60 protein-coding genes (2 of these 60 cut by a window edge) are annotated in these 57,671 nt (G+C 38.8%); 55 read left to right on the top strand and 5 right to left on the bottom strand.

The features are described from left to right. From aroC to ACFX40_RS09130, 22 genes are all read left to right on the top strand, one after another. Positions 1 to 841, top strand: partial view of a chorismate synthase gene (gene aroC, locus ACFX40_RS09235; protein ID WP_377254818.1) — the 3' portion only. The gene continues 332 nt to the left of window position 1, outside the view; the window shows 841 of its 1,173 coding nt (coding positions 333-1,173); its start codon lies beyond the left edge, outside the window; it ends in the stop codon at positions 839 to 841. Continuing rightward, positions 841 to 1,923 (top strand): 3-dehydroquinate synthase, encoded by a 1,083-nt coding sequence (aroB, locus tag ACFX40_RS09230; RefSeq protein WP_098249257.1) that lies wholly within the window; start codon positions 841 to 843, stop codon positions 1,921 to 1,923. The genes aroC and aroB overlap by 1 nt, the downstream gene beginning before the upstream one ends. Before the next feature lie 283 nt (positions 1,924 to 2,206). Next, positions 2,207 to 3,721, top strand: a complete 1,515-nt coding sequence (trpE, locus tag ACFX40_RS09225; protein ID WP_098249256.1) for an anthranilate synthase component I — start codon at positions 2,207 to 2,209, stop codon at positions 3,719 to 3,721. Beyond that, positions 3,714 to 4,739, top strand: coding sequence for an anthranilate phosphoribosyltransferase (gene trpD / locus ACFX40_RS09220; RefSeq protein WP_013059005.1), 1,026 nt, complete (start codon positions 3,714 to 3,716; stop codon positions 4,737 to 4,739). Before trpE ends, trpD begins: the two co-directional genes overlap by 8 nt. Then, positions 4,729 to 5,496: an indole-3-glycerol phosphate synthase TrpC gene (gene trpC, locus ACFX40_RS09215; RefSeq protein WP_377254815.1), complete on the top strand. Its 768-nt coding sequence runs from the start codon at positions 4,729 to 4,731 to the stop codon at positions 5,494 to 5,496. Before trpD ends, trpC begins: the two co-directional genes overlap by 11 nt. Beyond that, positions 5,486 to 6,112, top strand: coding sequence for a phosphoribosylanthranilate isomerase (locus tag ACFX40_RS09210; RefSeq protein WP_028410745.1), 627 nt, complete (start codon positions 5,486 to 5,488; stop codon positions 6,110 to 6,112). Before trpC ends, ACFX40_RS09210 begins: the two co-directional genes overlap by 11 nt. Continuing rightward, the gene (gene trpB / locus ACFX40_RS09205; protein ID WP_013059002.1) at positions 6,109 to 7,323 is read left to right on the top strand and encodes a tryptophan synthase subunit beta; all 1,215 of its coding nucleotides are present in this window, start codon (positions 6,109 to 6,111) and stop codon (positions 7,321 to 7,323) included. Before ACFX40_RS09210 ends, trpB begins: the two co-directional genes overlap by 4 nt. Continuing rightward, a complete protein-coding gene (gene trpA / locus ACFX40_RS09200; RefSeq protein WP_098249254.1) occupies positions 7,310 to 8,125 on the top strand; it encodes a tryptophan synthase subunit alpha in 816 nt (271 codons plus the stop codon). Before trpB ends, trpA begins: the two co-directional genes overlap by 14 nt. A gap of 4 nt (positions 8,126 to 8,129) precedes the next feature. Beyond that, positions 8,130 to 9,233: a histidinol-phosphate transaminase gene (hisC, locus tag ACFX40_RS09195; RefSeq protein WP_025750397.1), complete on the top strand. Its 1,104-nt coding sequence runs from the start codon at positions 8,130 to 8,132 to the stop codon at positions 9,231 to 9,233. A 72-nt stretch (positions 9,234 to 9,305) separates the two neighbouring features. Beyond that, positions 9,306 to 10,406: a prephenate dehydrogenase gene (locus tag ACFX40_RS09190; RefSeq protein WP_028410746.1), complete on the top strand. Its 1,101-nt coding sequence runs from the start codon at positions 9,306 to 9,308 to the stop codon at positions 10,404 to 10,406. A gap of 21 nt (positions 10,407 to 10,427) precedes the next feature. Continuing rightward, on the top strand, positions 10,428 to 11,717 hold the full coding sequence (gene aroA, locus ACFX40_RS09185) for a 3-phosphoshikimate 1-carboxyvinyltransferase (protein ID WP_377254811.1): 1,290 nt from the start codon (positions 10,428 to 10,430) through the stop codon (positions 11,715 to 11,717). A gap of 332 nt (positions 11,718 to 12,049) precedes the next feature. Continuing rightward, positions 12,050 to 13,312: a tetratricopeptide repeat protein gene (locus ACFX40_RS09180; RefSeq protein WP_285850282.1), complete on the top strand. Its 1,263-nt coding sequence runs from the start codon at positions 12,050 to 12,052 to the stop codon at positions 13,310 to 13,312. A 97-nt stretch (positions 13,313 to 13,409) separates the two neighbouring features. Beyond that, entirely contained in the window at positions 13,410 to 13,955 is a 546-nt protein-coding gene (locus ACFX40_RS09175; RefSeq protein WP_013058996.1) for a ReoY family proteolytic degradation factor, read from the top strand. 117 nt (positions 13,956 to 14,072) lie between these two features. Further along, positions 14,073 to 14,531 (top strand): YpiF family protein, encoded by a 459-nt coding sequence (locus tag ACFX40_RS09170; protein ID WP_225049502.1) that lies wholly within the window; start codon positions 14,073 to 14,075, stop codon positions 14,529 to 14,531. A gap of 204 nt (positions 14,532 to 14,735) precedes the next feature. Next, positions 14,736 to 15,236 carry a QcrA and Rieske domain-containing protein gene (locus ACFX40_RS09165; RefSeq protein ID WP_013058993.1) on the top strand — a complete coding sequence of 167 codons (501 nt, stop codon included), beginning with the start codon at positions 14,736 to 14,738 and terminating at the stop codon, positions 15,234 to 15,236. A 3-nt stretch (positions 15,237 to 15,239) separates the two neighbouring features. Continuing rightward, positions 15,240 to 15,914 (top strand): menaquinol-cytochrome c reductase cytochrome b subunit, encoded by a 675-nt coding sequence (gene qcrB, locus ACFX40_RS09160; protein ID WP_013058992.1) that lies wholly within the window; start codon positions 15,240 to 15,242, stop codon positions 15,912 to 15,914. A 110-nt stretch (positions 15,915 to 16,024) separates the two neighbouring features. Beyond that, positions 16,025 to 16,792 carry a menaquinol-cytochrome c reductase cytochrome b/c subunit gene (locus ACFX40_RS09155; RefSeq protein ID WP_013058991.1) on the top strand — a complete coding sequence of 256 codons (768 nt, stop codon included), beginning with the start codon at positions 16,025 to 16,027 and terminating at the stop codon, positions 16,790 to 16,792. Positions 16,793 to 16,927: 135 nt separating this feature from the next. Continuing rightward, a complete protein-coding gene (gene lhaT / locus ACFX40_RS09150) occupies positions 16,928 to 17,515 on the top strand; it encodes a lipoprotein heptaprenylglyceryl N-acetyltransferase LhaT (RefSeq protein WP_050689693.1) in 588 nt (195 codons plus the stop codon). 82 nt (positions 17,516 to 17,597) lie between these two features. Then, positions 17,598 to 18,008 (top strand): YlbD family protein, encoded by a 411-nt coding sequence (ylbD, locus tag ACFX40_RS09145; protein ID WP_098249251.1) that lies wholly within the window; start codon positions 17,598 to 17,600, stop codon positions 18,006 to 18,008. 5 nt (positions 18,009 to 18,013) lie between these two features. Beyond that, on the top strand, positions 18,014 to 18,250 hold the full coding sequence (locus ACFX40_RS09140) for a YlbE-like family protein (RefSeq protein WP_013058988.1): 237 nt from the start codon (positions 18,014 to 18,016) through the stop codon (positions 18,248 to 18,250). 99 nt (positions 18,251 to 18,349) lie between these two features. Beyond that, positions 18,350 to 18,736, top strand: coding sequence for a carbohydrate-binding protein (locus tag ACFX40_RS09135; protein ID WP_028410751.1), 387 nt, complete (start codon positions 18,350 to 18,352; stop codon positions 18,734 to 18,736). A gap of 100 nt (positions 18,737 to 18,836) precedes the next feature. Further along, positions 18,837 to 19,283, top strand: a complete 447-nt coding sequence (locus ACFX40_RS09130; protein ID WP_028410752.1) for a YlbF/YmcA family competence regulator — start codon at positions 18,837 to 18,839, stop codon at positions 19,281 to 19,283. 5 nt (positions 19,284 to 19,288) lie between these two features. Here the strand turns inward: ACFX40_RS09130 and ACFX40_RS09125 are convergent, their stop codons facing one another. After that, on the bottom strand, positions 19,289 to 19,603 hold the full coding sequence (locus ACFX40_RS09125) for a hypothetical protein (protein ID WP_377254808.1): 315 nt from the start codon (positions 19,601 to 19,603) through the stop codon (positions 19,289 to 19,291). Positions 19,604 to 19,680: 77 nt separating this feature from the next. Between ACFX40_RS09125 and ACFX40_RS09120 the strand changes: the two genes are divergently transcribed. Then, complete coding sequence (locus ACFX40_RS09120; RefSeq protein WP_013058985.1) at positions 19,681 to 19,956, top strand: YlbG family protein; 276 nt, start codon at positions 19,681 to 19,683, stop codon at positions 19,954 to 19,956. A 74-nt stretch (positions 19,957 to 20,030) separates the two neighbouring features. On the opposite strand, the gene ACFX40_RS09115 is transcribed toward ACFX40_RS09120, so the two are convergent. Next, positions 20,031 to 20,417 (bottom strand): DUF7147 family protein, encoded by a 387-nt coding sequence (locus tag ACFX40_RS09115; RefSeq protein ID WP_014458362.1) that lies wholly within the window; start codon positions 20,415 to 20,417, stop codon positions 20,031 to 20,033. 612 nt (positions 20,418 to 21,029) lie between these two features. Between ACFX40_RS09115 and rsmD the strand changes: the two genes are divergently transcribed. Together rsmD and coaD are read left to right on the top strand one after the other, a co-directional pair. Continuing rightward, complete coding sequence (gene rsmD / locus ACFX40_RS09110; RefSeq protein WP_013084870.1) at positions 21,030 to 21,599, top strand: 16S rRNA (guanine(966)-N(2))-methyltransferase RsmD; 570 nt, start codon at positions 21,030 to 21,032, stop codon at positions 21,597 to 21,599. 35 nt (positions 21,600 to 21,634) lie between these two features. Then, entirely contained in the window at positions 21,635 to 22,129 is a 495-nt protein-coding gene (coaD, locus tag ACFX40_RS09105) for a pantetheine-phosphate adenylyltransferase (protein WP_013058982.1), read from the top strand. Positions 22,130 to 22,187: 58 nt separating this feature from the next. On the opposite strand, the gene ylbJ is transcribed toward coaD, so the two are convergent. Next, entirely contained in the window at positions 22,188 to 23,396 is a 1,209-nt protein-coding gene (gene ylbJ, locus ACFX40_RS09100) for a sporulation integral membrane protein YlbJ (protein WP_028410755.1), read from the bottom strand. Positions 23,397 to 23,862: 466 nt separating this feature from the next. Here ylbJ and ACFX40_RS09095 point away from each other — a divergent pair, with 466 nt between their 5' ends. Both ACFX40_RS09095 and ACFX40_RS09090 read left to right on the top strand, forming a co-directional pair. Then, positions 23,863 to 24,660: a patatin-like phospholipase family protein gene (locus ACFX40_RS09095; RefSeq protein WP_013058980.1), complete on the top strand. Its 798-nt coding sequence runs from the start codon at positions 23,863 to 23,865 to the stop codon at positions 24,658 to 24,660. Then, positions 24,650 to 25,666: a SepM family pheromone-processing serine protease gene (locus tag ACFX40_RS09090; protein WP_377254805.1), complete on the top strand. Its 1,017-nt coding sequence runs from the start codon at positions 24,650 to 24,652 to the stop codon at positions 25,664 to 25,666. Before ACFX40_RS09095 ends, ACFX40_RS09090 begins: the two co-directional genes overlap by 11 nt. A gap of 27 nt (positions 25,667 to 25,693) precedes the next feature. Here the strand turns inward: ACFX40_RS09090 and ACFX40_RS09085 are convergent, their stop codons facing one another. Beyond that, complete coding sequence (locus ACFX40_RS09085; protein ID WP_377237901.1) at positions 25,694 to 26,893, bottom strand: nucleotidyltransferase; 1,200 nt, start codon at positions 26,891 to 26,893, stop codon at positions 25,694 to 25,696. A gap of 179 nt (positions 26,894 to 27,072) precedes the next feature. Here ACFX40_RS09085 and ACFX40_RS09080 point away from each other — a divergent pair, with 179 nt between their 5' ends. The 4 genes from ACFX40_RS09080 to ACFX40_RS09065 all read left to right on the top strand — a co-directional run bounded on the left by ACFX40_RS09080 (position 27,073) and on the right by ACFX40_RS09065 (position 29,548). Continuing rightward, on the top strand, positions 27,073 to 27,591 hold the full coding sequence (locus ACFX40_RS09080) for a YceD family protein (RefSeq protein WP_014458367.1): 519 nt from the start codon (positions 27,073 to 27,075) through the stop codon (positions 27,589 to 27,591). 65 nt (positions 27,592 to 27,656) lie between these two features. Continuing rightward, positions 27,657 to 27,830 carry a 50S ribosomal protein L32 gene (rpmF, locus tag ACFX40_RS09075; protein WP_013058976.1) on the top strand — a complete coding sequence of 58 codons (174 nt, stop codon included), beginning with the start codon at positions 27,657 to 27,659 and terminating at the stop codon, positions 27,828 to 27,830. A 169-nt stretch (positions 27,831 to 27,999) separates the two neighbouring features. Beyond that, complete coding sequence (locus ACFX40_RS09070) at positions 28,000 to 28,767, top strand: enoyl-CoA hydratase/isomerase family protein (RefSeq protein WP_028410758.1); 768 nt, start codon at positions 28,000 to 28,002, stop codon at positions 28,765 to 28,767. 178 nt (positions 28,768 to 28,945) lie between these two features. Further along, a complete protein-coding gene (locus tag ACFX40_RS09065) occupies positions 28,946 to 29,548 on the top strand; it encodes an RsfA family transcriptional regulator (protein WP_013058974.1) in 603 nt (200 codons plus the stop codon). Between the two features lie 81 nt (positions 29,549 to 29,629). On the opposite strand, the gene ACFX40_RS09060 is transcribed toward ACFX40_RS09065, so the two are convergent. After that, positions 29,630 to 30,100 carry an N-acetyltransferase gene (locus tag ACFX40_RS09060; RefSeq protein ID WP_013058973.1) on the bottom strand — a complete coding sequence of 157 codons (471 nt, stop codon included), beginning with the start codon at positions 30,098 to 30,100 and terminating at the stop codon, positions 29,630 to 29,632. 313 nt (positions 30,101 to 30,413) lie between these two features. Here ACFX40_RS09060 and ACFX40_RS09055 point away from each other — a divergent pair, with 313 nt between their 5' ends. The 24 genes from ACFX40_RS09055 to ACFX40_RS08940 all read left to right on the top strand — a co-directional run. Next, complete coding sequence (locus ACFX40_RS09055) at positions 30,414 to 31,766, top strand: acetyl-CoA carboxylase biotin carboxylase subunit (RefSeq protein WP_098658764.1); 1,353 nt, start codon at positions 30,414 to 30,416, stop codon at positions 31,764 to 31,766. Continuing rightward, on the top strand, positions 31,763 to 31,975 hold the full coding sequence (locus tag ACFX40_RS09050; RefSeq protein ID WP_013058971.1) for a biotin/lipoyl-containing protein: 213 nt from the start codon (positions 31,763 to 31,765) through the stop codon (positions 31,973 to 31,975). Before ACFX40_RS09055 ends, ACFX40_RS09050 begins: the two co-directional genes overlap by 4 nt. A 19-nt stretch (positions 31,976 to 31,994) precedes the next feature. Then, positions 31,995 to 33,536, top strand: a complete 1,542-nt coding sequence (locus ACFX40_RS09045) for an acyl-CoA carboxylase subunit beta (protein WP_263033762.1) — start codon at positions 31,995 to 31,997, stop codon at positions 33,534 to 33,536. A gap of 158 nt (positions 33,537 to 33,694) precedes the next feature. Then, positions 33,695 to 34,576 (top strand): 2-dehydropantoate 2-reductase, encoded by an 882-nt coding sequence (locus ACFX40_RS09040; RefSeq protein ID WP_263033763.1) that lies wholly within the window; start codon positions 33,695 to 33,697, stop codon positions 34,574 to 34,576. Position 34,577: 1 nt separating this feature from the next. Beyond that, complete coding sequence (locus ACFX40_RS09035; RefSeq protein WP_028410761.1) at positions 34,578 to 34,961, top strand: DUF3397 domain-containing protein; 384 nt, start codon at positions 34,578 to 34,580, stop codon at positions 34,959 to 34,961. Positions 34,962 to 35,051: 90 nt separating this feature from the next. Then, complete coding sequence (gene bshC, locus ACFX40_RS09030) at positions 35,052 to 36,677, top strand: bacillithiol biosynthesis cysteine-adding enzyme BshC (protein WP_377254802.1); 1,626 nt, start codon at positions 35,052 to 35,054, stop codon at positions 36,675 to 36,677. Positions 36,678 to 37,011: 334 nt separating this feature from the next. After that, positions 37,012 to 37,947, top strand: a complete 936-nt coding sequence (gene rsmH / locus ACFX40_RS09025; protein ID WP_028411477.1) for a 16S rRNA (cytosine(1402)-N(4))-methyltransferase RsmH — start codon at positions 37,012 to 37,014, stop codon at positions 37,945 to 37,947. A 33-nt stretch (positions 37,948 to 37,980) separates the two neighbouring features. Then, positions 37,981 to 38,340, top strand: coding sequence for a cell division protein FtsL (gene ftsL / locus ACFX40_RS09020; protein ID WP_028410764.1), 360 nt, complete (start codon positions 37,981 to 37,983; stop codon positions 38,338 to 38,340). Positions 38,341 to 38,345: 5 nt separating this feature from the next. After that, positions 38,346 to 40,604 (top strand): penicillin-binding protein, encoded by a 2,259-nt coding sequence (locus ACFX40_RS09015; protein ID WP_098333981.1) that lies wholly within the window; start codon positions 38,346 to 38,348, stop codon positions 40,602 to 40,604. Between the two features lie 69 nt (positions 40,605 to 40,673). Next, positions 40,674 to 42,590: a stage V sporulation protein D gene (locus tag ACFX40_RS09010; RefSeq protein WP_013084856.1), complete on the top strand. Its 1,917-nt coding sequence runs from the start codon at positions 40,674 to 40,676 to the stop codon at positions 42,588 to 42,590. Positions 42,591 to 42,801: 211 nt separating this feature from the next. Then, entirely contained in the window at positions 42,802 to 44,265 is a 1,464-nt protein-coding gene (locus tag ACFX40_RS09005) for a UDP-N-acetylmuramoyl-L-alanyl-D-glutamate--2,6-diaminopimelate ligase (protein WP_028410766.1), read from the top strand. A gap of 61 nt (positions 44,266 to 44,326) precedes the next feature. Next, positions 44,327 to 45,301 (top strand): phospho-N-acetylmuramoyl-pentapeptide-transferase, encoded by a 975-nt coding sequence (mraY, locus tag ACFX40_RS09000; protein ID WP_013058961.1) that lies wholly within the window; start codon positions 44,327 to 44,329, stop codon positions 45,299 to 45,301. Next, the gene (murD, locus tag ACFX40_RS08995) at positions 45,302 to 46,651 is read left to right on the top strand and encodes a UDP-N-acetylmuramoyl-L-alanine--D-glutamate ligase (RefSeq protein ID WP_028410767.1); all 1,350 of its coding nucleotides are present in this window, start codon (positions 45,302 to 45,304) and stop codon (positions 46,649 to 46,651) included. Between the two features lie 61 nt (positions 46,652 to 46,712). After that, positions 46,713 to 47,813: a stage V sporulation protein E gene (spoVE, locus tag ACFX40_RS08990; RefSeq protein WP_098249243.1), complete on the top strand. Its 1,101-nt coding sequence runs from the start codon at positions 46,713 to 46,715 to the stop codon at positions 47,811 to 47,813. 540 nt (positions 47,814 to 48,353) lie between these two features. Further along, positions 48,354 to 49,259 (top strand): UDP-N-acetylmuramate dehydrogenase, encoded by a 906-nt coding sequence (gene murB / locus ACFX40_RS08985; protein ID WP_098249242.1) that lies wholly within the window; start codon positions 48,354 to 48,356, stop codon positions 49,257 to 49,259. A 153-nt stretch (positions 49,260 to 49,412) separates the two neighbouring features. Next, positions 49,413 to 50,171 (top strand): cell division protein FtsQ/DivIB, encoded by a 759-nt coding sequence (locus ACFX40_RS08980; protein WP_016765445.1) that lies wholly within the window; start codon positions 49,413 to 49,415, stop codon positions 50,169 to 50,171. 425 nt (positions 50,172 to 50,596) lie between these two features. Then, positions 50,597 to 51,892 carry a cell division protein FtsA gene (gene ftsA / locus ACFX40_RS08975; RefSeq protein WP_013058956.1) on the top strand — a complete coding sequence of 432 codons (1,296 nt, stop codon included), beginning with the start codon at positions 50,597 to 50,599 and terminating at the stop codon, positions 51,890 to 51,892. A 41-nt stretch (positions 51,893 to 51,933) separates the two neighbouring features. Beyond that, positions 51,934 to 53,091 carry a cell division protein FtsZ gene (gene ftsZ, locus ACFX40_RS08970; protein WP_013058955.1) on the top strand — a complete coding sequence of 386 codons (1,158 nt, stop codon included), beginning with the start codon at positions 51,934 to 51,936 and terminating at the stop codon, positions 53,089 to 53,091. A gap of 275 nt (positions 53,092 to 53,366) precedes the next feature. Beyond that, positions 53,367 to 54,290, top strand: coding sequence for a sigma-E processing peptidase SpoIIGA (gene spoIIGA, locus ACFX40_RS08965; RefSeq protein WP_013084851.1), 924 nt, complete (start codon positions 53,367 to 53,369; stop codon positions 54,288 to 54,290). 30 nt (positions 54,291 to 54,320) lie between these two features. Next, positions 54,321 to 55,040 (top strand): RNA polymerase sporulation sigma factor SigE, encoded by a 720-nt coding sequence (sigE, locus tag ACFX40_RS08960; RefSeq protein WP_013058953.1) that lies wholly within the window; start codon positions 54,321 to 54,323, stop codon positions 55,038 to 55,040. 148 nt (positions 55,041 to 55,188) lie between these two features. Beyond that, complete coding sequence (gene sigG / locus ACFX40_RS08955; protein WP_013058952.1) at positions 55,189 to 55,968, top strand: RNA polymerase sporulation sigma factor SigG; 780 nt, start codon at positions 55,189 to 55,191, stop codon at positions 55,966 to 55,968. 347 nt (positions 55,969 to 56,315) lie between these two features. After that, a complete protein-coding gene (locus ACFX40_RS08950; RefSeq protein WP_013058951.1) occupies positions 56,316 to 56,570 on the top strand; it encodes a YlmC/YmxH family sporulation protein in 255 nt (84 codons plus the stop codon). Positions 56,571 to 56,644: 74 nt separating this feature from the next. After that, positions 56,645 to 57,466 (top strand): peptidoglycan editing factor PgeF, encoded by an 822-nt coding sequence (pgeF, locus tag ACFX40_RS08945; protein WP_028410768.1) that lies wholly within the window; start codon positions 56,645 to 56,647, stop codon positions 57,464 to 57,466. A 7-nt stretch (positions 57,467 to 57,473) separates the two neighbouring features. Continuing rightward, positions 57,474 to 57,671, top strand: the start of a protein-coding gene (locus ACFX40_RS08940) for a YggS family pyridoxal phosphate-dependent enzyme (RefSeq protein WP_377254797.1). Its footprint extends 486 nt past the window's final position; 198 of the gene's 684 nt are visible here — the first part of the coding sequence; its start codon is at positions 57,474 to 57,476; the stop codon falls past the right edge of the window.

Raw genomic sequence — 57,671 nt, 5'->3', positions numbered from 1 at the left:
GCATGCCGATTTAAACGGCGCTATTAAATATGGTCATCGCGATATGAGAAATGTATTAGAACGTTCTTCAGCTCGCGAAACAACTGTAAGGGTAGCAGCAGGTGCTGTGGCTCGTCAAATTCTTGCTCAGTTCGGGATTTCTGTAGCTGGACATGTATTAGAAATTGGCGGCGTACAGGCAAATCCGCCTCAATACAAAAGCTTAGAGGAACTTCAAGAAGTCACTGAAGCTTCTCCAGTAAGATGTTTTGACTCAGCTGTTGAGAAAGACATGATGCAAGCAATCGATGGTGCTAAGAAAAATGGCGATTCTATCGGAGGCGTAGTAGAAGTTATTATTGAAGGCGTGCCAGCAGGAGTAGGCAGCTATGTTCATTACGATCGTAAATTAGATGCGAAGATTGCTGCAGCTGTTATGAGCATAAATGCATTTAAAGGCGTTGAGTTTGGGATTGGCTTTGAAGCGGCTCGCAGACCAGGAAGCGAAGTTCATGACGAAATTCTATGGGATGAAAAGAACGGGTATACCCGTAAAACAAACAACTTAGGCGGCTTTGAAGGCGGCATGACAACAGGTATGCCAATTGTAGTACGCGGTGTAATGAAACCTATTCCAACGCTTTACAAGCCGTTAAAAAGTGTTGATATTGAAACAAAAGAAGCCTTCGAGGCAAGCATCGAACGTTCAGACAGCTGCGCTGTGCCGGCTGCAAGCGTTGTAGCAGAAGCTGTTGTAGCTTGGGAATTGGCTGATGCGCTAATCGAACAGTTTGGACAAGACCGAATTGATTTAATTGCTGAAAATATTGAGAAAATGCGTGCACATGCGAGGGAGTTTTAATGTTGCAAATTGATATTCAAACTTTATCCAAAACATATCCTCTTTATTTAGGCAATGGATTAATTGAAAAGCTGCCTTCTATTATCGAGAGTGTAAAACCTAATCTGTCGTCCGTGTTAATCATCACCGATTCAGCCGTAGATTCATATTATGGAGAAGCGGTTGTAAAAGCGATTAATACAAAGTTTAAAGTGGCTAAATACGTAGTGCCAAGCGGTGAACATGCAAAGTCATTTCAACATTACTACGATTGTCAGACATTTGCGCTCGAGCAGCAGCTTGATCGAAATGCGCTCGTTATTGCTTTTGGCGGAGGGGTAGTAGGCGATTTAGCTGGATTTGTAGCCGCTACTTATATGAGAGGAATTTCTTTTATTCAAGTGCCAACGACGCTTCTTGCTCACGATAGTGCTGTAGGCGGTAAAGTAGCCATTAATCATGAGCTTGGGAAAAATATGATTGGTGCTTTTTATCAGCCAGAAGCGGTTGTTTATGATATTGATCTTCTTAAAACGCTTCCCGAAAGAGAATGGCGTTCCGGTTTTGCAGAAGTGATTAAACACGCTTTTATTCACGATGAAGCATTTTATAAATGGCTTCAGCAAAATATACAATCGCTGACTGATTTACAAGATGAAAAATTAATTTATGCTATTCAAAGCGGTATTTTAGTCAAAGCATCTGTTGTAAAAGAAGATGAGACAGAAGCTGGCGTTCGCGCCCATCTGAACTTTGGACATACGCTAGGTCATGCGATCGAAGCAGAGTGCGGCTATGGACAAATCAGCCACGGAGAAGGCGTAGCGATTGGTATGCTGTTTGCTATGAAAGTCAGCAATGTTCTTGGAAAAAGTCAGTTCCCTGTGGACGACATTGCGAAATGGTTTGAAAAATTTGGCTACAAGACGTCTGTCCCAAACCATCTTTCAGCTGAAAAACTGCTCGTAAGAATGAAAGCGGACAAGAAGTCTAAATCAAGCAATGTTCACATGGTACTGCTTGAAGGCATAGGCAAGCCTTTTGTTCAGCAAGTAGAAGATGAAGTGATTCTTAAACTGCTGAATGAAGAGCTTAAAGCTTAGTTTCGTCTAAAGCCAAGTAGATAGTAGTTGACAAATGAATTTGAAACGTACTACAATTGGTAACAAGTTAGTTTAGAGATTTTAGTTATGAGAAAACAATAGACAGTTTAGTTGAGATTAGGGTAGACGAGAATGAGACAGTTGAGCAGAGTTTAGTTGAGTGAATTTTACCATTCGTATACCCAAAGGCCCATTTTTGATGTGTCTTTGGGTTTATTTATTATATCCTCTTTTATATAACCTCATCTATTCTCATTCTCCATGAAATGGAGGATTGAAAGATATGACGAACACGTATACTTCTTTTTTAGAAGACTCTACAGAGTATTTAACCATTCCAATTATAAAAAAAATATTTATCGATAGCATGACACCTGTTGATCTTTTTCAACAAGTAAAAGATGAAGCCGTATATTTGCTTGAAAGTAATGATGAATCATCACCATGGTCCAATTATTCTTTTATTGGCTTAAATCCATTTTTGTATGTCGAGGAAGAAAACGGAACCTATCTAGCAAAAAACAAGCAGCTTCAGCCTGTGCTGCAAGGAGACAGCTTTAAAGAGGTATTTTGTAAAATTCAGCAAGAGCTGAAAGTGAAAGTACCAGACCTTGCACTTCCTTTTAAAGGAGGAGCAGTAGGGTTTATCAGCTACGACGCAGTATCGCAAATTGAAAAAGTAAACGTACATGCCCAAAATGATTTGAACATGCCTACTTTTCACTTTATCTATTGTCAAACGATGCTTGCGTACAATCATCAAACAAAAGAGCTTATGGTGATTCACTACATTAAGCTTAATGAGCAAGACAAAGAGCAGCAGAAAAAAGAAAAATACGGTGAAGCTTTAGCAGAGATCAATCGATATGTTGAAAGAATAGCGCAGACGGTGAAAGAAAAGCCAATGATGTTTGAAAGCGAGCAGCGCGAAGTTAGCTTTGAAGGCGTGACATCGTCATACCAAAAAGATAAATTTGTGCAAGATGTGGAAAAAATTAAGGAATACATTAAAAGCGGAGATGTTTTTCAAGCCGTATTGTCACAGAGATTTCAAATTGATACGACCGTAGCTGGATTTGATATTTACAGAGTATTGCGATTAGTTAATCCGTCTCCTTATTTATTTTACGTGAAAGTAAAAGGCGTGGAGCTAATTGGAAGTTCTCCTGAGCGGTTGATTCAAATTGAAAACGGCCATTTAGAAATTCATCCGATTGCAGGAACGAGAAGACGTGGCAGGGATGCAGAAGAAGATGCGCGCTTATACGAAGACTTAATTAACGATGAAAAAGAGCGGGCAGAACACTATATGCTCGTGGACTTAGCAAGAAATGACATCGGCCGAGTTGCACAGTATGGAAGTGTCCAAACACCAGTATTAATGCAGCAGGTTAACTTTTCGCACGTCATGCACTTGATTTCTAAAGTGACAGGGCGCCTTGACGAAAAAGTACATCCCATTGATGCGCTGCTTTCTGCATTTCCAGCGGGTACCGTATCTGGCGCTCCAAAAGTGCGAGCGATGCAAATCTTAAATGAAATTGAACCAGTTGCGCGAAATGTATATGCAGGAACCGTAGCATATCTCGGATTTGATGGAAACATTGATTCGTGCATTGCGATTCGGACCATTCTTTTGAAAGACCAGACCGCTTATATCCAGGCTGGAGCAGGAGTGGTTGCTGACTCAAAACCGGAGCTTGAGTGGAAAGAAACCCGCAATAAAGCCAGCGCTTTAATCAAAACAATTCAATTGGCCCAAGACATCTACGATAAAAAGGAGGATGTATATGTTTAAAGAATTGTTAAAAAAGTGTTTGCGCGGTGAGTCACTTTCAGCGGAAGAAGCAGAAAAAATTATGAATGATATTATGAACGGTAAAGTCCCGGCAGCTCAAATCGCTAGCGTGCTAACCATCTTAACGTACCGAGGAGAAACCGTCGATGAAATTGTCGGTTTTGTCCGAGGTATGAAAAATAATATGAATGCTATTTCTCTAGAAGAATTAAACGTAGTAGATACATGCGGTACCGGAGGAGATGGGGCCTCTACGTTTAATATCTCGACGGCTAGTGCGATTGTGGCATCTGCTGCCGGAGTAAAGGTTGCGAAACACGGGAACCGCGCCGTATCTTCTAAAAGCGGAAGTGCCGACGTGTTAGAACATCTGGATATATGGATTCAAGGAAATGAAAAAGAAGTGAAAAATGCGGTGGCTGACCTCAACATGTCCTTTTTGTTTGCGCCGCTTTATCATCCAGCTATGAAGCACGTTGCTGCTACTCGAAAGGAATTAGGATTTAGAACGGTTTTTAATGCATTAGGTCCATTAGCAAACCCTACTAACTGCACAAAGCAAGTAATTGGCGTTTATTCCATTGAGCTTGCACGAAAATTAGCAGAAGCGCTTGTTGTACTTGGAGCTAACCACGTCCTTCTGGTTGCAGGCAGAGACGGTTTGGATGAAATCAGTGCCACTGATGTAACGGACGTTGTAGAAGTACAGGGCAATGTCATTACAGAATATACGCTTGCACCAGAGGATGTACACTTACAGAGAGGGAAGCTTGAAGACTTAGTGGTAGAAGATGCAAAATCGAGTGCCGAGCTTATTGAATCGCTATTTTTAAATAAAAGCAATGTAACTGCTAAAAACGCAGTCGTGTTGAACTCTGCTGCAGCTATTTACGTTAGCGGAAACGTTTCTACTTTTGAAGAAGGAGTAGCTGTAGCTTTGGAAACAATTGAATCAGGTGCTGCATACACACAATTACAACGATTGAAATCGAAAAAGGTGGTTGAACATGCTCAATAAAATTATTGAAACAAAAAAAGAAGAAATTCAAAACTTACAGTTACCCGAACAGCAAAATGTTGCAAAACGATCATTTTTAGACGCTTTATCAAATCCGAATCGAGAGCTGGCTCTTATTGCAGAAGTGAAAAAAGCTTCTCCTTCCAAAGGATTAATAAAAGAGAATTTTCAGCCTGTGGAAATTGCTAAAGCCTACGAGAAAGGGAAAGCAGATGCTTTGTCTGTGTTAACAGATCAGCACTATTTTCAAGGAAATCGAACGTTTTTAAGTGACATTAAACAGCATGTCTCTATCCCTGTGCTTCGCAAGGATTTCATCATTGATTCCATTCAAGTGGAAGAAAGTGCAAGAATCGGTGCTGATGCTATTTTACTCATTGGAGAAGCACTTGAACCGTTAAAATTGCAAGAGCTTTATCTTCAAGCTGCTGAAAAAGAGTTAGATTGTTTAGTAGAAGTGCATTCTCTAGAAACGCTTGAAAAGCTGCTAGCTGTATTTACCCCGAAGATTATCGGCATTAATAATCGAAATCTTCACACGTTTGAAACCAGCGTGCAGCAGACCAAAGAAATCGCCAAGCACGTTCCGAAAAATCAGCTGTTAGTGAGTGAAAGCGGAATTTACTTATACGATGATGTTTCCTACGTAAAAGAAGCGGGAGCAAAAGCTATTTTAGTAGGGGAATCGCTTATGAGGGAGGATAATCAAACCAAAGCGATTGAAAAGCTGTTTGGGGAAAGTGAATATGCTCATTAAGTACTGTGGTATTCGATCAAAACAAGATATAGCTTTAATCGAAAGTTCGGCTGCTACTCACATTGGCTTTATTTTCTATCCAAGAAGTAAACGATATGTAAAGCCTGAACAAGTAAATGAGTTTGTAACGGATGAAATAAAAAAACAAGTCTCGCTAGTAGGGGTATTTGTTAATACACCGGTTGATCAAATACTTGAAATTGCCTCCCTAACAAATTTAGATGTAATTCAGTGCCACGGGCAAGAAACAGCTGCGGACGTACGTCAGTTAAAGCAGCGTGGATATGAAGTGTGGAAAGCACTCCCTCACAATAAAGAAACGCTGCAGCAAATGCATGTATATGAAGAAGCTGACGGGTATGTAATTGATAGCAAGGTTAAAGAACAATTTGGAGGAACGGGCGTTGCTTTTGATTGGAGCTTCGTTCCTCAGTATGAATCAGCTGCCCAAAGGTTAGGTAAAAAATGTTTTATTGCTGGAGGAATCAATGCTTGTAACATTGAGAACTTGTTACCCTACAAGCCTGGGGCGATTGATATTTCTGGCGGTATTGAAACAAATGGAACGAAGGACTATACAAAAATTATAGAAATTGAAAGGAAGATCATACTATGACATACAATCATCCTGATGAATTTGGCCGCTTTGGTGAATTTGGCGGAAAATACGTACCTGAAACATTAATGAAACCACTTGAAGAAGTAGAAGCAGCTTTGAATCAAGCAATGAAAGATCCGGCATTTAAAGATGAGTATCTGTCTTTACTCGTCAACTACTCTGGGCGACCAACGGCTTTAACATACGCTGATAATATTACCGAAACGCTCGGCGGAGCAAAAATTTATTTAAAACGTGAAGACTTAAATCATACGGGTGCTCACAAAATCAATAATGCCATTGGACAGATTTTACTTGCTAAACGGATGGGGAAAACAAAAATTATTGCTGAAACAGGAGCGGGTCAGCACGGGGTAGCTACAGCTACAGTAGCTGCAAAGTTCGGAATGGAATGTAAAGTATTCATGGGAGAAGAAGATATTGAACGTCAGGCGTTGAACGTCTTTCGCATGAAGCTTCTAGGAGCGGAAGTCATTCCTGCAACTTCTGGAACAAAAACGCTAAAAGATGCAACAAATGAAGCAATTCGCTACTGGGTTCAACATTGTGAAGATCATTTTTACTTAATTGGTTCGGCCATTGGACCGCATCCTTATCCTAAAATGGTTCGAGATTTCCAAAAAATTATTGGAGAAGAAGCAAAAGAACAGTTTACAGCGGTAGAAGGCAAACTTCCAAATGCTGTCGTGGCATGCGTTGGAGGCGGCAGTAATGCAATCGGAATGTTTTATGATTTTATTAAAGAAGAAAATGTACGCTTGATCGGCGTAGAAGCAGGAGGGAAAGGACTAAATACAGCCCTCCATGCTGCTAAAATGGCTAAAGGCACAAAAGGTGTTATTCACGGAACGCTCACGTATTTACTTCAAGATGAAAATGGTCAAATTACAGAGCCTTATTCTATTTCAGCAGGTTTGGATTATCCAGGTATCGGTCCAGAGCATTCTCACCTTTCATCTATTGGACGAGTAGAATATGAAAGTGTAACGGATGATGAGTCAATCGAAGCTCTTCAGCTGCTGGCGAAAACAGAGGGAATCATCCCGGCTATTGAGTCCGCCCATGCGCTGGCAAAAGCATTTGAACTGGCTAAAAGCATGACGAAAGAAGAAACCATTTTAATTTGCTTGTCAGGTCGAGGAGATAAGGACGTTCATACATTAGTAAACTTGCTAGAAGGGAAGGAAGAAGAACATGAATACGTTTGAAGCGAGACTACCTAAACATGAAACATTGTTTATTCCATTTATTACAGCAGGAGATCCTCATGAAGATGCAACGGTGGAAATTGCTTTGTCTTTGCAAAAGCAAGGTGCCTCTATTTTAGAGCTAGGCGTACCATATTCTGACCCTTTAGCAGATGGTCCAATTATTCAAGAGGCGTCTAAAAGAGCTTTATCCGGCGGTATGTCTATTTCAAAAGCCATTAAGCTTGTATCGGTGATGAGAAAAAAAGGTGTGAAAATCCCGGTAATTCTCTTTACCTATTTTAATCCTGTGTTACAATTAGGTTTAGAATCCTTTTTCGCGTTAATGCGAGAAAATGAAATAGATGGAGTGCTAATTCCGGATTTACCGTACGAAGAGAGTGGCCGTATCCGGGAGCTTGCCGCTGAAAATGAAGTTGTGTACATTTCAATGGTTGCTCCTACATCTAAAGAGCGTATTCAAAAAATCGCTGCAGATGCAACGGGCTTCTTATACTGCGTGTCGTCTTTAGGCGTTACTGGGGTTCGCTCTACGTTGCCAGCTGATATTGGCACCTTTTTAGAAGATGTGAAAGCAGCAGCTTCTATACCGGTGGCCGTCGGTTTTGGGATTTCAACAAGTGAACAAGTAGAGGTGTTAAAAGAACATAGCGACGGCATTGTAATTGGAAGTGCAATTGTTAATAAAATTGGCCAGCTTGAACAAGTTCTTTTAAATAAGGATACACGCCGAGACGGATTAAATCAAATTGAGGAGTATGTTGCATCCATCGTTTCGCCTATACAAAAATGCGAGGTGTAACACGTTGAAGGTAAAAGAACAATTACTAACTTTATCTCCATATAAACCAGGTAAGCCAATTGAAGAAGTAAAGCGTGAATTTAATTTAGATCGCGTTGTAAAATTAGCTTCTAATGAAAATCCTTACGGCAGTTCTGCTTTAGTAAAAGAAGCGATTGCTGCAGAAATCGAAAATATGGCGCTTTATCCAGACGGCTATGCAGCTGAACTGCGTGCAGCAGTAGCAAAGCACGTAGGCGTAGAGCAAGATCAGCTGATTTTTGGAAATGGGTCTGATGAAGTCATTCAAATTATTTGCCGAGCTTTGCTATCGGCTGATACAAATACTGTCATGCCGACGCCGTCATTTCCTCAATATAAGCACAATGCCGTAATTGAAGGTGCAGAAATTCGTGAAGTACCGCTGCGCGGCGGAGATCATGATTTAGATGCTATGCTTCGTGCAATTGATGAAAATACGACAATTGTGTGGGTATGCAGTCCTAATAACCCAACGGGAACGTATGTGAAGGGCGATGAGTTAATTTCTTTTATGAAACAAGTTCCTAAGCATACCTTAATCGTTATGGATGAAGCCTATTTTGAGTATGCAGCAGATCAAGCCGACTATCCGGATACGGTAGAGTTTTTGAATGAATACGAAAACTTAATTGTACTTCGCACATTTTCAAAAGCATACGGCTTAGCTTCTTTGCGCATTGGTTACGGTATTGCAAACGAATCATTACTACAAAAAATTGAGCCGGCTCGTGAACCTTTTAATACAAGCCGCATGGCTCAAAAAGCAGCAATCGTTGCTCTTGAAGACCAAGCGTTCATTGAAGAGTGTAAAAAGAAAAATGAAGAAGGCTTGCAGCAATATTATGCTTTCTGTGATAAGAACGGTTTAAACTATTATCCTTCTTTCACTAACTTTGTTCTAATTGATTTTGGCCGTCAAGGCGATGAAGTGTTTCAATTTTTATTGCAGCGCGGATTTATCGTTCGTTCAGGGAATGCATTAGGCTTCCCAACTTCCGTTCGTATTACGGTGGGAACGAAAGAACAAAATGAACAAATTATTGAATTGCTTCAGCAGTTTGTTAATCAAGCAGCAGCGAAAGCTTAATACCTAATATAGTAAAAGATGAGAGTGTGATTTCACACTCTCATCTTCATATGCACAATGAGGTGAAGGAAAGTGACAGAAAATGTTTTTGTTATAGGTTTGGGGTTAATTGGAGGATCGCTGGCGCTTAATATAAAAAAGACGCATCATCATCTTGATGTAATAGGTTTTGACATTAATCAAGAGCAGCTGGAGCTTGCCAAAACCCTAGGTGTAATTGACCAAGCGGCTTCTTCTTTGCAACAAGGCGCGGAGCAAGCGGATTATATTGTTATTGCCATTCCGGTTACTCAAGCAGCGGAAGTGCTAAAACAGTTAGAACATTTTACGCTCAAACAGTCTGTTATCGTCACAGACGTAGGAAGTACAAAAGAAGAGGTAGTGAAGACAGCGGAGGCTCTTATTGCTAAAGGCATTGAGTTTATCGGCGGCCACCCAATGGCTGGGTCTCATAAAAGCGGAGTAGCTGCTTCTAAAGCTCATTTGTTTGAAAATGCCATGTATGTATTAACACCTTCATCTTCTACTTCTTCGGAGGCTTTGGACAGTTTAAAGGAATTGCTAAGTGGTACAAAAGCTAAAATTATTGTGATGTCACCAAAAGAACATGATAAATTAGCGGGTGTCATCAGCCATTTTCCTCATATTATTGCTGCAAGCCTTGTTCATCAAGCAGAATATTACCAACAAGACAACCAGCTAGTTTCGCAGCTTGCAGCTGGAGGGTTTCGTGATATTACACGTATTGCTTCAAGCAGTCCAGCGATGTGGAGAGATATTTTGCTTCATAACCAGGATGCGCTTCTTTCAATGTTTGACCACTGGCTTGAAGAAATGAACGACGTGCGAAATATGATCGAACGAAAAGACGCGAACGATATCTATACATATTTTTCACAAGCAAAACAATTTAGAGATCAGCTTCCTGTACGAACAAAAGGAGCGATTCCATCCTTTTATGATCTCTATGTGGATGTTCCTGACTATCCGGGGATTATTTCAGAAGTAACGGGTTATTTAGCAGAAGATGAAATCAGTATTACAAACATTCGAATTTTAGAAACACGAGAAGACATATACGGAGTATTACGTTTGAGCTTTCAAACAGAGGAAGATAGAAAGCGGGCAAGAGCGTGTCTCCATCAGCATCAATATCAGACGTTTATTTCTTAATGTATGAAAGGCGTGAATGAAATGAGTGGAAAACAATTAAAAACGAATCTTTCATCCCTCCAAGGAGAAATTTCTATTCCTGGAGATAAATCGATTTCTCACAGAGCTGTGATGTTCGGAGCGATGGCAGAAGGGAAAACAACGATTAATCATTTTTTAGCAGGGGAAGATTGCTTAAGTACGATTTCGTGTTTTGAAAAGATGGGCGTATCGATTAAAAGAGAAGGCGAGTATGTCGAAGTCGAAGGTAAAGGTATCGAAGGGTTAAGTGAACCTGCTTCCATCCTAGATGTAGGAAATTCAGGAACGACTACTCGTTTAATGCTTGGGATTCTCGCAGGTGTGCCATTTCATACGTCTCTAATTGGAGATGAGTCGATTGCCAAGCGTCCTATGAGTCGCGTTACGGTGCCCCTGCGCTCTATGGGTGCAAAGATTGATGGGCGTGAGCACGGCCAATATACGCCTTTATCGACTCGAGGAGGAGCTTTAAAAGCAATTCATTACCATTCTCCTGTAGCAAGTGCACAAGTAAAATCAGCGATTTTACTAGCGGGACTTCATGCAGAAGGCACAACAAAAGTAACCGAGCCTTTTACATCACGTGACCATACAGAGCGTATGCTTCGCGCCTTTGGAGTAGACGTAGAGGTAGATGGAACGACTGTAAGCATTGAAGGAGGACAATCTCTGCGCGGAACGGATGTATACGTACCTGGTGACATTTCTTCAGCGGCGTTCTTTCTTGTTGCAGGAGCCATTGTTCCAAACAGCCGAATCGTTTTGAAAAACGTCGGACTCAATCCTACAAGAACAGGTATTATTGATGTGCTTCAGCAAATGGGTGCACGTCTTACAATTTCTAATGAACGTATTCAAAATGGAGAGCCTATTGGCGATTTGACGATTGAAACGTCTCAGTTGAAAGGGATTGAAATTGGGGGGGATTTAATTCCTCGTTTAATTGATGAAATTCCAGTGATTGCTCTTTTGGCGACTCAGGCGAATGGGAAAACAGTTATTAAAGATGCCGAAGAATTAAAAGTAAAAGAAACGAACCGTATCGATACGGTTGCAACGGAGTTAAGCAAGCTCGGTGCCTCTGTTACTCCAACAGCTGATGGCCTCATCATTGAAGGCAAGACTGCTCTAAAAAGCGGTGAAGTAGACAGCTATGGAGATCATCGAATTGGAATGATGCTTGCGGTCGCAGCAGCCATTGCAATGGGAGAGGTAACACTAATGAGAAGTGAAGCTATTCACGTCTCCTATCCTACTTTCTTTGAAGATCTTGATAAACTAAGCGAATAAGAAAAAGACCGGGACAAACGTATTTTGGTTGAAGGGAAATCCGAACGATGAACTGATATTCTTGATAGAGAATCAAACTCGTTCGGATTTTTATTAGGGTGAACGTAGGTCTCATGTATGTAGGTGCTTCTAGCTGTTGATTGATGTAGTCATGTCTCAATCTCGTTTTTATCTTAAAAAATGTAAGCGTATTCAAATTGATTTGTTGAACAAACGCTCAAACTATTTTATCATGGTGTATAGAAGCATGTGTCCTTGCTTCGGTTTGGAAAAAATAGAAAATTAATTCGTTTTATTTGTATATAAAAAGTGAATGTAATAATAAAGGAGAATTGTGTGTGAAAGAACTAGACCGCGCGATAGGTTACGTAGAATCCAATGAAATTGAAAAAGGTCTTGCCCTTATTCATGAATTGAAAGATAAAGCTACAGACGAAGAAAAATTTTTAATGGCTGAACAGCTTCAAGAGTGGGGACTAGTAAATGATGCGCTGCCTTTAATAGACGAGCTCATCGCTAAATACCCAGAAGAAGGCGAGCTGTATTTATTAAAAGCTGAAATGCTTATTGATTTAGAAGAAGAAGAAGAAGCAATTCATATTTTAAATCAAATTAGCAGCGAAGATGATAACTACGTGCCAGCTCTGCTTCTTGTAGCTGATTTATATCAAATGCAAGGCCTTAGTGAAGTAAGTGAGCAAAAGTTAATGGAAGCGAAAAAAATGCTTCCAAATGAGCCGGTTATAGATTTTGGGCTCGGTGAATTTTACAGCAGTCAAGGAATTTATCAAAAGGCGATTCCTTTTTATCAAACGCTGCTAAAAACAGAAAAAGAATTTAACGGCACGGATCTTCGTCAGCGATTAGCTGAAAGTTTAGCAGGTATCGGCCAGTTCGAAGAAGCTCTTCCTTACTTTGATCAAGCGCTAAAAGATAAGCTTGAGATTAACACATTATTTGAATATGCGATTTCAGCGTATCAAGCAGGTCATTATCAGACTGCTATTGAAAAGTTCACAGAACTAAAAGAGCTAGACCGTGAGTACCATTCTCTTTATTTATATTTAGCAAAATCATATGAACATGAAGAGATGCTAGAAGAGGCTGCGGTGGCTGTCAACGAAGGTATTGCGCAGGATGAATTTCAAAAAGAACTTTACTTTTTTAAAGGGAAGATAGCATTAAAGCGCGGTCTAGAAGAAGAGGCTGAATCGGCATTTCAACAAGCGATTGCACTAGATCCAGGGTATATTGAAGCCATTTTAACTCTCTCTAAACTTTATATGAGTCAAGAGAGATATGAAGATGTAGTAGAGAATATCGAGCACGCCAAAGAATATAATGAGCATGACCCTCATTTTGAATGGGATTTAGCAAAAGCTCACCAGGAATTAGAAAATTATGAAGAAGCGCTAAAATACTACGAATCTGCATACACTGTTTTTAAAGAAGAGTATGCGTTTTTAGAAGAGTATGGCTACTTCTTATTAGAAGAAGGACAGCGCTCGAAAGCGAAGGAGATTTTCCAAGCCTTATTAGCAATGGATCCAACAGTAGATGAAATTCAAGACATATTATTTCAATTAGAAGAATAAATAATAGTTCAGAGGATTTTATTGCTGCCGTGTGGAATAAATAACTGTAAAAGGTGTTTTAACTGAGAGTTTAAACACAGAGGAGGGAAGTGAGAATATGACGACCCCTGTTACTGTCAACGAGAAAAAAGAATTTGTTCGCTGGTTTTTAACGAATTATCAGCTGAAGCGAAGAGAATGTGTATGGATTTTAAATTATTTGATGAGCCATGATCAATTGATGAAACGAGTTCACTTCGTTGAGCAAGCACAGTTTTGTCCTCGCGGGATGGTGATGTCTACGCACTGTGTGGAAGACCCTCCATTTCGTTTTTATAAAGAAAATATCATGACAACCGATGCAGAAAAATCATTTCATGATATTCGTTTGAATCGAGAAGAAGACATTTATATTCAATTAAACTTCCGATCGTTGTATTCATCGCCTCAATATGTGGCTGTACTGGAAGACAATCCGTATATGCCAAAAGCTAATCAAACAAATGAAAAAGACAGAGTATTAGCTGAGCAAATATTGGAAGAATCTATTCAGAAGTTTCAGCGATCAAAAATCATGGAACTAATTGATAAAGCATTAGATGAAAACGATAAAGAAGAATTTCAGCGCTTAAGCGAATATTTAAATAACCATTATGTACAGTAGATAAACGAGGGATTGGCTAGCTTCTTAGAAAAAGGTCAATCTCTTTTTTTATCTCCTTATTCATTTTGGAAAATAAATAAGACAAGCTTTAGCGGGCTTGCTGAGAGGAGAAGGAAGTTGAAGCTTCAGGCCAAGGAAATGGATGTGTACCTACAATCCAAAAGTTATGTTGATACCGTATTGGTTCCACTTATTCCGATTGATTTCGGAGAAGATTTAAAGCTTACTGCATCTATGAGTGAATATACGACTGCTCTTACTGAAGAGTTAGAAAGGCAATTTAAAGGAAGAGTGATTTTAACACCTAGTTTTACATACTTAAAAAAAGATGGAGTAGCTGCTGTTTATGAAACATTACTTCGTTGGAATGAGCATATAAATGACAATGAAGTCAAACATCTTTTTGTGCTTACTAGCGACCGAGACTGGCTGCAGTTTGAAAAAGAAATAGGGGCGCACTGCATTTGGATACCTGCTTTACCTCTTGAGCATATAGATGAGTCGCATAAGTATACGCTCATCCATGAACAAGTTCAACAGCTCTTACCGATTTTTGTAGAGAAATGGAGTGTTTAAAAAGACTGTAGAATAAGTAATGGAAGCGCACACAAAATAATAACAAAAAATTTAGAAAAATAAAGATTATTTCCATGTTTTAGGTTTTTATTGTATTGACCTTCCAGAAATATTAATATATCATGATTATGTCCTAGTTTAATAGAATGGTCCATCATGTGTCCAAAATTCTCTGGACTGAACTTTTTTAAAGGGGGGAAAAGCATGGGTGATCGGGTATCAAGACGACAGTTTTTAAACTATACGCTCACTGGTGTAGGGGGATTCATGGCTGCTGGAATGTTAATGCCAATGGTGCGCTTTGCAGTAGATCCAATTTTAGAAAAAGAAGCGGGTCAGGATTTAGTAGCTGTAGCGCAGGTTAAAGACATTACAAAAGAGCCGAAACGTGTCGATTTTAAAATCAAGCAAGTGGATGCGTGGCATAAATCAGAAGAGCCAAGATCGGCTTGGGTGTACAAAACTGATAAAGGTGAAATCGTCGCGCTGTCACCAATTTGTAAGCATTTAGGCTGTACGGTTAACTGGGCTGGTGACAAAAACTATCCACACCGTTTCTACTGCCCTTGTCATGGGGGAATGTATGAAAAAAGCGGTAAAAATGTACCGGGGACACCACCGATGGGACCGTTAGATGTATACGTTCAAAAAGTAAAAGGCGGTACGTTATATCTAGGAAAAGCCAAACCACAAGGAGGGGCATAGAAAATGTTGAATAAAATCTATGACTGGGTGGATGAACGGCTAGATATTACTCCTTTATGGCGAGATGTGGCCGATCATGAAGTGCCAGAGCACGTAAATCCTGCACATCACTTTTCAGCATTTGTGTATTGTTTTGGTGGATTAACGTTTTTTGTTACCGTTATTCAAATTTTATCAGGCATGTTTTTAACCATGTATTATGTACCAGATATAAAAAATGCATGGGAATCCGTTTATTATCTGCAAAATGAAGTCGCTTTCGGACAAATTGTTCGAGGTATGCATCACTGGGGAGCAAGTTTGGTTATCGTCATGATGTTTTTACATACACTTCGTGTTTTCTTCCAAGGAGCATACAAAAAACCCCGCGAGTTAAACTGGATTGTGGGTGTGTTAATTTTCTTTGTTATGTTAGGTTTAGGTTTTACAGGTTATTTGTTGCCGTGGGATATGAAAGCGCTATTTGCAACGAAAGTAGGTTTGCAAATTGCCGAATCCACACCAATTATAGGCCAGCAAGTGAAGACATTACTCTCAGGACATCCAGACATCGTTGGTGCTCAAACACTAACTCGCTTTTTCGCCATTCACGTATTCTTTTTACCCGGAGCTCTACTTGGCTTAATGGGTGCCCACTTCTTAATGATTCGTAAACAAGGAATTTCAGGACCACTATAAAATTTTATACGCTTTATTCAATTAGTCAATCACACTAGTCATCATATGCATCAAGCACATACTCCGTTGTTAGTACTTTCACTAGAACAGTGAGAAAAAGGAGGGAGAACATGCATCGTGGTAAAGGGATGAAGTTTGTTGGAGATTCACGTGTTCCTGCAGAACGAAAACCCAATATTCCAAAAGATTACTCTGAATTTCCAGGGAAAACAGAAGCATTCTGGCCAAACTTTTTACTAAAAGAATGGATGGTAGGGGCAGTTTTTTTAATCGGTTATCTATGTTTAACCATCGCTCATCCATCTCCTCTTGAACGTATTGCCGATCCGACTGATACGGGGTACTTGCCTCTTCCTGACTGGTACTTTTTGTTCCTATATCAATTGCTTAAATATTCATTTGCTTCTGGTCCATATAATATTATAGGTGCATTTATTATTCCAGGGATTGCATTTGGCGCATTAATGCTTGCTCCGTTCATTGATCGAGGGCCAGAAAGAAGACCAGCTAAGAGGCCGTTTGCAACAGGATTCATGCTTTTGGCTATAGCAGCAGTCTTTTTCCTAACGTGGCAGTCAGCGACACAGGTGGATTGGAAAGCGCGTGAAGAGCAAGGGAAAATTAGAGAAGAAGTAGCGATTGACAAAAATTCAGAAGGCTACAAAATCATGCAAGAACAAACGTGCTTGACCTGTCATGGTGATAACTTACAGGGAGGCCCTGCGGCTCCGGCTTTAACAGGCATTGATTTATCTCCTGAAGAAATCGCCAATATCGCAAAAAATGGTAAAGGCAATATGCCAAAAGGTGTTTTCAAAGGTTCAGATAAAGAATTGAAAACGCTCTCGGAATTTGTCGGCAACTTAGGGAAAGAATAGTGAAAATCAGCCAAAGGGCTGGTTTTTTTTTGAATTTATTTAATGCTGTGGTTTATATCAATGAGATAGGTGCTTGCTATTGTTCAAAAACTGTACATAATAAAGAAGAGATTAAATGTAAAGGAGACTTTCTAAATGGCTTGGTTATGGTATACCTTAAAAGATAAGCGTTTTTTAACGCTTCTGCTGATCGTGAATATACTAGGAACAATCTACGGGTATATTTGGTATGGAAGCCAATTAGCGGAAACACCTAAGAAGTTTTTATTATTTGTGCCTGATAGTCCAACGGCAAGCTTGTTTTTTGTTATTGTACTTATCGGTCTTTTACTTGGAAAGCATTTTTCATTGTTTGAAGCTTTAGCAATGATCACGCTGTTTAAATACGGGATTTGGGCCGTCGTAATGAATGTATTGGTCTATGTGTTAACAGGATACATTGATTGGATGATGCTTATGTTAATGGCTTCTCATGCAGCAATGGCTTTTCAAGGGCTTTTATACGTACCGTTTTACCGGATTAAATTATGGCATATAGCTGTTGCCGCTGTATGGGCCGTACATAATGATATCATTGATTATGTTTTTTCTATGATGCCAAGATACAGCATGCTCAATGCGTATATGTCTGAAATTGGTTATTTTACATTTTGGCTAAGCATTTTATCTATTTTCATTACATACTGGTTCACAGTTCGTGCTTCTTCAAAAAAACAGCTATAAAAAATTTTTGAAATAGGCGCACGAAACGAGCTCTCTTTTTCTAAGATATAGTAGGCTATATTTAAGTATGAGGTGAGTGACTGTGAAGGAAACCAAACGAGAGCTTCATCCGTCCGTTGTGGAATTTAAACAATTTGTAAAATCACATCCCAAATTAGTAGAACAGGTTCGAAAGCAGCAAAAAACGTGGAAAGAGCTTTATGAAGATTGGTATTTATTCGGTGCAGAAGATCCAATGTGGGAGGCATATCGTTCAGAAGAAAGTGCAAAGACTGAACCAGCTGCTGCAACAGAGGAGAAAAAAGATATTATGGGTACAATTGTATCCTCGCTGAAAAACATGGACTTGAATCAAATGCAAAATCATATCACAAATGTAAATTCAGCTATTTCGAATATTCAACAAGTACTGCAGCAATTTCAGCCATCTAAGCCATCCGGTGGAGGAGCAGCTTCCGGGCCAGGGAATCCATTTGGCTTTAGGAAAGATTAAACGCAATGAGAAAAGATATATACGAGTATATGCAGTCTCGTCCTAAACTCAACGACTTCGTTCGTGAACAGCCAATGTGGTACCGGCGTTTATCTAGAAATCCTGAAGAACTCGAGAAATTTGAATTAGAATCCAAGCACTACTACAAACAAACGATTCCTCATAAAGTCGAAAAGTTTTCGAATTCGATTCAAATGGCAAACATGATGTTTCATATGTTTCAGTCCATGAAAAATCAATGATCTCTGCATACATAGCGATGCAGAGATTTTTGCATGTCATGAGTAAAAACAAAGAGTTTGTAAACACTATGGAGAAACGAATGATAAAGGAATGGTATTATGCGCTTACTATTAACGACGGCCTTATGTGTAGTTTCTCTGCTAGGATGCAACCATGATAAACCAAAACCTGAAACTAAAATTCCCTCTCAACCGCGTGCAGCTGAAACGTTTGGTGCAATGAATACAAAACCTTCACTGATGGTACACCAGCATGTGAAAGGACAAAACGTATACGTCGAATGTATTCTAAGCGGGTTTTCATTTTCAACAGAGAGTGGATTCCTTCAAATCACAGTAGATGGAAAACCATTTAAAGAAATGAAGCAAGCAGCCTTTGTTTTAAGTGATCTTCCAAAAGGATCTCATACTGTTACGATTGAACTGATGAAATCTAAAGAAGAAAGTTATCAAGTGAGGAATACCTTTACGGTTGAAATTATATAGTTAAAAAGTAGAACTTGTAGTAAATCAGTGTAAGCTGTTTTAGCAAGTTCTTTTTCTTTAGATCCAAAACGTGATAAGATAAAAACGGAGGTGCACAGCCATGCTGACAACAATGAGAACTGTTGAATTACTCGATGAGTCTGATCACGTAGCGAACATGGTGTTACAATCAGACGTAGCCGAGAACTATCGTCAATGTTTATATAGATTAAATAAAGATTCACATGCACAGGCATTAATTGCTGAATTTGTGAAAATAAAGGAACAGTATGAGGATGTTCAGCGATTTGGAAAATATCATCCTGATTATAAAACCATTACGAGACAAGTACGTGATGTAAAGCGTCAAGTTGATTTACACGCGACAATCGCTGCGTTCAAAAAAGCAGAAAATGAATTACAAAAGCTGCTTGATGAAATTAGCGTTATCCTTGGTCAAGCTGTTTCAGAGCACGTGAAAGTACCGACGGGAAATCCGTTTTTTGATACGGGAAGCAGCTGCGGCGGTGGCTGCGGATCTGGTGGAAGCTGTGGGTGCAGCGCATAAGCCGTTCACTGTATAAATCGAACGCAATCAGCACAGGAATTTCCGCAGCAGGCCATTTTACGCTGTGGAACGTAAAACCTGTGCTGATAAACATAAGTAAGATGCTGACTTCTGACAAAAGTTGAGCGCCACGTAGCATTTGTATTGGATGTAGCAAAAATAGATGAAGCTTCTAGAAGCTCATCTATTTTTCTACGCTCAATTGATGTGTTTATATACAAAAAGGGTATATTTGTGATTTTTTTGAAAATGACTTGTTCAATAGCTCTCTGCTCGTTAAAATGAGTAAGAATGAGCATCCAGATATCATCTAAATTCATACATAAAGCACCTACTTCATATAAAAGAATTTATGATAAAGAAAACCAATATAACGTATGCAAAAGGGGAACTAAATATGTTTGTTGAACGTCAAGGAATTGTGGCGTATGTGCATTCTGTTAAGCAAGCAAAAGCATTGCGAAAGTACGGAAATGTACATTACGTATCTAAAGAATTAAAGTATGTTGTCTTATATTGCAACCAAGATGGCATTGAAAAAACAATCCATAAACTTCAGTCTCTACCTTTTGTGAAGAAAGTAGATCCTTCTTATCGGCCGTTTTTAAAAACAGAATTCGAAAATTCAAAGCCGGATAAGGCGAAGGAATATGACTATAAGATAGGAATTTAAACAAAAAAGGAATGTGATGTACATTCCTTTTTTTATTTTACTTGCCCTTGGCAAATGAATAGGCAGGGATGAGATTATTGCATTGGCGGAATAAAGCGGTTCATTCGCAAAATGCCAATAAGGTGCTGATAGTATAGTGCTGTTTCTGGAAATGTAGTAGATGGTTTGACATCGAGTACCACAATTTCTTTTCCCGCTTCCTCAGCAGCTTGTTTAAATAACTCAACGCGCTTGCTGTCGTTTTGTTTTAAAACAATTCCTTCTCGGCAAACGTAAAGCGGTTGGAAATTCCCTTCAGCTGTTGGATGCAAGACAGCGACAAAAGAAGCTACTTGTCGATCTTCTTTTACTGTTCGCAGCATAATAAGATGAGCAAGACGGTGTTTGTTGCTTTTGACAATCTCTAACAGCTCATAAATATCTGAATACCCTTCTCCGAGCTCAATAAAACGCTGAATCATATGTATTTCCCCCTTTATGTATTAAAAAAGCAAACTCACGTAGTTTAATGTATCATTGAATATTTTAAGAGTAAATAAAAAAATCCCTACAACTACTCATTGTAGGGCCCTTCAATAAAGGGGTGTAATCACCTCTGCGATTACAAGCACCTTGATGAAGGCAAAGGGAGAGGAGAAACCGGAGGAAGAACTTATGGGGAAACGTAAGTCTTCTCCGCGGTTGGCAACAACATCGGTTAGATGATGTTGTTACTAGTCAGTATGTCCGTTTTAAACGTTCATATACCTGTCTTGTGAAATTCACTTTTTCATACATAAAAGACTGATAACATGACAGAGAAAAAGGGTAAATTTACGTTTATTATGACATATTAAAGTAAAGGAAATCTTCTATGAACGAAATGCCGAATGATCTTCATAGGTGTATCTTCTAGAAAAGAATCAGTGTATCTAAGGACACGGTCATAAAAGTCCAGCATAAAAGCAAGCAGCTGGGTTATTGCACAGAATGTATACAGCATTGAATAAATTGAGGATTTTTGCTAGTCTTTGTAATTCAAAATATGTTAGGATAATGAAGAATAAGGAAGTAAAAGTAAGGTAGTGATAAGGATGAGAGTAGTAGCAGGTTTATATAAAGGCCATGCGTTAAAGGCGGTTCCAGGATACTCAACCCGCCCTACAACAGATAAGGTGAAAGAAGCTATTTTTAATATGATTGGACCGTTTTTTGAAGGTGGAACAGCTCTTGATTTGTTCGGTGGAAGCGGTGGCTTGGGAATTGAAGCTCTAAGCCGAGGAATAGATAAAGTCATTTTTGTGGATCGGGATGGCAAAGCGATTCAGACGATTAAAGCAAACTTAGCATCTTGCCGGTTAGAAGACCGCGCTGAAGTGTATCGAAATGATGCAGAACGTGCACTGAAAGCGATAAAGAAAAGGGAGCTGACTGTCGATTTACTTTTGCTTGATCCACCGTATAAAGCACAAAAGTTGAAAGCGCTTATCGAAACGGTAAGTGAAGAAAACCTTCTAGCAAAAACAGGAATTATTGTAGCGGAGCATTCTCATGATGTACATTTAGATAATGAGATTGGTTTATTTGAAAAAATAAAAAGCGAAACGTACGGTATCATTGGTGTTTCTATTTATACATACAAAAAAGAAGAATCAGTTGAATAAATCAATGAGCTGTTAGATGTAGAAAGGGGATACGTATGGGCAGTATAGCTGTTTGTCCAGGAAGCTTTGATCCAGTTACAAATGGACATTTTGATATTATTAAACGAGGCGCAAATGTATTTGATACGATTTATGTGGTTGTTTTAAATAACTCTTCAAAAAGTCCTCTATTTACAGGGGAAGAGCGAGTAGCTTTGCTGAAAGAAGTAACAAAATCACTTCCTAATGTGGTAGTCGAGTCGTACAGCGGATTATTAATGGAATATGCAAAAGAAAAGCAGGCAAAGACCATTTTAAGAGGTTTGCGTGCGGTATCGGATTTTGAGTACGAAATGCAAATCACATCTGTAAATCGCGTATTAGATAAAGAGATCGAAACGTTATTTATGATGACAAATAATCAATACTCGTTTTTAAGTTCTAGTATTGTAAAAGAAGTAGCTAAATATGGCGGGAATATTTCTGAATTAGTTCCTCCGCCTGTTAGAGAAGCGCTTGCGGAAAAATTTGAACAGCTGTCTCAAAAATAAGATAAAAAAGAACGTGACGTTTTCTTTGCCGATAAGAAAACGTCACGTTCTTTTTTTACTAGGAACGATGAAGAAACGTTCGTTTTGAATATATATAAATATAGCAGCATAGCGTAAAAATCGTTAAGAGCGGACCGTACACGTTTAGCCACTGCGATAGAATCGTAATGGACTCCAAGTGAGAAAAAACCGGCAGTGCTCCTTCTGATGCTTGAAAAGTAGTAATGGATTCTCGAAGAGGGCCCCATAGAAAGATAGTGAATACTACCGCAAAAAAGCCGTGAAAAATGCGTGCAATAAAAAACGGAAAAAATCGAATATCTGTTTCTGCGAGTATACTAGCCACTTGTGCTTGAACGGAGAAACCGCTGAAGCCTAATACAAAGCTAACGATGATAATTTGATGAAACAGCAGCGTGTCAGGCGCTTCACTTGCTAGACGGCTTCCTAGCGTGATTTCAAAAAGCCCTGAAATAAAGGGGAGGCTCAGTTCAGTCCCTATATGACAGAGGGAAAATAAATAAGCTAGACCGCTGCTTAAAACGGCCGTGATATGAGTAACATATAAAAGTTTGTTTAATACAGAAAATAAAATGATAAAACCGCCAATCATTAAGAGAGATTGAACAGCAGAAGTAACCGCATCTCCTAGAAGCTTCCCGATAGGACGCTTATCTTTTAAACGCGTTTTATGCATTTCATGAAAAGCTAACGATAAAGAAGGTTTTTGAGTTACTTGTCCTTTCGGTTTTGCTGATCCATAAAAACGCATCACCAATCCTACACAAATATTCCCTATATAATGTGAGAGAGCTAATATGATACCGACAGCTGGATTGTGGAAAAAGCCAACTGCCACAGCTCCAAAAATAAAAATAGGGTTAGATGAGTTAGTAAATGATACGAGTCTTTCAGCTTCGATAGCTGTTAGCTGCTTTTCTTGACGCAGCCGGGAAGTGATTTTTGCACCTGAAGGAAACCCAGAAGCCATGCCCATTGCTAAAGCAAAACCCCCTACTCCAGGTACTCGAAATAAAGGCCTCATAAACGGCTCTAATAAGATCCCAATGAACTTCACTACGCCAAACCCAATAAGCATTTCTGAAACAATAAAAAAGGGCAGCAGAGAAGGAAAGACGACCTTCCACCATGTGTTAAGACCTCTTACTGAACCTTCTAGCGCTTCTTTTGGATATACAATAAGCGCAATAGCGAGAAGCGTTACGCTCGTCCCGAGCAGAAGTGTTTTCACCATCGATTTATTCAATGAACGATTCATCTCCTTTTCTAAGCTCACGTCATTTTGATATGAATGAAATGAGGAGTTTTAGGCAAATGTACAAGTTCTTCTATATATCAATATACGAAGCTATGCATCGACTTTATGCCTGTGAGTAAGGAGAAAATAAATTCATACTGAATAAAAAGGCGTCTTGTCACATTTGGAAATACAATTCATATACATAAATCAATGCACTTCTAAGATAGTCAAGGAGTAAAAAAACGTATACGCAGCAAGCGAAGAGCAAGAATTTCTTAAAACAACCTTCAGTATAGTATAATGCTTAATAACCACCGTGCATTGAGCAAAACATATCTTTAGCTTCATACTAAATGAACAAATACAAAATGAAGAATAGTCCTACCGAAGACAGGGCAACAATGATAGAGAAGCTCATCAAATGTTTTTACATTTTTAGAAGTCTATAAGGTAAAACGAGGGGGCAGGTAAAGTGGAAAGCCCAAAAATAGGAGTTGCGTTAGGCTCAGGTGGAGCTAGAGGTTTTGCACATTTAGGAGTAATCAAAACGCTAACAGAAAATAACATTCCTATTGATTTTCTAGCTGGCAGCAGCATGGGAGCTTTAGTTGGTGCACTATATGCGTCAGGTATTGAACTGGCAACTCTTTATAAAATGGCGCTAACGTTCAAACGAAAGTATTATTTGGATTTTACCGTGCCTAAAATGGGATTTATTACGGGCAACAGAGTAAAATCGTTGGTTCGCACCTTTACGCAAAATAGAACCATTGAACAGCTATCTATACCGTTTGCCATTGTAGCGACAGATTTGAAAACAGGAGAGAAAGTGGTGTTTAAAAAAGGACCTATCGCTGAAGCGGTGAGAGCAAGCATTTCAATTCCAGGAATCTTTGCTCCCGAAGTAATTGATGGACGATTGCTTGTAGACGGCGGGGTAGTAGACCGTATTCCTGTGTCGGTTGTAAAAGAAATGGGATCTGATATTGTCATTGGAGTCGATGTATCAAAAGCGAAAGTGAATGCAGAAATTAGCTCTATTTTTGATGTCATTATGCAAAGTTTAGATATTTTGCAAGATGAGCTAGTAGCTCATCGGACCATTGCTTCAGACATTATGATTCGTCCTAATCTCGATACTTTTAGTTCCAGAGCGTTTACAAACATTCAAGAAATGATTTCAATTGGTGAACAAGCAGCACATGAGCAGTTGCCTTCTATCCTGCAAGCAATTGATCATTGGAAGGAGAACAAAAAAAGTGAAATCTAGAATTAGAATTTTGGTATATTTGGCTGTTATTGCAGTGGTGGCAATGCTTTGTTTTTATCCTTTGCCGTACTACATTACAAAGCCTGGAATGGCAGAAGAACTTGCGCCTATTATTAAAGTAGAAGATGGATACCATGAAAAAGGGACGTTTATGCTGACAACTGTAAGAATGGGCAGAGCAACTCCTCTTTCATATGGTCTTGCGAAAATACAGGACTTTCATGAAATTTTCCCTACAAAGCAAATTTTGCAGCAAGGTGAAAGCGATGAAGATTACTCGACAAGGCAATTACATATGATGGATACGTCAAAAAATGCTGCTATTTCAGTCGCATACGAAAAAGCTGGAAAGAGCGTTTCTTACCTCAATAAAGGCGTATATGTTACATATGTCGTAGAAAATATGCCTGCACATGGAAAACTTCATGTTGGAGATGTAGTGACGAAAGTAGACGAGAAAAAAATTCAAACTGCTGAGGACTTAATCAACTACGTATCGACTAAAAAAGCAGGAGATTCAGTATCAATCTATGTAAAAAGAGATGGCAAAGAAAGCAAACATACTCTAAAAGTTAAAGCATTCCCTGACGAGCCGAAACGAGTAGGGTTAGGAATTGCCTTAGAAACGAACCAAGAACTAAAAGTTAAGCCCGATATACATATTGATACTGAAAAAATAGGAGGGCCTTCAGCGGGACTGATGTTCTCGCTTGAAATTTATAATCAGCTTGTTAAAGAGGACATGACAAAAGGCCATCGCGTTGCAGGTACAGGGACTATCAATGATAAAGGAGAGGTAGGACCAATCGGAGGTATTTCGCAAAAAATTGTAGCCGCAGATAAAGAAGGAGCAGAAATTTTCTTTGCACCAAATGAAAAAGGGGCTGTGGGCTCTAACTACCGAGAAGCAGTGAAGACAGCTAAAAAAATAGACAGTGATATGAAAATTGTACCCGTAGATTCATTTTCGGATGCCGTCACGTATTTAGAAAAGCTGAAACCATAAAAAAATCGTCTCTTGCAGACGATTTTTTTATGGCCAAATGATAGGAGGCTGCGTGTATTCTTGTTTCATAAATTGAGAGCGCAGAGGCTCTTGAAACGGCATACTATAAACATGTGTCGCTTTAATATCGATATCAATTTCTTTTAGTTTACATTGCGAGACAGTGGATACAATAGGAAGAGACAGCTTTTTCTTAATTGTTTTTAAATAGTCTTGTCCGGTCTTTGACATTCCCAATAAGCGAATGTAAGGATCAGCTTGTTGCATCTCACTTTTTGTTGTATTGGTTAAAAGGTGAACGCACATGCGCTGTAAACGGGTTCTCGTATATCGCTTCGTTTTAACCTTTGTTAAAAAATCTTCAAATGAAGTAGCTGAAGAAATATAAGATAGCAGCCGATGTTCAATACCTTCTTCTATTTCATAAATACGCTGTAAGTCATAAAGCGGAGTAGTTAATAATTTGTATTTCAAAAATGGGAAATAATGCTCCCAATGATGAAACTGTCCGTGTGCTTGCTTGTAAGCTGCTAATTCATTTGCTGTACTAACTGGCATGTGCTTGCTCAGATCCTCATGGCTGCTGCTGTCAAAAATAGCTTTACGTATGCTTGTAGCGCTTGAAATAAAAGAAGAAGATAGGGAATCATCGTGATAATGTGATTGAATTCGAGTGATTGTATATGGTTTAATAGATGCATGCTGTTTTTTAATGGCAGCTACATAGCTCATTCCAAGCACATTATTTGGCTGAGATAAATCAATAGGAGCCTCCGTGAAAAGCTGTAAGAAAGCGTTGGAAGCTGCTTTTGGATAACTGTTCCCTTTTTTCATCTCTTGTTGAATTAAAGCGGATAGTTCTGATTCATGAGCTTCGAGCAAATCAGCGGTGCGGGTAAATGAGTCAATATTGCCATTTTCGCTGCCAAAGCATACAAAGTCAGCGCGAAGGGATTCTAAAATAGAAATAGCGCCGCTTGCGAATGTTTCAGCTTTTTGAGTAGAAAAAGCATAGGGTAATTCAACGACTAAGTCTGCACCAGCGGCTAAAGCCATTCTTGTGCGGGACCATTTTGATACAAGAGCAGGCTCTCCGCGCTGCAAAAAGTGCCCGCTCATCACAGCAATCACACAATCTGCTCTGGTTTGTTGTTTCGCTTGCTGCAAATGATAAGCGTGTCCATTATGAAAAGGATTATATTCGACAATTATTCCAACTGCTTGCATAATGTCTCCTTTTAATTTATTATTTTTAGTCTAGCTCTTTGTTTTAAAAACATTTTTTTATGAAAGTAAGAAATATTTACAAAAAAGCATATTTAAGTACATTATAGTGTAAAGAAAAAATATTGACAAATAATCTTGTGAAAGCTATAATAACCTTTGTTGCCTTGAGGTGATTAACAATGAAATGGACAATACATCAATTGTATCAGTTGCAAAATAAAGGTCTAACATTTGACGAAGTGATTGACGGCAAAGAGTTTATGAATGCTGATCCTCAAATTCGTAGAATGTCAGATGTAAATGTGAAAGGAAGAGCCGACATTAGCTCTTCGAAAGTAACGTTTCACCTTAAAATCTCAGGAGAAATGACGTTGCCTTGTGCTCGTACATTAGTTGACGTTCCGTATCCGTTTGAAATTAACGCAACTGAAACGTTTTTATTGAATGTGAATGCTGATTATGAAGAAGATGCTGAAGTACGCATTGTAGAGGGAGAAACGGTTGATTTACAACCTTTGATTCAAGAGTTAATTATTGTTGAAATTCCTCTGCAGGTATTTAGTGAAAATCAGCAAGCGGCAGGAGCAGCTCCACAGTCAGGAAAAGACTGGGAAGTTGTTACCGAAGAAGAACAGCAGGAAAAAGTAGATCCCCGCTTAGCCGTACTCGAAAATTTCTTTAAAGACAAAAAGAAATAAAAATGCGAAGATCCGGCTTTCGGGCCTTCATATGATTTTAAAATTCTTTTAAGGAGGTGGGAATAATGGCTGTACCTTTTAGAAGAACATCTAAAATGAAGAAAAGAACGCGTCGTACGCACTTTAAATTACAAGTTCCTGGTATGGTAGAGTGCCCAAATTGTGGTGAAATGAAACTATCACACCGCGTATGTAAAGCTTGTGGTACTTACAAAGGAAATGACGTAGTAAGCAAATAATTGCTTATTTAAATAAAAGACCCTCTTAAAGGGTCTTTTATTTTTTTTGCCTTTTTTCCTTCTCTGCCCTTTGGAAGAGAAGGATTTTTCTTATAGAACAAGAACTCTTTTTAAATAAACAATTACTGTTGTAAAAGGATTCATACCTTGTCTATAAGGAGGAAAAAGCATGAAAAAAAGCGAGTTGTTTACTACAAGCCAAGGCATTGCTACGTTTGTGATTAATCGTCCTGAAAAGCGTAATGCTATTGATTATGATGTTATGAATGAACTGCAGCAAGCTGTAGATTATGTGAAACATGATCAGTTAGTAAAAGCTTTCGTAATTACAGGTGCTGGTTCAGATGCATTTTGCAGTGGAGGAGATTTAAGCGTATTTCATGAGCTAAAGACTTCGAAAGAGGCATCTCAAATGTTAACGAAAATGGGGAAAATTCTTTATGAGATTTTAACACTCCCAAAACCCACAGTTGCCCTTTTGAATGGAACATCGGTTGGAGGAGGATGTGAGCTTGCGATTGCATGTGACTTCCGTATAAGTGCAACACATAGCGAAATGGGATTTATTCAAGGGAATTTAGGAATTACAACAGGCTGGGGAGGAGGAACCATTCTTCTTGAAAAGCTGCGTTATCAAGAAGCGATGGAAATGATCTACAGTGCTCAGCTGTATGGAGTAGAACGAGCAAAGCAAATTGGATTTCTTTCCTATGTCACGTCGTTTAAAGAGCTAACTATGAGGTGTGAGGAGTGGTTAGCGCCTATCACTCATAAACCGACCCATGTATTGCAAGCTTACAAAGAAATCGCTATTGAGAAATGGGAGCAAAGCCGGGTTTGGAATCGGATGGAACAAGAAATTCATCGCTGCTCGATATTGTGGGAGTCGCCTGAGCATGAAGAAGCGGTTCAAAAGGTCATCGTTAAAAAAGCATAGTTATGAACTGCATTTCCATAGCAATATAGTGAATAAGCGAAAGATGAAAGAATCACGGGTTTCCCATTTTGCTTCAAAGTATATGAAAGATTTTCTTGATTGAGAAGAGGAACAATAGTCTATCTTATCTAGTAGGTGCATATTCATTTAATAAGTACGGATAAGGAGGGATAGAAAAATGACTTCTTCTCGTCAAGATGCATGGACTCATGATGAAGATTTATTACTCGCAGAAATTGTACTGCGTCATATACGTGAAGGTGGCACTCAGCTAGCTGCATTTGAAGAAGTGGGGAAGAAACTTACACGAACATCAGCAGCTTGTGGCTTCCGCTGGAATTCTTTTGTGCGCAAACAATACAAGACTGGTATTGATCTTGCGAAAAAACAGAGAAAAGAATTAAAAGCAAGAACTGTTTCAAAAGATGACGAGCAGCCTGCACGCTTATCATATATGGAAGCAGAGAAACATATTTCGCTTAATGAGGTAATTAAATATTTAGAAAATGTAGATCAAGGGCAAAGGCACTCGTCAGAGCTTCTCGAAGCTAATGAAGAACTGCAGCAAAAGATTGAACGTTTACAAGAGAAAGTAACGATTTTGGAAAAAGAAAAAAAAGCTTTGCAAAACAACTTGTTAATTGTGGAAGATGACTATAAAGCTCTTATTGAAATTATGGAGAGGGCTCGTAAAATGGTTGTATTAAAAGAGGATGAAAAAAGTAGAAAAGTGAAATTTCAAGTGGATAAAAATTTAAATTTAGAAAAAGTTCAAAAGTAAAGGGACAGTTTGAAGGCTCCCTACTTCATGTTGATCACATATACCACATAGATATAAAATAAACAGCTGGAAATCAGCTGTTTATTTTTGTTCGCTTACACCGTTTGGTAGCCAAATAAGAGGGTTTTCTCCCAAATCACGATCGATATCATATGTTACAGGTACAAACCCCATTTTTGACCAAAAATCACTCGATTTTACTCGTGGGCTTGTTTTGATAGGTAATTGAAAGGATTTGGCGTATTCAACGAGCGTTTGACCCAATCCTTTGCGCTGAAAATCGCTGAGCACTTCGAGTTTCCACACTTCAATATACGTTTGAGGCGGCTCGAAATATTGATCGTACTGTTTGTTTCGCTTATAGAGACTCATCCGAGCCACTAAGCTATTTCCAAAATAAATACCGTAAAACGGAGAATTTATTTCATTATCGGAAATTTTGGCATGTAATTCTTCTAGCATTGAAAGTTCTTGAATGCCATATTCTTTGAATTTCTTGAACTCTTCTAGCGTTTTAAAATTAATTTTTAAATGCTTCACTTCGTAATTCATCCCATATCCCCCTTGTTATGTCTCCTTGCTAGACAAACGAACTGGCTTGGTTCGTTCATCTAATATTATATAACAAAAATACAAAATATTCTGTTTTCATGATTGGTGAACGAATATTCAATGCGCATAAGGAAAAATGAATTCTTTCAGTTACATACGAAGAATACATTACTATAAGCATCACTTTTTAGAAAGGAAGCAAAAGGAAAGTGAGATTCAAATAGAAAGCGTTTTCAAAAATTGTAGAGGAGTTTTAAAATTATTGTAGAATTATATGGGGGAAAGTAGAAATTTGAGGAAAGGGGAGAGAAAGGTGAAAAAAATACTGATTGCAAATCGAGGAGAAATTGCTCTTCGTATTATTCATACATGCAAACAAATGGGCATTGAAACGGTGGCTGTCTATTCCGATGCAGATGCAGAGCTTCCTTATGTTCAAGCAGCTACAAAAGCACGTCGAATTGGAGAGCCTCCTGTGCAAAAGTCATATTTGAATGTAGAAGAATTGCTGCGAATTAGTCATGAAGAAAAAGTAGATGCCATTCATCCTGGGTATGGATTTTTATCGGAAAATAGTGCATTTGCTAAAAGAGCGATTGATGAAGGTTTTTGTTTTATCGGCCCTTCTCCCGAAATCATTTCGATGATGGGCGACAAAATTGCTGCTCGTGCCGCGATGAAAGAAGCGGGTGTACCTGTTGTCCCCGGCAGCGAAGGCGATGTGACGTCAGTTGAAGAGGCTTGTAAAGTAGCGAATCTAATTGGATATCCCGTTATGTTAAAAGCAAGCGGAGGTGGCGGCGGAATTGGGATGGTGCGCTGCGATAACGAAGAAGCAGTAAAACAAGTGTATGCCTCCACAAAAGCAAGAGCCAAAGCATATTTTGGTCAAGAAGGAATGTTTATTGAAAAACTTATCACAAACGCAAAACATATCGAAGTACAGGTGTTTGGAGATCAGCATGGTAATGTCGTTCATCTTTTTGAACGCGATTGTTCCGTACAAAGAAGAAATCAAAAAGTGATTGAAGAAGCCCCTGCGCTTTCTTTAAAAGAAAGTACGCGACAAGCCATGCAAAACCAAGCCGTTCAAGCGGCTAAAGCAATCGGATATTATAATGCAGGTACGGTGGAGTTTATTGTGGATGAAGACGAAAATTTTTATTTTCTTGAAATGAACACGCGGCTGCAAGTTGAGCATCCGATCACCGAGCAAATTGCAGGGGTCGATTTAGTTAAGTGGCAGATCTTAGCTGCGCGCGGAGAAAAGCTTCCACGTGTGCAAGAGGAAATAGCAGCAAATAACTATGCCATTGAATTTCGAATTTATGCAGAAGATCCGTTTACTTTTTTACCGGCTCCGGGAAAAATTACGGGTTATCACTTGCCGGAGCGAACCTATGCGCGCGTAGACAGCGGCTACAGTGATATGAATGCGGTTACACCTTTTTATGATCCAATGATTGCAAAAGTTATTATTACTGGTCGTACACGTTCAAATGCAATTGAACTAGCTAAATCATATTTTACAGAAGCTGTTGTAGAGGGAATCAAAACGAATATTCCTCTATTTAAGCAGCTGTTAAATGAAGAGTTATATGAAAAAGGCACCTATAACACATCGTTATTATCAACCGTATTAAATAAAGGAGGAGCACCACAATGAGTGAAATCAAAGCGACAATGGCAGGCATGGTATTTAATGTGTTTGTTCAGCAAGGTGCAAGTGTAGCCAAAGGAGAAGTTGTTGTTGTATTAGAATCTATGAAAATGGAAATTCCTATTGAAAGCGATCAAGCTGGTATTGCAGAGACTGTCCATATAGCCGTGGGGGATTTTGTGAACGAAGGCGACGTTTTGGTGACTATTTCATAACTCATAAAGGAGAGATATCATGATACATACAGGTGAATCTCAGAAAAAATATGATGAAAATCGTCAAAAAGTAGAGCGTGGCAACGCGGAGAAGTACAAAGAGAAACTTGCAAAACAACAGAAGCTTTTTGTAAGAGATCGTTTAGCCCTTTTATTTGATGACGGGAAATATGAAGAAGACGGCATGTTTGCAAATAATAAAGCCGAAGGGTTGCCGGCAGACGGTGTTGTAACTGCAATTGGGAAAGTAAACGGTGAAACGGTTTGTGTAATGGCTAATGACTCTACTGTAAAAGCAGGGTCTTGGGGGGCCAGAACAGTAGAGAAAATTATTCGGATTCAGGAAGTAGCAGAAAAACTGCATGTGCCTTTGCTGTACCTAGTGGATTCTGCAGGAGCGCGTATTACGGATCAATTAGATATGTTTCCAAACCGCCGAGGCGCTGGACGGATCTTTCACAATCAAGTAAAACTTTCCGGCGTCATTCCTCAAATTTGTTTGCTCTTCGGTCCGTCAGCAGCTGGAGGGGCATATATCCCTGCATTTTGTGATATTGTTGTGATGGTAGATGGAAACGCTTCTATGTACTTAGGTTCGCCGCGTATGGCCGAAGCTGTTATTGGAGAAAAGGTTACGCTAGAAGAAATGGGAGGAGCACATATGCACTGCAGCGTTAGCGGATGTGGAGATGTGTTAGCTTATTCTGAAGAAGAAGCTATTTCGTATGCCAAATCTTATTTAACCTACTTTCCACAAAACTATCAAGAGAAGCCTAAAGTACAAAAAGCTAAAGAGCCTAAGCAGACAAAGGATTTAGTAGAATTAATTCCAGAGAATCAAAATGTTCCATTTGATATCTATGAAGCAATTGATACCCTTATTGACGAAGGGAGCTTCTTTGAAGTGAAAAAACTGTTTGCCGCCGAATTGGTAACAGGGCTTGCACGAATAGATGGAAAAGTAGTAGGGATTATTGCCAATCAGCCGAAGGTCAAAGGAGGAGTGCTGTTTGTAGATTCAGCAGATAAAGGCGCAAAATTTATTCAACTGTGCGATGCCTTCCATATTCCTTTGCTATTTTTAGCGGATGTACCTGGATTTATGATTGGAACCAAAGTAGAAAGAGCAGGCATCATTAGACATGGAGCAAAATTGATTGCAGCGATGAGTTCAGCTACAGTTCCTAAAATTTCCGTAGTTATGCGCAAAGCTTATGGCGCAGGGCTTTACGCTATGGCTGGTCCAGCTTTTGAACCGGATTGCTGCCTTGCATTACCTACTGCTCAAATTGCCGTAATGGGTCCTGAAGCGGCAGTAAATGCCGTCTATTCTAATAAAATTAATGAAATTGAAGATCCGAAAGAGCGGTTTATGTTTGTTAAACAGAAACAGCAGGAGTATAAAGAACACATCGATATCTATACGCTGGCTTCTGAACTTATTATTGACGACATCGTTCCTGCTAACGAACTGCGTCGAACTTTAATTAACCGCTTTCGATTATATGAAACAAAGAATGTGACCTTTAGCCGTCGTAAACATCCGGTGTATCCCGTATAATAGAAAAAAACGGGATCACTCTAAATAATTTACAATAAGCCCGGTGATTTTTAATCACACGGGCTATATGAATAGGTGAAATTTTAAGAATGCATTTAATTCAAAGCATTTTTTTGCTAAAATGAAACTCAATAATGGAAAGAGGAACAAAAAATACGATGAAAACTATAGGTATTATTGGAGGCGGATCATTAGGTCTGTTGTTTAGCGCGTATTTATCAGATTGTTATGATGTAACCTTGTATACGAAAACAAAAACTCAAGCAAAGTGCATTAACGATAATGGAATTACCTTACATAGACAAGGGGAACATCACACTAAAAAAGTCAGTGCTATCCCTCTGGAAAAAAACGTAAAAGAAGCAGATTTAATCATTATTACTGTAAAACAGTATCATTTAAAAGAGATTATTCCTTTTATCAAAACCCTTACTATACATACTCCCCTTTTGTTTATCCAAAACGGTATGAGCCATATTGAAATTCTTAAAAATCTCCCGCAGCGCACTCTCTATTTGGGTACAGTTGAACACGGGGCAATGCGTACAAATATGGATAGCGTCCATCATACAGGAATAGGAACAACCCGTATTGCTTCGTACAGAGGAGAAATGGAGTCTATCTTGCCAATTGTGAATTTTCCTTGGGTGATTGAAACAGATTGGTATGCGATGCTGGTGAAGAAATTAGTTGTAAATGCGCTCATCAATCCTCTTACGGCGCTGTATCGGGTAAAAAATGGGCAGCTGATTCATAACGGCTACTTTTATAAAACGATGCGTCTATTGTTTGAAGAGATTGCCGCTGTGTTAAAACTGGATTCAGCTTTTAATTATTGGGAAAATGCGCTGGGGGTTTGTTCGCGCACGAGTACAAATCAATCTTCTATGCTAAAAGATATACAGGAGGGGCGGCAAACAGAAATTGATGCTATTTTAGGCTATATTCAAACACAAGCTGCTGAAAAAAGAACGTCGACGCCTATTGTTGACTTTTTATATGGGTCAATAAAAGGAATCGAAGAAGAAAAGGGTGATTAACATGGGAAGTTTTATTGCTGGAGTTTTTGCGACGTTTGTCACTCTGCCGCTCGTTGGTTTTTTTATTCTATACATGCTTTTACGCAAACTGACGAAAAATAAAAGGAAATCTGTCCACATAGCAACGTACATTACTACGGTTTTTCTTATTTTGTCCGTGCATTATGCAGCTGTAGAAATTTTCGGGCACTCTTTTTTGTGGTTGATTGTGCTAGTCCTTTTAGTTGTAGCAATGATTATGATGTTTGTACATTGGAAAGTCAAACATGACTTAGAAATGAAGCTTATTGCGAAAGGGTTCTTTCGGATGAATTTCGTTTTGTTTCTTATTGCACATATTGTATTAAATATAGGTGGAATCGCTTTTCGCATTTCCTCTCTGTAAAGCATGTTACTAGACGTGAGCAGTTACATTATGGATAATGAAGCTATATGTAGAGAATATAAGTATTAGGAAAAGAAAGGAAGTTCTTTCATGGAGATTACAGACGTCTCTTTAAAGGCGGGAAACAAACTAACGAACGATTACATAAAAGGTGAAAAGCAAGCACTTTCCTTTTTTCATTATAATATACACGAAAAAGACGTATATGAAAAACGTTTAGCGGATGTTCAAAAGCAGTCTTATCCAAGAGAACAGCTTGCTGAGTATCTGCTTGATTTTAATAAGCGCTACGGAGCATCTTCTAAGACGATTGAAAATATTGAAAAGCTAAAAGATCCTAACAGCGTAGTAGTCGTTGGCGGTCAGCAAGCGGGGCTGCTTACAGGTCCTTTGTACACCATTCATAAAGTGATTTCAATTGTGCTGCTAGCTAAACAACAAGAGGAAGCTTTAAACGTGCCCGTGCTTCCGGTATTTTGGATTGCTGGAGAAGATCATGATTTTGCTGAGATCAACCATGTATACACAGAGCATAAAAACCAGCTTTTAAAGAAAACGTTAAAGCATTCTTTAAAGAAAAAGCAAATGGTTTCTCAAATCGAGCTAGACCATGAAGCCTGTAGAAGCTGGGTTCGTGATGTTTTTCAAACGTTTAACGAAACGGCGCATACAAACCAGGTATTACACTTTGTTTTAGAGGCGTTAGATAAATCACGTACCTATGTCGATTTCTTTGCTCATTTGGTTACCACAATGTTCGCAGAGTCAGGTCTTATTTTAATGGATGCAGCTTCTAAAGAAGTGCGCAGCATTGAATCTTCTTTCTTTGTGACGTTAATTGAACAAAATGACAAATTATCGTCAGCCGTTATGGAACAGCAAACAGAGCTTCAAAAACAGTACAAACGAATGATTGAAGTGGGAAAAGAAACGGCCCATCTCTTTTATTCACACAACGAAAACAGAGTACTTTTAGAAAGAGATGCAGAGCAAGAGCAGTTTGTTGGAAAGCAAAATGAACTCGCGCTGTCTAAAGAAGAGCTGGTTCAAATTGCTAAACAAACGCCAGAGCTTCTTAGTAACAACGTTGTGACTAGACCTCTTATGCAGGAGTACTTACTTCCTACCCTTGCGTTTATTGCAGGTCCCGGGGAAGTAGCGTATTGGGCAGAGCTTGAAAAAGCATTTTCTTTATTTAGCTTTAAAATGCCTCCCGTGGTTCCGAGGTTATCCTATGCAATCGTAGAAAGACATATCGAAAAGTATATGGATGAACTTCAGTTAGACCTTTCGAACGTAATAAACGAAGGCGTAGATGCAGAGAGGGAGCACTGGCTTAAGACAGAAGTTCACAACCCGTACGAAATGTATTTTGAAAAAGCGAAAGAAGATTTTGAAAAAATTCATAAAACTCTTCGTGAAAATATTCAAAAAGAAGACAAAACATTTGATGAAGTCATGCTTAAAAATCGAGCGATTATTCAAAAGCAGTTTGAAACCATTCAAAAGATTGTCGAATCCAAACAGCTAATTAAGCACGATGTGAAGCATTCAAAATATGCTCAAATTGAACTTGCTCTTCGTCCCTACAATGCTCCACAAGAACGCATGTGGAATATTATGTATTATTTAAATGGCTATGGCATGCAATTTGTGTCAGATTTACTAAGTGCTGAAGTCGAATTAAATCACCAGTTAAAAGTCTGCTATGTCTAATAAAATCCTGCTGAAAAGCAGGATTTTTATTTTGGAAAAGAGAACAAGTTTACAAGGTGAATGTCAACCAATTGGATCCTTATAAGGTATTTATTTCTAATTGCATAAAAAAACCTTATATTCCTTACATTTTATTCTACGAATATGTCCTACTTTTAACAAAATGACACTATTTGTGACAAAAAGACAAAATTCTACTTAATTCTTATATAAATAGCTGAAATAATGTTGAACTTTGATATATAATATAAACGTGTATATATATCAAAGAAAAACACCGTTTTTTGCTTTTTGTATACATAACTAAGTAGTTTAGAAAGAAGTAGGTGTCATAATGTTTAATCACACAACTGTTTTGCTTAAAGAAGCAGCGGAAGGTTTAAATATTAAACCGGATGGAGTATATGTCGACTGCACGCTTGGCGGAGCAGGTCATAGTGAATATATCGTAAAACAGCTATCAGAAAAAGGGAAATTAATTGCGTTTGATCAAGACGATGTTGCTCTTGAAAATGCAAAAGAAAAATTAGCTCCGTATCTAGACAGAGTTATTCTAATCAAAAGTAATTTTCGCTATTTAAAAGAGCAGCTAATGAAACATGGAATTGAAGAAGTAGATGGAGTATTGTTTGACCTAGGCGTCTCGTCTCCTCAGTTGGATACACCAGAGCGAGGGTTCAGCTTTCATCATGAGGCCCCGCTCGATATGCGCATGGATCAAAACTCAAAGTTTTCTGCGTACAACGTAGTAAATGAATGGCCTTATGAAAAACTTGTGAAAATCTTTTTCCAATACGGAGAAGAAAAGTTTTCCAAACAAATTGCCCGCAAAATTGAGGCATATCGAGAGTCTAAACCAATTGAAACAACGCTAGAGCTGGTTGATCTTATTAAAGATGGTATTCCAGCGCCAGCTAGACGAACGGGTGGACATCCGGCAAAACGGATTTTCCAGGCTATTCGAATTGCTGTAAATGATGAGCTTCAAGTATTTGAAGATGCAATTGAACAGGCTATGGATGTGATCAAAAAAGGTGGACGTGTAAGTGTTATTACCTTCCATTCACTTGAAGACCGAATTTGTAAAGTAGCGTTTAAAAATGCAAGTACGGTTCCGCAGCTTCCTCATGGACTGCCGGTTATTCCAGAAGAATTTAAGCCTAAAATGAAAGTCATTACAAGAAAACCTATTTTACCTTCAGAAGAAGAGGTAGAAGAAAATAAGCGAGCGCGTTCGGCAAAGCTTCGAATTGTTGAGAAATTAGTCTAATAAAAGGGTTTAAACAAAGAGGAGGGGACGAGAATGAACAATGCAGCATACAAAGTAAGAGAGCAAGATCAGCAGCAGAAGCAGCAAAAGACGGTACGTCAAGTTGTTCGAAAGACAAAAAGAAAAATCACGGTTGGTGAAAAAATTGTGTATTCTGGGTTTGTCGCACTCATGCTGTTTGGGTCTGTGCAAATCATTTCAAATCAATCTTCGCTTTATAGCATCAGTGAAGAGGTGCAATCACTCGATGGAAAGATTGACAAGCAAGAAGCAAAAAACAATGAGTTAAAATTACAGGTAACAGAGTTAAGTGCATACGATCGTATTTGGACAAAAGCAAAAGAACTTGGACTAAAATTGAATGAAAATAACGTAAAAGTCGTTAACGATTAATTGCGATGACTACGTCGAGAAAAAATAGCAATATTAGTACAGGAGCAGCAATATTAATTTTAATATTTGCATTGCTCTTTTTTGTATTAGCCATCAGGTTCTTTTACATCCAAGCGACGGGTAAAGCAAATGGAGAAGTTTTAGCCGAAATTGCACAAAAACAGCACACGCGAACGTCTAAAATTGAAGGACAGCGCGGTACGATTTACGATCGAAACGGAGAAGCGATCGCCCAAGACACGGGTGCTTATACGGTTGTGGCGATTTTGAAGGAGTCGCAGTCAGAAGATAAAAAACACCCACAGCACGTGGTAGACCCTGAAAAGACAGCTGAAAAGCTAGCGCCGCTATTGAATATGGACGAATCAAAAATTGAAAGCATGTTAACGAGAGGAATTAAAAGAGAGGCATTCCAAGTCGAACTTGGCCCCGGAGGCCGTGACATTGATAACGTGCTGAAGCAAAAAATTGAAAAACTAAATCTTCCGGGCATCACGTTTTTACGCGATTCGAAGCGTTTCTATCCAAACGGTGTATTCGCTTCAAGTATTTTAGGATACGCACAAAAAGATGATAAGGGTAAAATCGTAGGGAAAATGGGGATTGAAAAAGTATTTGATAAGCAGCTTTCTGAAGAAGATGGATATGTGAAATACGAAGCTGCTAAAAACGGAATTAAGCTTCCGGATCCAAAAGAGTCAATTGTAGCTCCTAAAAACGGAGACAGCGTCACGCTTACGATTGATGAAAAAATTCAGACGTTCTTAGAGGATGCGATGACAACAGCAGCTAAAGAATATAAACCAGAAGAGCTAATGGCAACGGTAGTGAATCCAAAAACCGGTGAAATTTTGGCGATGTCAAACCGTCCTTCATTTGACCCGAATATTCGTGATATCACTTCTTATCGTAATCCGTTTGTTGAAAACAGCTATGAACTTGGTTCAACGATGAAAATTTTTACGCTAGCAGCCGCAATTGATGCAGGCGTTTATAACGGCGAAGATCGCTATCAGTCGGGATCTTATAAAGTAACGAAAAACAGCGTTCCCATTAACGATCACAACGCCGGGGTCGGCTGGGGGGCTATTACATTTAATGAAGGAATTCAAAGGTCTTCAAACGTAGCGGTGGCTATTTTAGCCAATGAAAAACTGGGCACCGATCGTTTGTATAAATACTTGGACAAGTTTGGCTTTATGGATAAGACGGGAATTGACTTGCCAAACGAAGCTTCTAGCAAGTTAGTGACGAAGTACCCGAGAGACCGCGTAACCACTGCGTTTGGGCAGGCGTCTGCTTTTACGCCTATTCAAGAAATTCAAGCGGCTACTGCGATTGCAAATGACGGCAAGATGATGAAGCCTTACGTAATTAAACAAGTAGTCGATGAAACAAATAAAAAGACGATTAAAAAATCGAAACCTACCGTGGTGGGGCAGCCAATTTCTAAAAAAGCAGCGAACGAGACGTTAAATATTTTAGAAACCGTTGTTTCTTCAGAAAATGGAACAGGGAAACCATACGCGATTGAGGGGTATGATGTTGCTGGAAAAACTGGTACAGCTCAAATTCCCGCTCCAAATGGAGGTTACCTGCATGGGCACGGAAAAAACCTTATTTCCTTTATGGGCTTTGCGCCTGCAAACGATCCAAAGCTGCTTGTCTATGTAGCCGTTAAAAACCCGACTCTCAAGCCTCAAGAGGGAGGAAGTGAACCCCTTGTTGCCGTATTTAATCCAGTTATGAAGAATAGTTTACAGTACTTGGGTGTAGAGCCTACTAAGAAGGATAAAGACGGGAAAGAAACGAAAGAAAAGAAAGTGGATTCAGAAATTAAGCTTAAATCTTACGTTAATGAATCAGTTGACAGTACCGTGAAAGACTTAAAACAAAAGGGGCTTATTCCTGTTGTAATAGGTAAAGGAGATACGGTAGAAAGCCAATTACCGACTGCTGATACAATTATTACTGGACAGCGCGTGTTCATTAAGACAACTGGACAAGCGACAATGCCTGATTTAACAGGTTTTTCACATCGCGACGTGATTCGCTTTAGCGAATTTGTCAACGTTCGACCTAGCGCACTTGAAAATGGTTATGTTGTAAGTCAAAGTATTAAAGCAGGCGATCCGTTAAAAGCAGGAACGTATCTGAAAGTGGAACTTGAAACGCCTAAAGAATTTTCAAGCACGTTAAATAAGTTAAAAGAAACGGAAAAAAGTGAGTCTGATAGTAAAAAAGACGATAAGCAACTTGACTAGAAATTAAGTTCTAGTGAATCCTGTACAAGCATATATTGGAACGAGCCGATTCAGAGGAGGTTCTAATATATGCGGGTATCAGGAGTCACAGTTCGTAAAAGGCTAGCCATTGTTTTGTTTGTCGGTTTTATTGTGTTTTTGATTATTGATACAAGGCTTGGATATGTACAGTTGCTGACTGGGGATACGCTAACTGAAAAAGCCAAAGACTTATGGAGTCGGAATATTCCTTTTGAACCTGAAAGAGGAAAGATACTAGATCGCAATGATGTGGCACTTGCTACAAATAAAAGTGCACCGACCGTTTTAGTTATGCCAAGACAAGTTGAAAATCCAGCTGTTACGGCTGAAAAGTTAGCAAAAGTGCTGGGAGCATCAAAAGAAAAAGTATATGAACAAATAACAAAAGCTTCTTCTAGCGTATATTTGCGTCCTGAAGGAAGAAAAATTTCACATGCGAAAGCAAATGAAGTGCGAAATTTAAATTTAAAAGGCGTATATATAGCTGAGGATTCGAAGCGGTACTATCCGTTTGGAAGTTATTTGTCGCATGTATTAGGCTTTGCGGGAGTAGATAATCAAGGGTTAACAGGCCTTGAATTATATTATGATAAAGAGCTAAAAGGACAAAAAGGTTCAGTTAAATTGTATTCTGATGCTAAAGGTAAAAAGATGCCCAATATAGCCGATGACTACACAGCACCTGTGGACGGGCTGGATTTGAGATTGACCATTGATTCACGTGTGCAAACGATCATGGAGCGTGAGTTGGATAATGCTCAGACAGCTTATAATCCAGATGGTATGATTGCCATTGCTATGAATCCTAAAAACGGTGAAATTTTAGGTATGTCAAGTCGTCCGGGCTTTGATCCTACGGATTTTAAAAATGTGAAGCCTGAGGTGTATAATCGCAATCTTCCAATCTGGAGCGTATATGAGCCCGGATCAACGTTTAAGATTATTACACTGGCAGCTGCTCTTGAAGAAAAGAAAGTGGATTTACTAAAAGATCAATTTTACGATGATGGAGCCGCGGAAGTTGGCGGAGCGAGACTTCGCTGCTGGAAAAAAGGCGGACATGGACAGCAGTCTTTTTTAGAAGTTGTACAGAACTCATGTAACCCTGGTTTTGTGGAGCTTGGAGAACGTTTAGGAAAAGAGAAATTGTTCAAATACATTAAAGAATTTGGCTTTGGTCAAAAAACAGGTATTGATTTACAAGGGGAAGCAAAAGGGATATTGTTCCCGCTTGAGCGCGTAGGTCCGGTTGAACAAGCTACAACAGCTTTTGGGCAAGGGGTTGCTGTTACGCCTATTCAACAAGTAGCTGCTGTTTCAGCAGCCGTAAACGGTGGAACGCTTTATGAACCTTATATTGCCAAAGAGTGGGTAGATCCAACTACCGGAAAAGTTGTAAGCAGTCATAAGCCGGTTGCTAAGCGAAAAGTTATTTCCGAGGAAACGTCTAAGCAAGTGCGTTTTGCTCTTGAAAGTGTAGTAGCACAAGGAAGCGGAAAAGGAGCTTTTGTGGAAGGGTACCGCGTTGGAGGAAAGACGGGTACTGCGCAGAAAGCTCAAAATGGAAAGTATTTGAAAAATAATCACATCGTTTCTTTTATCGGTGTTGCACCAGCAGATAACCCTGAAATTGTCGTGTATGTTGCGGTTGATAACCCAAAAGGCACTATTCAGTTTGGTGGAGTTGTAGCAGCTCCGATTGTAGGTAAAATGATTGAAGACAGTTTGCGTGTGATGGACGTTAAACCACGTAAAGGACAAATTGAAAAAGAGTTAACGTGGCTGGACACACCAATGATAAAAGTACCAAATGTCGTAGGAATGTCAAAAAAAGAGTTACAAGAACAGCTACTTAATTTAAAATTAGATGTGAGTGGCGAAGGAGATAAAGTGGTCAAGCAGTCTCCTGCAGCTGGAACGAAAGTTAAAGAAGGCGAAACGGTTAGAATTTATATGGGAAAATAAAAATCTCTATAAATCACTATTCTTCCTTGCATGATAATCAGCAGGTTACTCTGCGTGTGAACATGAAATCAACAAATAAGCCTTGGGGGTGTTCCCTCCGGGCTTCTTTTTCTGTAAAATGTAATAGGTTAGGTGCTAGAAAAAGAAGAATAGTTGCCATAGCGTCTTATAACAAACGTTTCACTTTACAAATAGAGAGGACATGGTAGGAATGGATTTACGAGAACTACTAACACATTTACATGATTTTGTTCAGCTTCCTGAACAGAATATTGATATTACGTCAATTGAAATGGATTCAAGAGAAGTTAAGCCCGGAGCACTGTTCATTTGTATAGACGGCTATACGGTTGATGGTCATAACTTTGCACAGATGGCTGTGGAAAAAGGAGCAGTAGCAATCTTAGCAGAAAAGCCTGTGGATGTAGAAGTACCCGTTGTACGCGTGAAGAGTACAAAGCGAGCAATGGCAGTGCTAGCGGATGCTTTCTACAATCAGCCCACACAAAAAATGCATTTAATTGGTGTAACGGGCACAAACGGAAAAACAACGATTACACATTTAATTGAGCATATCTTTAAATCACAACGTAAAAAGACGGGTCTGATTGGAACGATTGAAATTCGTATTGGTGATACGTCTTATGATGTGAAAAACACAACGCCTGAATCGCTGACGCTTCAAAAAACATTTAATCAAATGGTGGAGGAGAATGTAGAAGTAGCGATGATGGAAGTATCATCTCATGCGCTTGACTTAGGACGCGTACACGGGTGCGACTTTGACGTGGCGGTATTTAGTAACTTAACGCAAGATCATCTGGATTATCATCATACAATGGAAGATTATCGTCGTGCGAAAGGGTTGCTATTTGCACAGTTAGGAAACGCTTATAACCATAATCGTCCTAAGTTTGCTGTTCTTAATGCTGATGATGCGGCAACTGAGGAATATATTAAAAACACGGCTGCTACAGTGATTACCTATGGCATTGACCGTGATAGTGATATTCGTGCAACCAATATTCAAATTACAAACAGCGGCACAACGTTCGACTTGACAACACCGACAGAAACGGTTCGTGTAGAAATGAAGCTTATTGGGAAATTCAGCGTCTACAACGTATTAGCGGCTACGGCTTCATGTTTAGTGTCAGGTATTCCTCTGTCAGTTATTGTCGAGGAAATAAAAGTGTTAGAAGGCGTGTCTGGGCGTTTTGAAGTGGTTGATGCGGAGCAAGATTTTACGGTTATCGTTGATTATGCCCATACGCCGGACAGCTTAGAGAACGTGTTAAAAACTGTAAAAGAATTCGCAAAACGCAATATATATGTTATTGTTGGTTGTGGCGGAGATCGAGATCGTACAAAACGACCAATCATGGCTCGAATTGCAGCTGAATACAGTACACAAGCTATTTTGACATCTGATAATCCACGAAGTGAAGATCCATTGGCTATTTTAAAAGATATGGAAGAGGGTTTGGATACAGATAACTATGTGACGATTGCTGATCGTGCAGAAGCTATTCGCTATGCAGTGGAAGCAGCGCATGCAGATGATGTTATTGTCATTGCTGGAAAAGGGCACGAGACCTATCAAATTATTGGGAAAAAAGTATTTGATTTTGACGATCGAGAAGTAGCACGCAAAATGATTGAGGAGCGAAAGTAGTAATGAAATGGGTAGAGAACAAAATGAGTCGGAATGAGTTGGAAGTTAAGGAGGGAACATCGTGCTAGAACAATCAATTTTATTGACAATCGGCGTAGCCTTTTTGATTACGGTTGTATTGTCGCCGATTTTTATTCCCTTCTTAAGAAGATTAAAGTTTGGTCAAAGTATTCGTGATGAAGGCCCGAAATCTCACCAGAAAAAATCAGGTACACCTACAATGGGCGGTATCATGATTTTATTATCTATTATTGTGGCAACTCTTATTATGGTCAATCAGTATGCAGAACTTACATATAAGACGTTTCTATTATTATTTGTCACAATCGGATTTGGTTTATTAGGATTTTTAGATGATTTTATAAAAGTAGTGTTAAAGCGTAACCTTGGATTAACATCTAAACAAAAGTTTTTAGGTCAGGTTGTCATTTCAATTATTTTTTACTTTATTGCAAGACAGTTTGAGTTTTCAACTGAAGTGACGATTCCAGGAATTAAAGACCCAATCGATTTAGGTTGGTTTTATGTTGTTTTCCTTATCATCTGGCTTGTTGGTTTTTCAAATGCGGTTAACTTAACGGATGGATTAGACGGACTTGTATCTGGTACAAGTGCGATTGCTTTTGGTGCATTTGCAGTTCTTGCCTGGAATGCAGAGCAGTTTGAACTATCTATTTTCTCAGTTGCTGTAGTAGGAGCTGTGTTAGGATTTTTAGTTTTTAATGCCCATCCTGCAAAAGTATTTATGGGAGATACGGGTTCTTTAGCGCTAGGAGGAGCTATCGCTACGGTGGCTGTCTTAATGAAAATGGAATTCTTGCTTGTTATTATCGGTGGTGTGTTTGTTATTGAAACACTATCTGTTATTATTCAAGTCGCATCTTTCAAAACAACAGGAAAACGTGTGTTTAAAATGAGCCCGCTTCATCACCATTACGAGCTAAGCGGCTGGTCGGAATGGCGCGTAGTTATGACTTTTTGGGCTGTAGGACTATTATTTGCAATGCTTGGAATTTATATCGAGGTGTGGATTTAAATGAAATCAGTCAATACGTATCAAGGTAAACAAGTACTTATTTTAGGATTAGCCAAGAGCGGTTTAGCAGCCGCTCAGCTAGTTAAACAGCTTGGTGCTAAAGTAGTCGTTAATGATCAAAAACCGTACGAAGAGAACGTAGCAGCACAGGAATTAGAAAAAACGGGCATTGAAGTTGTGTGTGGACATCATCCGCTTGAGCTTTTAGACAAAGCGGATGTTATTGTAAAAAACCCTGGGATTCCGTATTCGAATGTTCTATTGCAAGAAGCATTAAAGCGAAATATTCCGATTTTAACAGAAGTAGAATTGGCTTATGAAATTAGCGAAGCGCCTTTTATCGGAATTACGGGAAGCAATGGGAAAACAACAACAACAACGCTAATTTATAAAATGTTAGAAGAAGATCAAAAGCAGCCGTTGATTGCTGGAAATATTGGAACAGTAGCTTGTGAAGTGGCGCAAAAAGCAACAAAGGACAATGTAATTGTAACGGAGCTTTCTTCTTTTCAGCTGATGGGAATTGAAAAGTTCCGTCCGAAAATCTCTTTATTATTGAATTTGTTTGATGCTCACTTAGACTATCATGGCACAAAAGAGGAATATATCAAAGCGAAAGCAAATCTCTTTAACAATCAAACAAGTGAAGACTTTGCCGTTATTAATGCGGATGATGAGCTAGTGATGAAAGCTAGTGCAGACGTTAAAGCAACAAAAGTACCTTTTTCTGTTACAGCTCAAACGACAGAAGGAGCGTATATTAAAAACGAAACCATTTTCTTTAAAGATGAAGAAGTGATGTCCTTAAAAGATGTGGTGCTGCCAGGCAAACATAATCAAGAAAACATTTTAGCAGCTATATCCGTTGTGAAGCTGTACGGCTGTTCAAATGAAGCTATCTACCGCGTGCTCACAACGTTTGCTGGTGTTAAACACCGCGTTCAATATGTCACGACAATCAATAAACGTAAGTTTTATAATGACTCTAAAGCTACGAATATGCTTGCTACAAAAGTAGCTCTTTCCGCTTTTTCGCAGCCGACGATTTTACTTGCAGGCGGACTCGATCGCGGCAATGAGTTTGATGATTTAAAAGAAGAGTTTAAAAATGTGAAAGCTGTTATTACGTTTGGTGAAACGGCTCCTAAAATTGAACGCGTAGCAAAAGAAGCGGGAATACAAATTGTAAAACGTGTCGATAATGTTAAACAAGCAGTTTCAGAAGCATATGCTTGTTCAGATGAAGAAGATGTTATTTTATTATCTCCTGCTTGTGCAAGCTGGGATCAATTTAAAACTTTTGAAGAACGTGGTGACATCTTTATTGAATCTGTGCATAAACTGAAATAAGGGCTTGTCTAAACACCTAGAAAATACACTAGCCCTAATCTATTTTTAGAGGTGTGTGACAGTGTCGACAAAAAGGTCTACCCCAGATTTTTTTCTCATAATCGTTACGCTTTCCTTGCTAACCATCGGCCTTATCATGGTATACAGCGCAAGTGCGGTATGGGCTACATACAAGTTTAATGATTCTTTTTTCTTTGCTAAACGCCAGCTCTTATTTGCAGGGCTTGGAGTATGCGCGATGTTTGTCATCATGAATATTGATTATTGGATGTGGCGTACGTGGGCAAAGCCAATTGTAATCATTTGCTTTGTTATGCTGGTACTTGTATTGATTCCGGGAGTAGGGCTAGTACGGAATGGGTCGCAAAGTTGGATAGGTGTTGGAGCGTTTTCGATTCAGCCTTCAGAATTTATGAAGTTTGCTATGATTATATTTTTAGCGAAATATTTATCAGAAAACCAGAAGAAGATTACATCCTTTAGAAAAGGAATGTTACCGGCGTTATTACTGGTTTTCTTACCGTTTGGCATTATTATGATGCAGCCAGATTTAGGAACGGGAACAGTGCTTGTTGGAACTTGTTTAGTCATGATTTTTGTTTCAGGAGCAAAAGTAAGTCACTTTGCAGGTCTTGGGTTGCTTGGCGTTGCCGGTTTTGTAGGGCTTGTTTTATCGGCTCCTTATCGGATTAAACGCATCACCTCATTTTTAAATCCTTGGGAAGATCCGCTTGGAAGCGGGTTTCAAATCATTCAATCTCTTTATGCAATTGGGCCGGGGGGATTGCTTGGATTAGGGTTAGGGCAAAGTAGACAAAAGTTCTTTTATTTGCCGGAGCCTCAAACTGATTTTATTTTTGCTATTCTGGCAGAAGAGCTCGGTTTCATCGGTGGAACACTCGTTCTGCTTTTGTTTAGCTTATTGCTTTGGAGAGGAATTAAAATAGCGCTCGGAGCACCTGATCTTTACGGAACGTTTTTAGCCTTAGGAATTATTTCAATGGTTGCGATTCAAGTCATGATTAATATAGGCGTGGTAACAGGTCTTATGCCTGTTACGGGAATTACGCTTCCATTTTTAAGTTACGGCGGATCATCGCTGACGCTCATGCTGGCAGCAGTTGGAGTTTTGTTAAATGTTAGTAGATATTCTCGCTATTAATTGAAAAAAATTGTATAATGTCAAGTAGGCAATGGTCTACTGAAGTAAACCGTCATCTTAAATCCAAGTGCACGCCGGATTTTGTTGGCGGTTTATTTTCGATTTTTTACAGGTAGATGATATTTTTGTATGAAATGTTTTTAAAATGTAATGTTGTGATAACCAATTTTGAGTCCAACTATGGTATGATGTGTAAGGTTAAATGTTTTATCTTAGTGAGTAGGTGAACGTATGTGCACTTATGAGCGTAGCGTTTTTTTATGACTGTCAGCATGTGTTTAACTTCTAAATGAAAAACGATAAAAAAACAATCAAAATTACTTTATATAGCAGATGAACGTACATTCTATGGGTGAATGTCATACGATAAATAAAAATGATGAAATTGACAACAGAATAGAGTGCCTTCGTAGAAAAAATGTATCTTACAAGGTGCTGCTGCTTAGTTATGAATCTGTTCTTATTATTCTTATGCATTAGAAGTAAGGGCGCATTGACATGAAAGTTTTATAACAGCAAAGAGGGTTTTAGGAGGTTCTTATGGAAGCGTTAGTAAAAGAGTTAGTCGAAGCGAATATTGGAAAGGTTCGTGAAAATGAACCGCTAGCAAAACATACAACAATGAAAATTGGTGGTCCAGCAGATGTGCTTGTAGAACCTGATTCTGTTGATCACTTAAAAGTTACAATGGATATTATTAAAAAACATGGCGTGAAATGGAGAGCGATTGGTCGAGGATCTAATCTTCTTGTCTCTGATAAGGGAATTGAAGGCGTGGTCATTAAGCTCGGAGCCGGATTAGATAATTTAACAGTAGATGGAGAGACGGTTACTGTAGGTGGGGGATATCCTAGCATCAAGCTTGCAACAGTTATTACAAAACAAGGTCTGTCTGGACTGGAGTTTTCAAGTGGAATTCCTGGATCTGTGGGAGGCGCTGTTTATATGAATGCAGGTGCCCATGGTTCTGATATGTCTCATGTAGTCGAGAAAGCGCTGATTTTATTTGAAGATGGCACTCTTGAGTGGCTGACAAATGAAGAGCTTGAATTCTCGTATCGTCATTCAATTCTACAAAAAGACCGTCCTGGAGTATGTGTAGAAGCCGTGCTGCGTTTGAAAAAGGGAACGAAAGATGATATTGTGGCGGTCATGCAGAAAAATAAAGACTATCGCCGCGAAACACAGCCTTGGAATTTCCCTTGTGCGGGAAGTATTTTTAGAAATCCGCTTCCAAATTATGCAGGAGACTTAATCGAAAAGTCCAACTTAAAAGGTTTCTCAGTAGGCGGTGCGCAAATTAGTGAGCAGCATGCGAACTTCATTGTCAATACAGGAGATGCAACGGCTTCAGACGTGCTGAATTTAATTGCTCATGTTAAGAAAACAATTAAAGAGAAATTCGATATTGATATTCATACAGAAGTTGAGATTATCGGCCGCTAATTACTCAGCCTGTCGCTGTATGGTTATGCGTGAAAAGGTAGCTTTTATGTGTTTATTCTATGCTATAATGGGGATATTCTCATGAAGCAAAGATTGGAAATAAATAGATGGTAATTCTTCGTTTATTTTCTCAAATGGATAAGGGTGAAAAAAATGGAAAAAGGTAAGTTAATTGTTTTAGAAGATCGGGTACCGAAGCTGCAAGAACAGCGAAAGCAAAAAGCAAATAGACGGCTTATTTTGTATTTATCACTCTTTTTCATCCTTATTTTATTTATTGTATATTCTCAATCTTCTCTGAGTAATGTTTCTAACATTGAAGTACAAGGGAATAAACATGTAAGTGATAAGGATATTGTCAAAGCGAGTGGTCTGTCCAAAAAAACCAGCTACTGGAAAGCTGATGCTGATCAAATTCAAGAAAAAGTCGAAAAAAACCCTGAGGTAAAGGAAGCTGTCATTCACAAAACATTTCCTAATAAGGTCGTAATCGACGTAAAAGAGTACGCAAGAATTGCATATGTAACCTCGGGGAATAAATATTTCCCTGTGAATGAAAATGGAAAAGTTTTAAAAGAAGTAAGTGCTAAGAAAGTGTCATCCGACGCTCCGCTGCTAATTGACTGGAAAGACGGAGACGCTATACAAAGCATGGTTCAAGAATTAGCTAAAACGCCTAAGAGCATAAAAGGGGCTATTTCTGAGATTTACTACGCGCCGACAAAATCAGAACCTCTTCACATCGAGGTGTTTATGAATGATACGCGTGAAGTAAGCGGGAAAATTAGCAACTTCTCTGATAAAATTGTTCATTACCCAGCTATTGCAAGTAAATTGAGTGATGATCAAAAAGGTATTATTGATTTAGAAGAAGGATATGCATTTAAACCTTATAAAAAGAGCAAGCAGTAATTATTTTTTATAAGTGTTAATTAAAGGAAATAGATGAGTTGAGACTGGCAAACTAGCCCTCGTACATTGTATAATCACATGCAAGTATTCTGCATACATATGATTTTCTTCTCCGTTGCTGTGAAATGGAAATGTAATATTTGTTCTAGGTAAGTTTCGCTTTTCTCAGTGTACATCTTAGTGTAGACTTGTAGTTAAATAGCTTTTTTCAGTGAATTTTAGGCTTAAATCTAAAAAAAAGTCAAAACCAGAACGTTTTGTTCTTTGAAAGAGATAAAGTCTGTGAAAAACTTGAAAAAAATTGATTTTACAAAAGGGAAACAGATGTATTTGTTGAATATTTTCATATAATAAAAAATTAATATTGTTGTTCTTCTTAATTTATTAAGATGACATGTGCAGAAAGAAAAAGGAGGTGCCAAAGAATGAACAGCAATGAAATATACGTTAGTTTAGACATCGGTACATCCAGTGTGAAAGTAATCATCGGAGAGATGAGTAACGATTCATTGAATATCATTGGTGTAGGGAATGTTAAATCACACGGACTAAAAAAAGGTTCTATCGTTGATATAGATGCAACAGTTCAATCTATTAGAAAAGCAGTAGAACAAGCTGAACGAATGGTAGGCATTACAATTAAAAAGGTTGTAGTGGGCATAAGCGGAAATCATGTATTTTTACAGGATTGTCACGGAGTAGTAGCCGTGTCAAGCGAGAATCGTGAAATTACAAACGAAGATATTCATCGAGTAATTGATGCTGCTCAAGTCATGTCTATCCCGCCAGATCGTGAAATCATTGATGTTATTCCAAAGCAATTTATTGTAGATGGCTTAGAAGGTATTAATGATCCTAGAGGTATGATTGGGGTACGTTTAGAAATGGAAGGCACAATCATAACGGGATCTAGAACGGTTTTACATAACTTATTACGCTGTGTAGAAAGAGCTGGTTTAGAAATCAGTGATATTTGTTTACAGCCTCTAGCCGCTGGTTCAATTGCATTATCTCGTGATGAAAAAAACTTAGGTGTCGCACTGGTAGATATCGGTGGAGGTTCAACAACGGTTGCGATCTTTGACCAAGGACATTTGAAAGTAACAAATGTACTAGCTGTTGGCGGAGAGCACATTACGAAGGATTTATCGATTGGCCTTCGCACATCGACTGAAGATGCGGAAAATATTAAGATAAAGCATGGACATGCTTTCTACGATCATGCTTCTGAAGAAGAAGTATTTAGCGTACCGATCATTGGAAGCGATCAGCATCAGCAGTTTAATCAGCTCGAAATCTCTGATATTATTGAAGCTAGATTAGAAGAGATTTTAGATATGATTACGCAGGAGGTAAATCGCCTAGGATACAAAGATATTCCAGGAGGATTTGTTTTAACAGGCGGAGTAGTAGCGATGCCTGGTATCCTTGAGCTAGCTCAAGTAATTTTAAAGAATAACGTGCGTATAGCAGTGCCTGATTATATTGGAGTACGTGAGCCGCATTATACAACAGGCGTAGGATTAATAAAATTTGCATACAAAAATGCTAAAATACAAGGCCGAGAAATTGGAGCGCCAGTTGTGGAAGAAGAGCCGATTGAGCAAGAAATGATCAAACCTAGCCCGAAACCACAGCAGCCGCAACAATCAGCTGAGCAGCCGAAAAAGAAAAATGACCAAAATTTAATGAAGAAGTTTTTTGGATACTTCTTTGATTAACGTTACGGATTGGTAATTTCGAAGAATTAGGAGGAACTATCATGTTGGAGTTTGATACAAGTGTAGACCAATTAGCGACGATTAAAGTAATCGGTGTCGGAGGCGGCGGTAACAACGCGGTTAACCGAATGATTGAACATGGCGTCCAAGGTGTAGAATTTATTGCAGTTAATACAGATGCACAAGCATTAAATTTATCAAAAGCTGAAACAAAAATGCAAATCGGCGCTAAATTAACAAGAGGATTAGGTGCAGGTGCTAATCCAGAAGTTGGTAAAAAAGCAGCTGAAGAAAGTAAGGAACAAATCCAAGAAGCCCTAAAAGGTGCAGACATGGTTTTCGTAACAGCTGGTATGGGTGGAGGAACTGGAACTGGTGCAGCTCCAGTCATTGCCCAAATTGCTCGTGAGCTAGGAGCACTAACGGTAGGTGTTGTTACTCGTCCGTTTACGTTTGAAGGCCGTAAGCGTTCTACTCAAGCAGCAGGCGGCATTGCGTCAATGAAAGAAGCAGTGGATACGCTGATTGTTATCCCAAATGATCGCTTATTAGAAATCGTTGATAAAAACACGCCAATGCTAGAAGCATTCCGTGAAGCGGATAACGTATTGCGACAAGGTGTGCAAGGTATTTCAGATTTAATCGCAGTTCCTGGATTAATTAACTTAGACTTCGCTGACGTGAAAACAATTATGTCTAACAAAGGATCTGCACTTATGGGTATCGGTATTGCAACTGGTGAAAACCGTGCTGCTGAAGCGGCTAAAAAAGCTATTTCAAGTCCACTTCTTGAAACATCTATCGATGGAGCTCAAGGTGTATTAATGAACATCACAGGCGGTACAAACCTAAGTCTTTACGAAGTACAAGAAGCTGCAGATATCGTTGCTTCGGCTTCTGACCAAGAAGTGAACATGATCTTTGGATCTGTTATTAACGAAAACCTAAAAGACGAGATTGTTGTTACAGTTATTGCAACTGGCTTTAGTGACCAAGATTTATCACAGCCAAAACCAGGTCGTCCTTCGTTATCGGCGAATCGCATGCAGCAATCGACACAGCAGCCGGCTCCACAGCCGAAGCGTGAAGTAAAGCGTGAAGAACCTGTACAGCAAGAATATACGCGTCCATCTCAGCCACAGTCTGAAGATGCGCTAGATATTCCAACATTCTTACGAAACCGTAATCGTAGACGCTAAGAAAATAAAAAACCAAGACCTCTGTTTTATACAGAGGTCTTTTTTATGCAATGAATCTAGAAAACTCAAAAAGAACATAAAAAACATTCGACATGGTCAATATGATGCCTTTAAAGGGTTTATGTTTTCTTTCTAAAAGTGGTGTGACAAATATCGAATGATTTCCTCAAAAATACTGCTTGTTTCTCGGCATGAACTGACAGACTTTCTAATAGGATGTACTATATACTAATTTTTAACAGAAAAATTCAGAAAGAATGGAGAGGTTATAAACATTGCCAATCTATTTAGATTTAATATGGATGCTGAATTTTGGGTTAGATACGATTTTACTAATGTTATGTGCAGTTGTACTTAAACGGAATTACAAGTGGTGGCGGCTTTTGCTTGGCGGCTTTATCGGTTCATTAATTGTCCTTCTTATGTTTACGCCTTTTTCTCATCTTATGGTTCACCCTGCCATTAAAATTTTATTCTCTTTTTTTATGGTATTGATGACGTTTGGTTATAAACGACTGCGCTTTTTCTTTGAGAATTTATTAACGTTTTATTTTGCAACCTTTGTTGTTGGTGGAGGATTAATGGGCGTTCACTTTTTATTTCAAGATCAGTTTCTTGTTCTTAATCAAATGGTTGATACAAAATCTCCACAGTTTGGTGATCCTATTAGCTGGATATTTGTTCTTATCGGTTTTCCGCTATTATCTTATTTTTCAAAAGCACGAGTTGATGATTTGCGAATGAAAAACATTACATTTGATCAGCTGGTAGATGTGGAAGTTATTTTAAACGAACAGACGCTGTCGATGAAAGGACTTATTGATAGTGGAAACCAGCTTGTAGATCCGCTGACGAAAACCCCCGTTATGATTGTTACAGCAGATTCTTTAAAAGAAATATTGCCTGAAGGCTTAATGGAATTAAGCAAAAATGTCCAATCCTTTTCACACAGCGAAGATATTGATCAAGAGTGGTATTCAAAAGTCCGCTTTGTCCCTTATCGAAGCGTGGGCCAAGCCAATCAGCTGCTTCTTGCTCTAAAGCCAGATATGGTAAGGCTGGTGCATCAGTCCAATACGATTGAAGTCACTAAAGTATTAGTAGGTATTAGTCATACAACGCTTTCAGTGGAGAAGCAATATGAATGTATTGTTCATCCGAAGCTCATTGTTATTGGAGAAGTAAGTTCCGCATCGTAAAAGGTGTGAACAAATAAAGGAGGATACAGAATGGCTACATATCGAATTCGATTTCAATTATGGTGGTACAAATTATTAATTAAACTTAAGCTAAAAACAGATGAAGTGTATTATATAGGAGGAAGTGAAGCTCTTCCACCGCCTTTAACAAAAGATGAAGAAGAAGTACTCCTGAAAAAACTCCCATCAGGAGATGAAGCAGCACGTTCACTGTTGATTGAGCGTAATTTGCGACTGGTTGTTTATATTGCCCGCAAGTTTGAAAATACGGGAATCAATATTGAGGATTTAATTAGCATCGGCACCATCGGTTTAATTAAAGCAGTAAACACATTTAATCCTGAAAAGAAAATTAAGCTAGCGACGTACGCCTCCCGCTGTATTGAAAATGAAATTTTAATGTATTTGCGCCGCAACAATAAAATTCGATCTGAAGTTTCATTTGATGAGCCGTTAAATATTGATTGGGATGGAAACGAACTGCTATTATCTGACGTGATGGGAACCGAAGAAGATATCATCACAAAAGACCTGGAAGCCAATGTAGATCGAAAACTTTTGTTGAAAGCACTGCACCAATTAAATGATCGTGAAAAGCAAATTATGGAGCTGCGCTTTGGGCTAGCCGGCGGAGAAGAAAAAACGCAAAAAGATGTAGCTGATATGCTAGGCATTTCTCAGTCTTATATTTCAAGGCTTGAAAAACGAATTATTAAACGGCTGCGAAAAGAATTTAATAAAATGGTTTAAGTAAAAAAGCTGATTGTATAAGGGCTGAGAAGCATCTTATACAATCAGCTTTTTTAGCGTGGAATTGTCAGAATTGTAAAAGTGCATATTTTTTCCTTCGGAGGAGATACTGAATTCAGAACATCATCTCCTGTTAGGAGGGAAAGAGTTGACAAGAAATAAAGTAGAAATTTGTGGAGTAGATACTTCGAAACTTCCCGTATTAAAAAATGAAGAAATGCGAAAGTTGTTTAAACAAATGCAGGCTGGAGATGGAACAGCAAGAGAAAAGCTAGTAAGCGGAAATTTACGTCTCGTACTCAGCGTGATTCAACGTTTTAACAATCGTGGAGAATTTGTTGATGACTTATTTCAGGTTGGATGTATTGGATTAATGAAATCCATTGACAATTTTGATTTAAGTCAAAACGTGAAGTTTTCTACATATGCTGTCCCAATGATTATAGGGGAAATTCGCCGCTATTTACGTGACAATAATCCAATCCGTGTTTCTCGTTCCCTTCGTGATATTGCTTATAAAGCTCTTCAAGTTCGTGAAAGGCTTATGAGTGAAACATCCAAGGAACCTACAGCTGAGGAAATTTCAAAAGTCCTAGAAGTGCCGCATGAAGAAATTGTGTTTGCTTTAGATGCTATCCAAGATCCGGTTTCTCTATTTGAACCTATTTACAATGATGGTGGAGACCCAATCTATGTCATGGATCAGCTAAGCGATGAACGCAACCGTGATTCAACTTGGATTGAAGAAATTGCTTTGCAAGAAGGTATGAGAAGATTGAACGAGCGAGAAAAACTAATTTTACGAAAGCGCTTCTTTCAAGGTAAAACACAGATGGAAGTGGCTGAAGAAATTGGTATTTCTCAAGCGCAGGTTTCTCGTTTAGAAAAAGCTGCTATTAAACAGATGAATAAAAATATTCAAAGTTAACAAAAGCTATCTAAACTGGCAGCTGCTCGCGTTCATATAATTAATACCATTCACTTTATTTGATGTTCAACTTAATAAGCATCGTGTCTATAAAAACAGACGCGGTGCTTATTTTGTATGTATCAATGAATACATGACCAAAAGATATTCATATCAGATTTCCTATTGCTGTGAGGACTTCTAGCTACTTGTTGAGAATGTCTCTTGATGAAAAGCTGTGTAATTAGTAAACAAAATCCCTATAGAAAGAGAATGACAGAGAAAAAATAAGCTTTTCCTTCATGAAATGAAAATTTGAAAATATATATAGGCTAAGGAATAAAGTTGGCTATAGGAGGAGAGAGAGCATGTTAAAGATTTCAGAATTTCAGCTGAAAGATGTAGTGAATGTAGCTGATGGCAAAAAACTTGGAAATGTAGGGGATATTGATATTGACTTAACAACGGGAAAAATACAGGCCGTCATTATCGGAGGCTCTCGTGTATTAGGCTTCTTTGGAAAAGATGATGAAATTGTGATTCCGTGGAAAAATATTGTGAAAATTGGTTCTGATGTCATTTTAGTACGTTATAAAGACGCATTTCAGCCTGAAGAGAATTAGTTTTTTGTCAACAGCACCTAGCAATCTGTGGTACAATATGTGAGAACAAATGAAACAAGGGATGTGTCACATACATGAATCCTGAGCCATTAAAAAAAAGTCATCACGACTCGTTTATGTGGCTGAGCCCTTGGGTAGAAAAGAATGATATGCTTGTTGCTGGTTTCACCACAAAAAATGGTGGTGTGAGTAAACCTCCATTTGCTTCTTTTAACCTAGGGCTTCACGTAAACGATAACGTAGAAGATGTTATTACAAATAGAAAAATTTTAGCAGCCGAACTAGACATGTCTTTTGAAAGCTTTGTATGTGCTGAACAAGTACATGAAGCAACTGTTCAAAAAGTAACAAAAGCCGACTGTACAAAAGGAATCTACAAGTACGAAGAGGGCATAAAAGCAACGGATGGCATTTATACAAATGAATCTGATATTTTGTTAGCTTTATGTTATGCAGATTGTGTTCCCCTGTACTTCTATGCGCCTGATCACCATTTAGTTGGTCTAGCTCATGCCGGTTGGAAGGGAACAGTGAAAGATATTGCAGGAAATATGATTCGACGTTGGGTAGAGCAAGAAAATGTCCCGATTGAAGATATTTACGTGGCGATTGGCCCTTCGATTGAAGATTGCTGTTATGTTGTCGATAACCGCGTCATTACACAAGTAAACGAAGCAGTTGGCCAAAATGGATATCAAGAAGTAAGCCCTGGACAATACGCGCTTAATTTAAAAAAAGTCAATAAGCTGCTGATTCAAAACGCAGGCGTATTGCCGGAACGAATTTTAACATCGTCGTATTGTACAAGCTGTGAAGATGACCTGTTCTTTTCACATCGCCGCGATCAAGGGAAAACAGGACGCATGTTTAACTTCATAGGCTTTAAGGAGGAGTAATTACATAGTGACAGCTAGCGTAAGTGAAAATCTAGAAGCAGTTCAACAAACAATTGCTGAAGCGTGTAAAAAAGTTAATCGAAATCAAAAAGATGTAGAGCTGATTGCTGTAACAAAATACGTTTCCACAAAACGAGCAGCAGAAGCAGTGGATGCAGGCATTTTACATCTCGGAGAAAACAGGGATGAAGGTCTTCTAGAAAAG

Origin of the sequence: Priestia sp. YIM B13552, assembly GCF_042787775.1 — a bacterium.
GTDB lineage: Bacteria > Bacillota > Bacilli > Bacillales > Bacillaceae_H > Priestia > Priestia megaterium_E.
The sequence above is the reverse complement of the archived record's forward strand: the minus strand, read 5'-3'. Positions and strand labels throughout refer to the sequence as shown.

What these genes read in the sequence shown, in the direction of transcription:
- aroB (WP_098249257.1), top strand. Translation starts at nt 841, where the DNA reads ATGTTGCAAATTGATATTCAAACTTTATCCAAAACATATCCTCTTTAT.
- trpE (WP_098249256.1), top strand. Translation starts at nt 2,207, where the DNA reads ATGACGAACACGTATACTTCTTTTTTAGAAGACTCTACAGAGTATTTA.
- trpD (WP_013059005.1), top strand. Translation starts at nt 3,714, where the DNA reads ATGTTTAAAGAATTGTTAAAAAAGTGTTTGCGCGGTGAGTCACTTTCA.
- trpC (WP_377254815.1), top strand. Translation starts at nt 4,729, where the DNA reads ATGCTCAATAAAATTATTGAAACAAAAAAAGAAGAAATTCAAAACTTA.
- ACFX40_RS09210 (WP_028410745.1), top strand. Translation starts at nt 5,486, where the DNA reads ATGCTCATTAAGTACTGTGGTATTCGATCAAAACAAGATATAGCTTTA.
- trpB (WP_013059002.1), top strand. Translation starts at nt 6,109, where the DNA reads ATGACATACAATCATCCTGATGAATTTGGCCGCTTTGGTGAATTTGGC.
- trpA (WP_098249254.1), top strand. Translation starts at nt 7,310, where the DNA reads ATGAATACGTTTGAAGCGAGACTACCTAAACATGAAACATTGTTTATT.
- aroA (WP_377254811.1), top strand. Translation starts at nt 10,428, where the DNA reads ATGAGTGGAAAACAATTAAAAACGAATCTTTCATCCCTCCAAGGAGAA.
- ACFX40_RS09175 (WP_013058996.1), top strand. Translation starts at nt 13,410, where the DNA reads ATGACGACCCCTGTTACTGTCAACGAGAAAAAAGAATTTGTTCGCTGG.
- ACFX40_RS09165 (WP_013058993.1), top strand. Translation starts at nt 14,736, where the DNA reads ATGGGTGATCGGGTATCAAGACGACAGTTTTTAAACTATACGCTCACT.
- qcrB (WP_013058992.1), top strand. Translation starts at nt 15,240, where the DNA reads ATGTTGAATAAAATCTATGACTGGGTGGATGAACGGCTAGATATTACT.
- ACFX40_RS09155 (WP_013058991.1), top strand. Translation starts at nt 16,025, where the DNA reads ATGCATCGTGGTAAAGGGATGAAGTTTGTTGGAGATTCACGTGTTCCT.
- lhaT (WP_050689693.1), top strand. Translation starts at nt 16,928, where the DNA reads ATGGCTTGGTTATGGTATACCTTAAAAGATAAGCGTTTTTTAACGCTT.
- ACFX40_RS09140 (WP_013058988.1), top strand. Translation starts at nt 18,014, where the DNA reads ATGAGAAAAGATATATACGAGTATATGCAGTCTCGTCCTAAACTCAAC.
- ACFX40_RS09135 (WP_028410751.1), top strand. Translation starts at nt 18,350, where the DNA reads ATGCGCTTACTATTAACGACGGCCTTATGTGTAGTTTCTCTGCTAGGA.
- ACFX40_RS09130 (WP_028410752.1), top strand. Translation starts at nt 18,837, where the DNA reads ATGCTGACAACAATGAGAACTGTTGAATTACTCGATGAGTCTGATCAC.
- ACFX40_RS09125 (WP_377254808.1), bottom strand. Translation starts at nt 19,603, where the DNA reads ATGAATTTAGATGATATCTGGATGCTCATTCTTACTCATTTTAACGAG.
- ACFX40_RS09120 (WP_013058985.1), top strand. Translation starts at nt 19,681, where the DNA reads ATGTTTGTTGAACGTCAAGGAATTGTGGCGTATGTGCATTCTGTTAAG.
- ACFX40_RS09115 (WP_014458362.1), bottom strand. Translation starts at nt 20,417, where the DNA reads ATGATTCAGCGTTTTATTGAGCTCGGAGAAGGGTATTCAGATATTTAT.
- rsmD (WP_013084870.1), top strand. Translation starts at nt 21,030, where the DNA reads ATGAGAGTAGTAGCAGGTTTATATAAAGGCCATGCGTTAAAGGCGGTT.
- coaD (WP_013058982.1), top strand. Translation starts at nt 21,635, where the DNA reads ATGGGCAGTATAGCTGTTTGTCCAGGAAGCTTTGATCCAGTTACAAAT.
- ACFX40_RS09085 (WP_377237901.1), bottom strand. Translation starts at nt 26,893, where the DNA reads ATGCAAGCAGTTGGAATAATTGTCGAATATAATCCTTTTCATAATGGA.
- ACFX40_RS09080 (WP_014458367.1), top strand. Translation starts at nt 27,073, where the DNA reads ATGAAATGGACAATACATCAATTGTATCAGTTGCAAAATAAAGGTCTA.
- rpmF (WP_013058976.1), top strand. Translation starts at nt 27,657, where the DNA reads ATGGCTGTACCTTTTAGAAGAACATCTAAAATGAAGAAAAGAACGCGT.
- ACFX40_RS09070 (WP_028410758.1), top strand. Translation starts at nt 28,000, where the DNA reads ATGAAAAAAAGCGAGTTGTTTACTACAAGCCAAGGCATTGCTACGTTT.
- ACFX40_RS09065 (WP_013058974.1), top strand. Translation starts at nt 28,946, where the DNA reads ATGACTTCTTCTCGTCAAGATGCATGGACTCATGATGAAGATTTATTA.
- ACFX40_RS09060 (WP_013058973.1), bottom strand. Translation starts at nt 30,100, where the DNA reads ATGAATTACGAAGTGAAGCATTTAAAAATTAATTTTAAAACGCTAGAA.
- ACFX40_RS09050 (WP_013058971.1), top strand. Translation starts at nt 31,763, where the DNA reads ATGAGTGAAATCAAAGCGACAATGGCAGGCATGGTATTTAATGTGTTT.
- ACFX40_RS09045 (WP_263033762.1), top strand. Translation starts at nt 31,995, where the DNA reads ATGATACATACAGGTGAATCTCAGAAAAAATATGATGAAAATCGTCAA.
- ACFX40_RS09040 (WP_263033763.1), top strand. Translation starts at nt 33,695, where the DNA reads ATGAAAACTATAGGTATTATTGGAGGCGGATCATTAGGTCTGTTGTTT.
- ACFX40_RS09035 (WP_028410761.1), top strand. Translation starts at nt 34,578, where the DNA reads ATGGGAAGTTTTATTGCTGGAGTTTTTGCGACGTTTGTCACTCTGCCG.
- bshC (WP_377254802.1), top strand. Translation starts at nt 35,052, where the DNA reads ATGGAGATTACAGACGTCTCTTTAAAGGCGGGAAACAAACTAACGAAC.
- rsmH (WP_028411477.1), top strand. Translation starts at nt 37,012, where the DNA reads ATGTTTAATCACACAACTGTTTTGCTTAAAGAAGCAGCGGAAGGTTTA.
- ftsL (WP_028410764.1), top strand. Translation starts at nt 37,981, where the DNA reads ATGAACAATGCAGCATACAAAGTAAGAGAGCAAGATCAGCAGCAGAAG.
- ACFX40_RS09015 (WP_098333981.1), top strand. Translation starts at nt 38,346, where the DNA reads ATGACTACGTCGAGAAAAAATAGCAATATTAGTACAGGAGCAGCAATA.
- ACFX40_RS09010 (WP_013084856.1), top strand. Translation starts at nt 40,674, where the DNA reads ATGCGGGTATCAGGAGTCACAGTTCGTAAAAGGCTAGCCATTGTTTTG.
- ACFX40_RS09005 (WP_028410766.1), top strand. Translation starts at nt 42,802, where the DNA reads ATGGATTTACGAGAACTACTAACACATTTACATGATTTTGTTCAGCTT.
- murD (WP_028410767.1), top strand. Translation starts at nt 45,302, where the DNA reads ATGAAATCAGTCAATACGTATCAAGGTAAACAAGTACTTATTTTAGGA.
- murB (WP_098249242.1), top strand. Translation starts at nt 48,354, where the DNA reads ATGGAAGCGTTAGTAAAAGAGTTAGTCGAAGCGAATATTGGAAAGGTT.
- ACFX40_RS08980 (WP_016765445.1), top strand. Translation starts at nt 49,413, where the DNA reads ATGGAAAAAGGTAAGTTAATTGTTTTAGAAGATCGGGTACCGAAGCTG.
- ftsA (WP_013058956.1), top strand. Translation starts at nt 50,597, where the DNA reads ATGAACAGCAATGAAATATACGTTAGTTTAGACATCGGTACATCCAGT.
- ftsZ (WP_013058955.1), top strand. Translation starts at nt 51,934, where the DNA reads ATGTTGGAGTTTGATACAAGTGTAGACCAATTAGCGACGATTAAAGTA.
- sigE (WP_013058953.1), top strand. Translation starts at nt 54,321, where the DNA reads ATGGCTACATATCGAATTCGATTTCAATTATGGTGGTACAAATTATTA.
- ACFX40_RS08950 (WP_013058951.1), top strand. Translation starts at nt 56,316, where the DNA reads ATGTTAAAGATTTCAGAATTTCAGCTGAAAGATGTAGTGAATGTAGCT.
- pgeF (WP_028410768.1), top strand. Translation starts at nt 56,645, where the DNA reads ATGAATCCTGAGCCATTAAAAAAAAGTCATCACGACTCGTTTATGTGG.